Origin of the sequence: Geobacter pickeringii (genome assembly GCF_000817955.1) — a bacterium.
GTDB classification, from domain to species: domain Bacteria; phylum Desulfobacterota; class Desulfuromonadia; order Geobacterales; family Geobacteraceae; genus Geobacter; species Geobacter pickeringii.
Genome location: NZ_CP009788.1, coordinates 2,121,681 through 2,178,426, shown reverse-complemented (window position 1 = coordinate 2,178,426; position 56,746 = coordinate 2,121,681). Strand labels below are relative to the sequence as shown.

51 protein-coding genes, 1 CRISPR repeat array and 1 riboswitch (1 of these 53 running past the window's edge) are annotated in these 56,746 nt (G+C 57.4%); of the genes, 33 read left to right on the top strand and 18 right to left on the bottom strand.

Annotated elements, in window-relative coordinates:
- The 4 genes from GPICK_RS09765 to GPICK_RS09750 all read right to left on the bottom strand — a co-directional run.
- Positions 1-1,261, bottom strand: the 5' portion of a protein-coding gene (locus GPICK_RS09765) for a tyrosine-type recombinase/integrase (RefSeq protein ID WP_052263391.1). Its footprint begins 53 nt before the window's first position; only the first 1,261 of its 1,314 coding nucleotides appear in the window; its start codon is at positions 1,259-1,261; its stop codon lies off the left edge, out of view.
- 95 nt (positions 1,262-1,356) lie between these two features.
- The gene (locus tag GPICK_RS09760; RefSeq protein ID WP_039742673.1) at positions 1,357-1,617 is read right to left on the bottom strand and encodes a helix-turn-helix transcriptional regulator; all 261 of its coding nucleotides are present in this window, start codon (positions 1,615-1,617) and stop codon (positions 1,357-1,359) included.
- 59 nt (positions 1,618-1,676) lie between these two features.
- Positions 1,677-2,420 carry a site-specific integrase gene (locus tag GPICK_RS09755; RefSeq protein WP_039742671.1) on the bottom strand — a complete coding sequence of 248 codons (744 nt, stop codon included), beginning with the start codon at positions 2,418-2,420 and terminating at the stop codon, positions 1,677-1,679.
- Positions 2,421-2,552: 132 nt separating this feature from the next.
- Complete coding sequence (locus GPICK_RS09750) at positions 2,553-3,401, bottom strand: integrase domain-containing protein (protein WP_039742669.1); 849 nt, start codon at positions 3,399-3,401, stop codon at positions 2,553-2,555.
- A 1,438-nt stretch (positions 3,402-4,839) separates the two neighbouring features.
- Between GPICK_RS09750 and GPICK_RS17505 the strand changes: the two genes are divergently transcribed.
- The 3 genes from GPICK_RS17505 (at position 4,840) to GPICK_RS17375 (ending at position 6,437) form a co-directional block, all read left to right on the top strand.
- The gene (locus tag GPICK_RS17505) at positions 4,840-4,989 is read left to right on the top strand and encodes a hypothetical protein (RefSeq protein WP_158414173.1); all 150 of its coding nucleotides are present in this window, start codon (positions 4,840-4,842) and stop codon (positions 4,987-4,989) included.
- Positions 4,982-5,605 carry a hypothetical protein gene (locus GPICK_RS09745; protein ID WP_039742666.1) on the top strand — a complete coding sequence of 208 codons (624 nt, stop codon included), beginning with the start codon at positions 4,982-4,984 and terminating at the stop codon, positions 5,603-5,605. Before GPICK_RS17505 ends, GPICK_RS09745 begins: the two co-directional genes overlap by 8 nt.
- A gap of 610 nt (positions 5,606-6,215) precedes the next feature.
- Positions 6,216-6,437, top strand: coding sequence for a hypothetical protein (locus GPICK_RS17375; protein WP_144400082.1), 222 nt, complete (start codon positions 6,216-6,218; stop codon positions 6,435-6,437).
- Between the two features lie 13 nt (positions 6,438-6,450).
- On the opposite strand, the gene GPICK_RS17370 is transcribed toward GPICK_RS17375, so the two are convergent.
- From GPICK_RS17370 to GPICK_RS09730, 4 genes are all read right to left on the bottom strand, one after another.
- Positions 6,451-6,747, bottom strand: coding sequence for a hypothetical protein (locus GPICK_RS17370; protein ID WP_144400081.1), 297 nt, complete (start codon positions 6,745-6,747; stop codon positions 6,451-6,453).
- A gap of 3 nt (positions 6,748-6,750) precedes the next feature.
- Positions 6,751-8,388: a hypothetical protein gene (locus GPICK_RS09740; protein WP_039742664.1), complete on the bottom strand. Its 1,638-nt coding sequence runs from the start codon at positions 8,386-8,388 to the stop codon at positions 6,751-6,753.
- Positions 8,389-8,613: 225 nt separating this feature from the next.
- Positions 8,614-8,907: a hypothetical protein gene (locus tag GPICK_RS09735; RefSeq protein ID WP_039742662.1), complete on the bottom strand. Its 294-nt coding sequence runs from the start codon at positions 8,905-8,907 to the stop codon at positions 8,614-8,616.
- A 133-nt stretch (positions 8,908-9,040) separates the two neighbouring features.
- Positions 9,041-10,200, bottom strand: a protein-coding gene (locus GPICK_RS09730) for an IS3 family transposase (RefSeq protein WP_144400011.1) whose coding sequence is annotated in 2 segments (ribosomal slippage) — positions 9,041-9,939 and positions 9,939-10,200 — 1,161 coding nt in all. Because the reading frame shifts where the segments join, the coding sequence is not laid out codon by codon here.
- A gap of 396 nt (positions 10,201-10,596) precedes the next feature.
- On the opposite strand from GPICK_RS09730, the gene GPICK_RS09720 reads away from it, so the two are divergent.
- From GPICK_RS09720 to cas5e, 9 genes are all read left to right on the top strand, one after another.
- Complete coding sequence (locus tag GPICK_RS09720; protein ID WP_039742658.1) at positions 10,597-10,887, top strand: hypothetical protein; 291 nt, start codon at positions 10,597-10,599, stop codon at positions 10,885-10,887.
- Between the two features lie 558 nt (positions 10,888-11,445).
- Positions 11,446-12,408 (top strand): helix-turn-helix transcriptional regulator, encoded by a 963-nt coding sequence (locus GPICK_RS09715; protein WP_039742656.1) that lies wholly within the window; start codon positions 11,446-11,448, stop codon positions 12,406-12,408.
- A gap of 47 nt (positions 12,409-12,455) precedes the next feature.
- On the top strand, positions 12,456-12,974 hold the full coding sequence (locus tag GPICK_RS09710) for a 3'-5' exonuclease (RefSeq protein WP_039742654.1): 519 nt from the start codon (positions 12,456-12,458) through the stop codon (positions 12,972-12,974).
- Between the two features lie 103 nt (positions 12,975-13,077).
- Complete coding sequence (locus GPICK_RS09705; RefSeq protein WP_084201408.1) at positions 13,078-15,639, top strand: CRISPR-associated helicase/endonuclease Cas3; 2,562 nt, start codon at positions 13,078-13,080, stop codon at positions 15,637-15,639.
- Positions 15,636-17,210, top strand: coding sequence for a type I-E CRISPR-associated protein Cse1/CasA (gene casA / locus GPICK_RS09700; RefSeq protein ID WP_039742652.1), 1,575 nt, complete (start codon positions 15,636-15,638; stop codon positions 17,208-17,210). Before GPICK_RS09705 ends, casA begins: the two co-directional genes overlap by 4 nt.
- Positions 17,207-17,695, top strand: coding sequence for a type I-E CRISPR-associated protein Cse2/CasB (casB, locus tag GPICK_RS09695; protein ID WP_039742650.1), 489 nt, complete (start codon positions 17,207-17,209; stop codon positions 17,693-17,695). The genes casA and casB overlap by 4 nt, the downstream gene beginning before the upstream one ends.
- A complete protein-coding gene (gene cas6e / locus GPICK_RS09690; RefSeq protein ID WP_039742648.1) occupies positions 17,692-18,378 on the top strand; it encodes a type I-E CRISPR-associated protein Cas6/Cse3/CasE in 687 nt (228 codons plus the stop codon). The genes casB and cas6e overlap by 4 nt, the downstream gene beginning before the upstream one ends.
- Positions 18,379-18,411: 33 nt before the next feature.
- A complete protein-coding gene (gene cas7e / locus GPICK_RS09685) occupies positions 18,412-19,449 on the top strand; it encodes a type I-E CRISPR-associated protein Cas7/Cse4/CasC (protein ID WP_039742645.1) in 1,038 nt (345 codons plus the stop codon).
- Entirely contained in the window at positions 19,439-20,116 is a 678-nt protein-coding gene (gene cas5e, locus GPICK_RS16690) for a type I-E CRISPR-associated protein Cas5/CasD (protein WP_084201406.1), read from the top strand. Before cas7e ends, cas5e begins: the two co-directional genes overlap by 11 nt.
- A gap of 115 nt (positions 20,117-20,231) precedes the next feature.
- On the opposite strand, the gene GPICK_RS09675 is transcribed toward cas5e, so the two are convergent.
- Positions 20,232-20,567: a type II toxin-antitoxin system PemK/MazF family toxin gene (locus tag GPICK_RS09675; protein ID WP_039742642.1), complete on the bottom strand. Its 336-nt coding sequence runs from the start codon at positions 20,565-20,567 to the stop codon at positions 20,232-20,234.
- Entirely contained in the window at positions 20,552-20,794 is a 243-nt protein-coding gene (locus tag GPICK_RS09670; protein WP_039742639.1) for a CopG family ribbon-helix-helix protein, read from the bottom strand. The genes GPICK_RS09675 and GPICK_RS09670 overlap by 16 nt, the downstream gene beginning before the upstream one ends.
- Positions 20,795-20,895: 101 nt before the next feature.
- On the opposite strand from GPICK_RS09670, the gene cas1e reads away from it, so the two are divergent.
- Together cas1e and cas2e are read left to right on the top strand one after the other, a co-directional pair.
- Positions 20,896-21,816, top strand: coding sequence for a type I-E CRISPR-associated endonuclease Cas1e (gene cas1e, locus GPICK_RS09665; protein ID WP_084201405.1), 921 nt, complete (start codon positions 20,896-20,898; stop codon positions 21,814-21,816).
- A complete protein-coding gene (gene cas2e / locus GPICK_RS09660) occupies positions 21,797-22,102 on the top strand; it encodes a type I-E CRISPR-associated endoribonuclease Cas2e (protein ID WP_039742638.1) in 306 nt (101 codons plus the stop codon). Before cas1e ends, cas2e begins: the two co-directional genes overlap by 20 nt.
- Before the next feature lie 74 nt (positions 22,103-22,176).
- Positions 22,177-26,048: direct repeats of the CRISPR family, unit length 29 nt; unit sequence GTGTTCCCCGCAGATGCGGGGATGAACCG.
- Between the two features lie 378 nt (positions 26,049-26,426).
- Here the strand turns inward: cas2e and GPICK_RS09655 are convergent.
- Positions 26,427-26,927, bottom strand: coding sequence for a site-specific integrase (locus tag GPICK_RS09655; RefSeq protein WP_052263388.1), 501 nt, complete (start codon positions 26,925-26,927; stop codon positions 26,427-26,429).
- A gap of 670 nt (positions 26,928-27,597) precedes the next feature.
- On the opposite strand from GPICK_RS09655, the gene GPICK_RS09650 reads away from it, so the two are divergent.
- The 3 genes from GPICK_RS09650 to cmoB all read left to right on the top strand — a co-directional run bounded on the left by GPICK_RS09650 (position 27,598) and on the right by cmoB (position 30,831).
- Entirely contained in the window at positions 27,598-28,872 is a 1,275-nt protein-coding gene (locus GPICK_RS09650; protein ID WP_039742635.1) for an Hsp70 family protein, read from the top strand.
- A 103-nt stretch (positions 28,873-28,975) separates the two neighbouring features.
- The gene (cmoA, locus tag GPICK_RS09645; protein WP_236685527.1) at positions 28,976-29,863 is read left to right on the top strand and encodes a carboxy-S-adenosyl-L-methionine synthase CmoA; all 888 of its coding nucleotides are present in this window, start codon (positions 28,976-28,978) and stop codon (positions 29,861-29,863) included.
- Positions 29,860-30,831, top strand: coding sequence for a tRNA 5-methoxyuridine(34)/uridine 5-oxyacetic acid(34) synthase CmoB (gene cmoB, locus GPICK_RS09640; RefSeq protein ID WP_039742632.1), 972 nt, complete (start codon positions 29,860-29,862; stop codon positions 30,829-30,831). The genes cmoA and cmoB overlap by 4 nt, the downstream gene beginning before the upstream one ends.
- 493 nt (positions 30,832-31,324) lie before the next feature.
- Here the strand turns inward: cmoB and GPICK_RS09635 are convergent, their stop codons facing one another.
- The 5 genes from GPICK_RS09635 to GPICK_RS09610 all read right to left on the bottom strand — a co-directional run bounded on the left by GPICK_RS09635 (position 31,325) and on the right by GPICK_RS09610 (position 35,274).
- On the bottom strand, positions 31,325-31,888 hold the full coding sequence (locus GPICK_RS09635; RefSeq protein ID WP_039742630.1) for a TrmH family RNA methyltransferase: 564 nt from the start codon (positions 31,886-31,888) through the stop codon (positions 31,325-31,327).
- A gap of 194 nt (positions 31,889-32,082) precedes the next feature.
- A complete protein-coding gene (locus GPICK_RS09630) occupies positions 32,083-32,427 on the bottom strand; it encodes a hypothetical protein (RefSeq protein WP_039742628.1) in 345 nt (114 codons plus the stop codon).
- A 27-nt stretch (positions 32,428-32,454) separates the two neighbouring features.
- The gene (locus GPICK_RS09625) at positions 32,455-33,069 is read right to left on the bottom strand and encodes a hypothetical protein (RefSeq protein ID WP_039742626.1); all 615 of its coding nucleotides are present in this window, start codon (positions 33,067-33,069) and stop codon (positions 32,455-32,457) included.
- Between the two features lie 132 nt (positions 33,070-33,201).
- A protein-coding gene (locus tag GPICK_RS09620; RefSeq protein ID WP_144400011.1) for an IS3 family transposase occupies positions 33,202-34,361 on the bottom strand; the annotation gives its coding sequence in 2 pieces (ribosomal slippage) (positions 33,202-34,100 and positions 34,100-34,361; 1,161 coding nt in all).
- A gap of 484 nt (positions 34,362-34,845) precedes the next feature.
- Positions 34,846-35,274 carry a hypothetical protein gene (locus GPICK_RS09610; RefSeq protein WP_039742624.1) on the bottom strand — a complete coding sequence of 143 codons (429 nt, stop codon included), beginning with the start codon at positions 35,272-35,274 and terminating at the stop codon, positions 34,846-34,848.
- 305 nt (positions 35,275-35,579) lie between these two features.
- Between GPICK_RS09610 and GPICK_RS09605 the strand changes: the two genes are divergently transcribed.
- The 3 genes from GPICK_RS09605 to prfH all read left to right on the top strand — a co-directional run bounded on the left by GPICK_RS09605 (position 35,580) and on the right by prfH (position 38,306).
- Positions 35,580-36,719, top strand: a complete 1,140-nt coding sequence (locus GPICK_RS09605; protein WP_052263387.1) for an RNA ligase RtcB family protein — start codon at positions 35,580-35,582, stop codon at positions 36,717-36,719.
- Positions 36,720-36,733: 14 nt separating this feature from the next.
- Complete coding sequence (locus tag GPICK_RS09600) at positions 36,734-37,576, top strand: SIR2 family NAD-dependent protein deacylase (RefSeq protein ID WP_039745600.1); 843 nt, start codon at positions 36,734-36,736, stop codon at positions 37,574-37,576.
- Positions 37,577-37,664: 88 nt separating this feature from the next.
- Positions 37,665-38,306 (top strand): peptide chain release factor H, encoded by a 642-nt coding sequence (gene prfH / locus GPICK_RS09595; protein WP_039742622.1) that lies wholly within the window; start codon positions 37,665-37,667, stop codon positions 38,304-38,306.
- Positions 38,307-38,364: 58 nt separating this feature from the next.
- On the opposite strand, the gene GPICK_RS09590 is transcribed toward prfH, so the two are convergent.
- Positions 38,365-39,051 carry a metallophosphoesterase gene (locus GPICK_RS09590; RefSeq protein WP_039742620.1) on the bottom strand — a complete coding sequence of 229 codons (687 nt, stop codon included), beginning with the start codon at positions 39,049-39,051 and terminating at the stop codon, positions 38,365-38,367.
- Between the two features lie 308 nt (positions 39,052-39,359).
- On the opposite strand from GPICK_RS09590, the gene GPICK_RS09585 reads away from it, so the two are divergent.
- Together GPICK_RS09585 and GPICK_RS09580 are read left to right on the top strand one after the other, a co-directional pair.
- Entirely contained in the window at positions 39,360-40,367 is a 1,008-nt protein-coding gene (locus GPICK_RS09585; protein WP_158414172.1) for a helix-turn-helix transcriptional regulator, read from the top strand.
- Positions 40,360-40,998 carry an RNA 2'-phosphotransferase gene (locus GPICK_RS09580; RefSeq protein ID WP_201773193.1) on the top strand — a complete coding sequence of 213 codons (639 nt, stop codon included), beginning with the start codon at positions 40,360-40,362 and terminating at the stop codon, positions 40,996-40,998. Before GPICK_RS09585 ends, GPICK_RS09580 begins: the two co-directional genes overlap by 8 nt.
- Before the next feature lie 248 nt (positions 40,999-41,246).
- Here the strand turns inward: GPICK_RS09580 and GPICK_RS09575 are convergent, their stop codons facing one another.
- Complete coding sequence (locus GPICK_RS09575; protein WP_039742616.1) at positions 41,247-41,447, bottom strand: hypothetical protein; 201 nt, start codon at positions 41,445-41,447, stop codon at positions 41,247-41,249.
- A 125-nt stretch (positions 41,448-41,572) separates the two neighbouring features.
- Here GPICK_RS09575 and GPICK_RS09570 point away from each other — a divergent pair, with 125 nt between their 5' ends.
- The 11 genes from GPICK_RS09570 (at position 41,573) to had (ending at position 56,728) form a co-directional block, all read left to right on the top strand.
- Positions 41,573-41,785 carry a hypothetical protein gene (locus GPICK_RS09570; protein ID WP_039742614.1) on the top strand — a complete coding sequence of 71 codons (213 nt, stop codon included), beginning with the start codon at positions 41,573-41,575 and terminating at the stop codon, positions 41,783-41,785.
- A gap of 102 nt (positions 41,786-41,887) precedes the next feature.
- Positions 41,888-43,672: a potassium-transporting ATPase subunit KdpA gene (gene kdpA, locus GPICK_RS09565; RefSeq protein WP_039742612.1), complete on the top strand. Its 1,785-nt coding sequence runs from the start codon at positions 41,888-41,890 to the stop codon at positions 43,670-43,672.
- Between the two features lies 1 nt (position 43,673).
- Positions 43,674-45,743, top strand: coding sequence for a potassium-transporting ATPase subunit KdpB (gene kdpB, locus GPICK_RS09560; protein WP_039742609.1), 2,070 nt, complete (start codon positions 43,674-43,676; stop codon positions 45,741-45,743).
- 15 nt (positions 45,744-45,758) lie between these two features.
- Positions 45,759-46,328, top strand: coding sequence for a potassium-transporting ATPase subunit KdpC (kdpC, locus tag GPICK_RS09555; protein ID WP_039742607.1), 570 nt, complete (start codon positions 45,759-45,761; stop codon positions 46,326-46,328).
- The gene (locus GPICK_RS09550) at positions 46,325-48,988 is read left to right on the top strand and encodes a sensor histidine kinase (protein ID WP_039742605.1); all 2,664 of its coding nucleotides are present in this window, start codon (positions 46,325-46,327) and stop codon (positions 48,986-48,988) included. The genes kdpC and GPICK_RS09550 overlap by 4 nt, the downstream gene beginning before the upstream one ends.
- 54 nt (positions 48,989-49,042) lie before the next feature.
- Positions 49,043-49,750, top strand: a complete 708-nt coding sequence (locus GPICK_RS09545; RefSeq protein WP_039742602.1) for a response regulator — start codon at positions 49,043-49,045, stop codon at positions 49,748-49,750.
- 129 nt (positions 49,751-49,879) lie between these two features.
- A riboswitch (cyclic di-AMP (ydaO/yuaA leader) is annotated at positions 49,880-50,038 on the top strand.
- Between the two features lie 75 nt (positions 50,039-50,113).
- The gene (locus GPICK_RS09540; RefSeq protein ID WP_039742601.1) at positions 50,114-52,096 is read left to right on the top strand and encodes an APC family permease; all 1,983 of its coding nucleotides are present in this window, start codon (positions 50,114-50,116) and stop codon (positions 52,094-52,096) included.
- Between the two features lie 189 nt (positions 52,097-52,285).
- Positions 52,286-53,551 (top strand): amidohydrolase, encoded by a 1,266-nt coding sequence (locus tag GPICK_RS09535; RefSeq protein ID WP_039742599.1) that lies wholly within the window; start codon positions 52,286-52,288, stop codon positions 53,549-53,551.
- A gap of 282 nt (positions 53,552-53,833) precedes the next feature.
- The gene (locus GPICK_RS09530; RefSeq protein ID WP_039742596.1) at positions 53,834-54,610 is read left to right on the top strand and encodes an electron transfer flavoprotein subunit beta/FixA family protein; all 777 of its coding nucleotides are present in this window, start codon (positions 53,834-53,836) and stop codon (positions 54,608-54,610) included.
- 10 nt (positions 54,611-54,620) lie between these two features.
- The gene (locus tag GPICK_RS09525; protein ID WP_039742595.1) at positions 54,621-55,535 is read left to right on the top strand and encodes an electron transfer flavoprotein subunit alpha/FixB family protein; all 915 of its coding nucleotides are present in this window, start codon (positions 54,621-54,623) and stop codon (positions 55,533-55,535) included.
- Between the two features lie 119 nt (positions 55,536-55,654).
- The gene (gene had / locus GPICK_RS09520) at positions 55,655-56,728 is read left to right on the top strand and encodes a 6-hydroxycyclohex-1-ene-1-carbonyl-CoA dehydrogenase (protein WP_039742593.1); all 1,074 of its coding nucleotides are present in this window, start codon (positions 55,655-55,657) and stop codon (positions 56,726-56,728) included.
- The last annotated feature ends 18 nt before the right edge of the window (positions 56,729-56,746 follow it).

Genomic DNA, 56,746 nt, shown 5'->3' with positions numbered 1-56,746 from the left:
CCCCAAAGACCAGTAACGGGGACAAGTTTTTTCTGGGCTTCACCAGGAAATCCACACCGAAGTAGTTGAGAATCTCCTCCGCGTCATCCTCCAGCCCCTCCACATACTCCCCGTAGTTCTGATAGACCATCTGCTTGCTCGAATGACCCATCAGCCGGTAGAGCCGCATCGGATTCATCCCGATGGTGAGCGCCCAGGCGCAGAAGGTATGACGGGTGCTGTAGGGGGTCTTGTCCTGCACCTGCGACTCCTTCAGCGCCCTGTTCCAGCAGACCTTGCGGAAGGAATTGCCGTCGAAGGGCCTGCCATCCTCCATGGAGAAGAGATAGGGCGAGGAGGGATGCTGCTGCGCCGCCCGGGCCACCACCTGGCGCAGCCGCTCGGTCAGGGGAACCGTGCGGTGGCGGTACCGGTTCTTGAGGAGATCCTTCTCCTCCCCAAGGACAATGGCATGCTGGACCGCGATGCTCTTCTCCCCCACGTCGGCTTTGCGCAGCCCCGCCGTCTCGCTGGCCGACAGCCCCGTCAGCACCAGAAACTCCAGGTGCGGCCGGTAGCAGGGTGGGGCGCACTCCAGAAACCGCAGCCACTCCCGGAACCGGAACACCTTATCCCGGCGCTTCGGCACCCGCGCCGGCAGATGCCGGCTGATGGTCTCGAAGGGATTTCGCAGCGTCCAGCGGTGGTGATCCGCCGCATCCTCCCAGATCCGGCGCAGGGGAATCAGGATATTGGCGACCCGCTGCCGGGAGAGGGGCTTCCCCTTTTTGATACCGTTCTCCTTCGACAGAGAGGCGATGAACGCCTGCACCTCCAGGGAGGTGATCTGGTAGAAGGAGAGCCTGGCGAAGTGAGGGAGAATCCGCCCCTCCAGGGCCGAGGTGTAATCCTTGCGCTTCGTCGGCGACGTCATCGCGGGAATCATCCGCTTCATCCACTCCCGCGCGAAGGGGCCAAAGAGGACATGCTGGGGCTCGGGATGAAACTCCCGCCCCTCCCGTTCGGCAAAAAACCGCTTCTTCCGGGTGCTCGCCCCGGGAAACGCCTCCGCAAACCGGAACGTCTGCTGCTCGATCTGCTCCATGGACTTTTCAAGGAACCTGCGGACCTTGGCCCGGTTCTGCGGCGAATCGACCAGTCCCGTAGACTTCGTGACCCGCACGCCGAAATAGTAGAGATCCACATACAGGATACTGCTCCCCTTGCGCCGCTTGATGGCGCCCCCCCGGGGCTGGGGCTCGTTCAACCGTACCTTCTTCATACCATCACCTCATAGGCCAGCCCTCCTTTCCGTCTGTCGTCAGTCCGAAAACAGAGTAGCCTGCTTTGCGCCCACACGCAACCGTAATCGGTGTCTCAGAACTCCATATTTATCGCCGACTTACGAAAACTATGCTGCGGCTCCTCACCCTGTTCTCCTTCGACCGGGACGTCCCCCGTAAGCGTCTGCAGACGCTCCAGGGTCCAGATGAAACGAAGCGTCTTGCCCACCCGCAGATAATGCCACCCCGGGGTGAACCGTCCTCGGGCCAGCCAGTCAAACACCGTCGAGCGACTCACCCCCATCCTGCGGGCGAACTCCGCCACATCCACCAACTCAAACTCGACATCTGCCATGAAACACCTCCATAACCACAAAGTACGGGGGGGACATTCTCCCCCCTTACTGTCTATATCTAGCCCCTGTCCGCTCCCATGGTCGCCCCGTGCTCCCTGGTCCCTCCAAGGGCACGCCATTCGTTGCGCTGGGCGTCATAGGCCCGTTTCAGAGCCATCCCCGGCGGGATGATCCTGAGCCCCTCATTGCCGAGCCGCGCGGCGGTCTCGGCCGCCACGGAGACAGCGGCCACCTGGCCCTCAGTTACCACCTCCAGCACCAGGGGGCGCCGACCCGGGGCCTCCACCACAAGGTAGCTCCTGCTGCCACGCTCCTCAGCACATGCCGGCAGCAGCGACTCCTTCACCCGAAGCCCAAACTCCCGCCGCAGGACATCCGCCGCCCGCATCATCAGGGCCACCGGGTTGCCCCCTTCGGCCCGGGAGTGCAGCGTCGCCCTGATCTCCGCAAGCCTTGCCGCGTCCGCCGGTCCGGTGCTCTTTCGCGCCTGACGACGCGAGATGCCGAGAGCCGCGTTGGCAAACGGCACGATGTTCGCCTTGCCCACCGCCGCCGCAAGCACCCGGATCGCCGTCACCTTGTCCGCCATCGTTGAGGGGGCCACCCCCCGCTCCCGTAACGCCTGCACATAGGCCTGCACCATGTGGGTCTTGATGCCGTTGATCCGTGTGAGCCCATACCGCGTCTCACAGAACCGGGCAAACTCCCGCACGTTTGCCCGCAGCTTCTCCCGGGTCCGTGCCGCCTTGCCCCACTCCTTGCCCACCAGCTCCCGGGCCTGCCGTTCCAGGTCTCCCTTCATGGTCTCTTCCTCCTTCAAAGATGTAATGGGAGGGAACGTCTCCATTCCCCCTATCAGGACATATCTCCCCCCTGTCCGCCCCGGACTGTAGACGCAAAAAAGGGGTGCCCTCTGAGAGAGCACCCCTTTTCATTAACCATGCACATAGTGCGCGGTGACTGATTCGCGGCCGTGCCCGAGTTCCTCGGCTACGGTCCTGCGATCTCCGGTTTCTCCCAGGCGCGCCTGGGCATAGGCATGCCGCTCGGCATGCATGTGCGCCCCGTTCTCCCTGGTCCCCCCGAGAGCCCGCCACGTATTCCGTTGCGCGTCATAGGCCTCTTTCAAGGCCAACTCGGGGGGGATAAGGCGATGGTTGGCGTTGCCGAGCCTCTCTGCAGTCCCGGCAACGAGGCGGACGGCGGCCTGCTGGCCCACGGTCCGCACCTCAAGCTCGCGGGGGCGCCCACCCTTGGCACCCTCCACCACGAGGTACGTCCTGCCGTCACGCCCGATGGTCTTCGACGTGAGCAACGACTCCTTCGCCCTCAGTCCAAACTGCTGGCGCAGGGCATCCGCCGCCCGCATCATCAAAGCAACCCGGTCGCCGCCTTCGGCCTGGGTGTGCAGCGTCGCCCTGATCTCCGCCAGCTTGGCCCCATTCGCCTGCTGGGGATTGTACCGGCATCCCTGGCGGGAGACGCCGTAGGCTGAGTTGTCCCGGGCCACGATGTTCGCCTTGCCCACGGCCTTGGCAACCTCCCTGACTGCCGAGAGCTTCCCCGACATAGTCGAGGGGGCAAGCCCCCGCTCGTGCAGGGAGTGCAGATAACTCTCCACCATGTGGGGCTTGAGGGTGTCAATGCGCTGCAACCCGTACCGGGATTCGCAAAACCGTGCGAACTCCCGTACGTTCGAGAGCAGCTTCTCCTTGGTGAGCGACGACTTGCTCCAATTCTTGCCAATCCGTTCCAGTGCCTGCCGTTCAAGCCTCTTTCCCATGACACGTCTCTCCTCTCCCTTGAAAATAGGCCGCCGCATGCGGCCAAAACTTTTCGTTGAGTGTAGGGACCAATTGCCGGCGTTGCGCCGGCACCGCGCACCGAGTACTGCAGCCCGTGGGCTGCCACTCGAAAGTGCGCGCGACCTTCCGAAACATCGCCCCGCGGGACGATGCTGTCCTCACCGGACAGGGAAATGCGGTCGTGGTCGTGGGCTGGCCTTGGCCAGCCGATGCGGGGGGCTTGAGGGAACTAACGTGGAGAGATAAGCGCGATGCTTGCGACGGTGTGCGGCGATCCCTGCAGAATGCAGATAGAGTCGGGATCGCCGTGCTGGCGACGACGGTGTTGCAAGTGGTCGCGGCAGTGGCGACGCGGTGCTAAAGGACTAGCAGATGGCGTCGCGTGGGTCTTGTGCCAGTCGCGATGCTCGCGATGGCATGCTGCAATCCCCCCATAAAGTCATGAAAGGGGGGATCGCCGTGCTGGCGACGGTGGTGTCGCAAATGGTCGCCGCAGTGACGACGCCGTGCTAAGGGGGCTTAGCAGATGGCGTCGCGCAGGGGTCTCTTGCTAAAACGGCCGCAAATCCAGGGCCGGTGCCGTGTTTCATCGTCGTCTCTTGCTGGAACCGCAAGAGACGACGATGGTCAGTGCCCTGGGGAGGGTGGAGTGTTTTCGGCAGAGCGTCGCGGGGCGAGCCGGTCCCAGGAACCGGACCGGCAAAAGCCCGAACCTCCCCCGGGAGGGGAGGGTGCTGCCAGCAATGATAGGGGTGGAAAGGTGAGAGAGTCGGAAGGCCGGTCGAAGGCAACCGGCCAGGGCGTCAAGCGCCCTGAAGGGGGAGGACGGTGCACCTCCCCGAACGCCTTAAGGTGAGGAAAAGCCCCGGGATAAACCCGGCGGCAGAGGCAGGACAGAGGTGTCCCCCGATCGTGACGGCACCAAAGTCCTTGCGTGCCGTCGCCCCCCGATACTCGAAGAGTCCCGGAAGGCCAGTTACGTGCGTGGCCGCACGGTTGAGTCGAGGGCCTATCCCCCAACTGACGCCGTCAACCCGAGCTGGAAGGTTGAAACGGGTAGCCGCTGCGGCGTGTCATCCAGGGTTCACCAACAACGACCGTAAATAAAAAGGTGAATCCACTGTATCACTGGAAAGTGACGAGTACAACTGTTTAATATTGCGAGCAAATACATAAATGAGTGTATCATGTCAGTTAATGCAGAGAAACGCCAGAAAATGCGAGGGAAGAAAAAAAGGGCTTACTCTTTGAACCGCGCCGCCATGCGCGATCTCACCTCGTCGAGATTCTTATCGTCATAGCGCATCATGTTGGTGGGCTGAACCCGACATTGTGATGGTTTGCGTACAACAATCTTGTTGAAGTCTCCTTGTTGAGAGTGTAATATTTTCTCGTAAAAAGAAGGTGGGGGTACCTATGACCGCTCGTGAAGCCAAAAAAGTTGTTGCCGATATCAAGGCATTTGCTAAACAACTTACACCGGAAAAATCGAAAGAGCTTCTTTTGAAAGCGGGAATCTGCACTCCTGATGGGAAACTAGCGAAGCCCTACGAGAAGAATGTATAAATCCCTTCCTTACTTCGTCCTCGGTTTTCACGGTTGCGACCGTGAAGTTGCGGAAAAGATCCTTTCCTCCAACAGCGAACATCTGAAAAAAAGCGAAAACGACTACGACTGGCTCGGCCACGGCATTTACTTTTGGGAGAACAACCCTGAAAGAGCCCTTCAGTACGCCCGCCATCTTAAACAGAATCCCGCCAGTGGCAAGGCCAAGATCAAAAACGAAGCGGTCGTGGGTGCGATCATTGATCTCGGCAACTGCCTCAACCTTCTCGAAGAAGGGTCACTGAAAATTCTAAAGTCAAGCTATGACATTCTCCTGCAGTTACTAAAAAGCGAGAAGGTTCCATTGCCAGAGAACTCAAAGCCTCTTGGAGAAGAAGAGGATGTTCTAATTCGACGCTTGGATTGCGCCGTAGTCCAAATAACCCATACCATCTATGAGCAATTGGATAAAAAGCCCTTTGATTCTGTAAGAGGCGTCTTCTGGGAAGGCAAGGAACTTTATCCCAATGCTGGGTTTCGAGAGAAGAACCACATCCAAATTTGTGTCCGAAACCCCAACTGCATCAAGGGGTACTTTCACCCCCGCAAAGCGATGACTTCTTACCCAATGCCATAAAGCTCTCTTTAGTAATCACTATGAATAAAAAAATATGAGTGCCGCCGCCGTAAAACTGATTTTTTAGAGAGAAATGTATTCCATCACAGCCAATAAAATGACATAATACACATTACGTGTATAATGTAAGTCAAGAGGATGGGGGTCAAACCAAGACGGCAATGGGCTGTGGTGGATGGAACCCTTGATTGAGCGCGGAGAGAGGACAGATCGCGTCCCTGTCACGATGGGACGGAGGAGGGGATGATGGAGTTATTGTTTTTTGTAGGAATTTTGCGGTAATAGCAATATTTATTGTTTGTATTGCCATAGCGGCAATCATTACGAATAAGAAATATGACTATCGCCGCCATAAAACGCGCTACAATGGAGAGATTCAATGTGGTGATTTTCCAACTGACAACATGACTGACCCCGCATCTAATTTTTAAAAGAGAAAAGTATTCAATCACAGCTAATAAAATGACATAATACACCTTACGTGTATAATGTAAGTCAAGAGGATGGGGTCAAACCAAGACGGCAATGGGCTGTCGTGGTGGATGGAACCCTTGATTGAGCGCGGAGAGAGGACAGATCGCGTCCCTGTCACGATGGGACGGAGGAGGGGATGATGAATGCGTTTGTTGGGATATTCGTTGCAGTCGGGATATTTATTTTGGTTGTTGCTATAATAGCGATAGCCACCCACAAAAAATATCATTATCAAAAACATCCTAAATTTAGTGGCGATGATAATGAGAAAACAACCTCTGAATTTACCGCTGATTATATGACAGATCCTTCTTTTAGTTCATTAGAAGGAAACCTGTTTCATAAGCAAAACCACTGACAAAATCATAATTTCAACGATCACAATACGCTAATATTTTACCAAGAGAAAGCCGGTCAAGAGGAATATAAGAGGTAAATTCTATCTTATACTCTTCTGGCTGGCTTTCCGCATAATACACTCCCGAAATTTCCGCTAAAGCATCAAGTATTTCATCATCAAGGATAACCATGTGCTCTTCACCTATTAAAAGCACATTGCCAAATGTTTCGTCTTTTCTGACTTGGATATCTGATTCTCCAGATGGAGAATCTCCAAACACAAACACAATCCCCTCTCCAACTCTGAAATACTTGTATGCAGTAATCATTGGTTAGCTTATCCCTTTCCCTTTTATTCCACTCCGTCCTACCACTCTTTTATTTTGACTGATTGGCACATTGGCTGGTGGTTTTATATCGTTATAAGAAGGGTATTTAGGCCCATGCAATGACTCGACTTTAGTCATTCCGCGATTGTAAACCTCTCTCCCCGACGGGGGAGCCGGGCCGTTTCGCGTAACAGCATCTTTCCCATAATTAGCATCCCCTGCTGCGGCAGCCACATACGCTTGAGTGAATTTCTGCATAGTGTTTGCGACGTACGCATCTCGCTTGACACCTTTCAATCCCTGAGCATCGGCGGATTTAAGAGTAGCATCCGATGCAGCATGCATTGCCATAGTCACTAAATCTTTTTGTTCAACGTGAGTTGTTTTGCCTGAAGCTGCTGCTTCAAGGGAACCCTGTAATGACGCCTTAAAAAACGGATTCCAACTTCCTGTACTTACTCCCGCTGTAAGTGATGATGCTGCACGAAAAGCAAGTTCTGTGGCATCTTGCCCAGAAACTTGTACCAGACCCTTCATCCCCTGAGAAACGGTAGCCGCGTAATTCCACTGTTGAGCTTCACGTTCTCCGCCTTTAGCATGAGTGAACGTGTTCGTGAGTGAAGTTGCCCCTCGGCCCGAAACCATAGCCTGAAACGCTGTCCCCGAGTTCATGACTGTACCATTTGACAGTCTCACTTCGTTTATCTGCGCTTGAACCCTTTCTGAGCCTTGCCAAGAATGGGTTCCAATATCTGCAGTGTTTACATTTCTGTTTATCCACTCAAAATCTTTCCCCGCTTTACGTGCAGCAAGGTCCAGATTCCTCGTTTGTCCCCCCTTGTCTATGGAAAAAGTGGCAATATTCCCGTTTTTATCTTTGGCGAAGGAATACTTCAACGCTCCACCATTGGCGGCAAGAGACTTTACGTAAGCCGCGTTCTGTCCATATCCGTTATTTCCGAGAGCAGTTGCCAATCGAAGGAGATCATCCTTACCACTCATCGTCTGCCAACCCTCGGTAGATCCGACTTTCCCATCTGCACCAACAAGCGACTTCTGCGAACCGCTCCCGTCACCATTGGTATAGCTCGCCTGATTTGCTCCCGCCATCCTCTCCGCGAGAAGCTTCGACCCGAGATCCGTCACGTTGCCATCCTCACCCACGGCCCCGGGGGTAGATGCCAGGAGATGACCGGCAAGATTCCGGAATTGCTTGTCATCAGCAAGTTGCTTCATCGACATGTCCCGGTGAGCCTGCATGTAGTCATCGAGATTACGGGAAGCTACCGCCGCTTTCGATCCGGCCTCCGCCCCGGAAGTCCTGCCGGCCAAGTCCCCAGCCGCCGCATAGGACATTGCCCCCAGACCTCCCGCCGTCATGGCGGCAACAGCCTGGTTGACCTCTCCCATGTGCTTTGCATTCTGGTATGTCTCATTGACCCGAGTGAAATCCTGAGCCGACAACCCGTACTTTTTCGCCACGTCCTGCAACGCTTGGGCTGATCCTGCAGACTTGGCAGTCTGGGCTTCCGTCATCATCTGCTGGAACTTCCCCATGTCGCTCATACCAGAAGCCGCGAAAGCCTCCGCAAAGCCGACTGCGGCTCCAACCCCCTGTGCGGCCGCAATATTTTCAATCATCCGAGCGCCTTCAACCCCCACTTTCCTGACACCCCGTGTGCGGCCCGCCACACCCTGTCGGGGTCTGGGATTTCTCATCCGCATCTGTCATTTTCGGCGCTTCGGTTTTGTCAGTTCGAAGTAGATGATAAAGCCCAATCCCGACAGAACAAGCGCGGAACAAACGTAAACTATAAAATCCCACGCAGTCATGACACCCTCCTTGTTTGGGTATATTGTAGCTGATTATTGAAGAATTTGACGGGAATGCCGGCAGGGAAGGTGAGAGATAATCTTCTCCGCTTCGGCCAGTCGAGCGGCGCCGTCGGGGAGCCGGAGGAAGTCGAGGAGAAAATCCCGCAGTTTGCCGCGGGAGACGGTCCAGCGGCCGAGGTCGTCATGCGTTTCCCTTCCCCGCCTCCTGTTCTTGTCGATAACCCGTACCACGGGGTCCACCGGGATCGCGGACAAGGCGACGAAGATGAGGATCGAAGCGACACAGGAGTAGGTGACCAGTAATATAATGTCCGTTTTGTTCATGTGAAAACTATCTCACATATCCTTTAAACTCACAAATATTTAATTTGCAAAGGTTTTCTCTGTCGAAATAGAGAGGTGGTCCCAGTTTGTAGGACAGGTTGGCGGCGGGAATAAGGTGGATTGCCGGTTGTAGTCATGCCGCCAGTGAGAGAATACGGCCGGCGTAGCCAGGCCGGGGTTTTTGCCAATATGCCTCATGCGGCGTCCGGTCGTCTAGTTTCGAGTGCGGGCGGCGCATGTTGTAGAAATTGATCCAGCGGCTCAAACCTTGACGAACCTCGCTGCCGGTCTCGAAGGCGTGCAGGTAGATGCACTCGTATTTCAGAGAACGCCATAGCCGCTCGATCATGACGTTGTCCCGCCAGCGCCCCTTGCCGTCCATCGAAATGCGGATCTCAGCGTCCTTGAGGACCTTGGTGAACGCATCGCTGGTGAACTGGCTCCCTTGGTCGGTGTTGAAGATCTCGGGTTTGCCGAAGCGAGCCAGGGCGTCTTCGAGCGCGGCAACGCAGAAATCGGCGTCCATGGTGTTGGAAAGCCGCCATGACAGGACCTTGCGACTGGCCCAATCCATGATCGCCGCCAGGTAGAGGAAACCTCGCCTCAGCGGAATATAGCTGATATCGGCGCACCAGACCTGGTTTGGCCGGTCGATGGTCACGCCACGCAGCAGGTAAGGATAGACCCTGTGCTGCGGATGCGGCTTCGACGTGTTCGGCTTCTGGTAGATAGCCGATAGTCCCATCAACTGCATCAGCCGACCGATGCGCTTGCGATTGACGGCATGACCCTCCCGGCGCAAGTGCCGGGTCATCTGTCGGGTGCCATACCACGGTGTTTCGAGATGCTGCTCGTCGATCAGGCGCATCAGTTCCAGGTTCTGTGGGCTTTCGCCCACTGGCTGGTAATAGTAGGCCGATCGTTTGATCGAGAGCAGTTCACACTGCCGGGCAATACTGAGTCGGTCATGGTCGGGTTCGACCAGGGCCTTCCTTCGGGTTGTACTCAGCGACAGCGACCGAAGGCTTTGGCCAAAAAATCCCGCTCCACGGTGAGTTGTCCGATCTTGGCGTGCAGGTCCTTGATCTGATCGTCATTCGCCTTATTGCTGTGCTCGGCGGCTCCGGAAAACACCGCTGCCATGTTCTCGATGGCCTGCCGTTTCCAGTTGGTGATCATATTGGGATGCACTTCATAGCGGGCGGCCAGATCGCTCAGGGTCTGCTCGCCCCGGATCGCTTCCAGGGCAACCTTGGCCTTGAACTCGGCGGAAAAACGACGACGGCTCTTCATGGGTGATCCTCCTTCAACAGGGTAAGGCTGTCCACCTTAACACACTGTCCGATTTTCGGGGACCACCTCTCTACCACCTGGACCCTTTCACTCATTCAGTAACCGTAGAGCGTGGTAAAAGGGAAATTCTCGGGGTTTACCGTGGCGTTTGATATCCCCGCCCTGAATGGCGGGGTTTTACGGCCTGCCGGACCAGCGCCCTCTCTTCGTCAGGCCGCCCCGCGATAGTCGTAGTAGGTCACCTCTCCGGGCAACACAGCGAACACCGTAAGCGCCCCGACAAACACCCCAGACCCGCTCATTTTACCGCATTTTTTAGTCAAGAATGTGTATGTTGAAGTCTGTGCGGTGCTGATATTGCATAAAAACAGTTAATGTTATGGTCTGGAGGGTGATATGAAGAGAATCGCAGCAACTCTTGTCCTTGCCACTCTTGCCGCCCCAACTCCCGCTAAAGCCATGTCTTTCGAGGCGGCTGGCTTCGTGGTGGAGGCAGCAAAACTGGGGATTACGGCCGTCGCTACTGGCGTTATGTCGATGTTTGGTGGAAAGACAGAGGAAGAGCGGAAGCCGATGAGAGCAACGAAGCCGGTGAAAAAAGAAGAAAAGCCGACTCTCGGCGGAGTGCCTTCGTTGATCGTTCCGGAGACAGAGCCGGCGGTGGTTCCACCGGACTCGGTGAAATAACACCCCTCCCGACCTTCTCCCTGTCCTATTTCGACAGGGAGAACTCAGGACCGTAGAGAAGGGTAGCGGTGAATCAACAAGAGTAGCTACGTTATGTGTTGGGCAAAAATTTGACGCCGATGTGAGATAAAGTTCTATGCTGGTAGATAATTCTTCAGATAACACTGAATCTGGATGTTGCTGGCACCTGACTGGTAATCCGGTGACAGTGTGTCATGCCGATTAGTTCCAATGTTATTGAGGTGAAGGAGGGAAGAAATTTTCCTATGCCCCCAAACTTACCCTATTTCGATTGTCCTTGAATGAATTGACTCGATATGATTCGGACTGACGACAAACAGATCGTTGGGCTGATGGTTAATTTTTATAAGTAGTTATTGTTGTTTGTTGTAACATGCTAAAATTGCTAGGCATTTTGAATCCCTATCTCTTCGCCATATTTACCCCAGTGTAATCAAGTGATTACGTCACAAATTCCGGACACCTTGGAAGTAACCGCCAGGAGGGAAAATTTGATATAAAGTTGCAAATATTAGCAGGTAGTAATATTGTGGCGCCATGGGCGAGCGACTCTATATCGAGCGATTCTTGTGGTTCGACACCCAGGTAAGGAGTGGGAGTTACCCCAACGCTTCCACCTTGGCTACGGCCTTTGAGTTCGATCGTAAGACTGCCCAGCGCAGTATCGACTACTTTCGGGATACTCTCCGTGCCCCCCTTGAATACCACTCCACCCGTAAGGGGTACTTCTACACCGATCCATCATTCCAATTACCGGTGATGCGGCTGTCGGAAAGTGAACTGGTGGCGTTGCTGGCGTCCCATCGGCTGCTCACCGATGCCGCGGCAGGGCCATTGAGCGATGAACTGGGAAAGGTATCCACCAAGCTCGGTGCGCTCCTGACCGACAGCCTGGACGGAATCATCGATCCTGAGAGGGCGTTCTCATTTCGCTGGAACACTATCCCTCCGAGCGACCCCCTTGTCTTCAGTCAGGTGGCCAGCGCTCTTCTCCACTGCCGTCCTCTTTCTTTCTGTTACTACTCTCCCCACAGCAGCACCTGCACTGCCCGTACTGTCGAACCGCACCACATGACCAATTACATGGGGGCATGGCACGTCATTGCCTTCTGCCGGCTGCGCAACGACTGGCGCGACTTCCATCTTTCCCGCATAACCCTCTGCGCCCTCGGCCCAGAGCAATTCACTCCCCGCCCGGAAGAACAATGGCGACCTTACCTCGAGGAGACATTCGGGATTTTCCAGAACCGTCAACGGTTTGAGGTTGTCCTGAAATTTTCTGCCGATCGCGCCCGATGGGTAAAAGACCACATCTGGCACCCAGATCAGAGGATGGAGGAGTCGGAGTCAGGAGAGTTAATCCTGACCCTTCCGGTCTCCCATGAGGTGGAGATTCTGATGGAGACCCTGAAGCATGGCTCCCATGTCGAGGTGCTGCAACCGGATTGGTTGCGGCGGCGGATCAGAGAAGAAATTGATCTGATGATGAAAAAATATTGAACCTGGGGCGCTGGTTGGGGGAGGTCGGAGTGTATGATTCCAGTTCAATGAGGAAAGATGCTCATCGTCATGTCGTCATTGATGTGGAAACCACCGGGCTTTCACCGGGCTATGGCGACCGGGTGATCGAGATCGGTGCCGTTGCGGTGGACAATGGTGAGATTGTGGCCGAGTTCGGCAGCCTCGTTCGGGTCCCAAAGAATATCCCGCGTCATGTTTCGCGGATTCACGGCATTACCAATGACATGCTTGCCGACCAACCTCTGCCGGATGAGGTCTACCCGGCCCTGCGGGCCTTTGTCGGCGGCAGTGTTCTCGTAGCCCACAATGCGCGGTTTGATCTGGCGTTTCTACGCCATGAGTTCGGGCGTCTGGGGTATCGGTTCGACAATCGCTCGGTCTGCACCCTGGCGTTGGCTCGGCGCAGGCTTCCGCAACTGCCGGACCACCGGTTGGAGACGGTCTATCGTCATCTATTCGGGGCACTGCCCGAGGGAGGCAGGCGGCACCGGGCGCTTGATGATGCGCGGTTGACGGCACGGGTGTGGGGGGAGCTGAAATGGTAGTGAAAGCTGTTGCGACTTTTATTGTCGCAATGTTGGGGTAGAGTGCTTTAATGTTTTGAGGCAGTTTCAGGAGGGACATTGAGGGAAGGCGGGGAAGCATTAAATGAATTTTTGGGCAAAAACGACATCTGACGGTAAGCCTGGCATTTCCGTATATGACCATATGGTCAATGTGGGGTGCGTGGCGCGTTGTATTGCTGAAATATCATCGGGACTGGGTGCACGGTTCAATCTACGAGAATCGGAAGTTGGAGCCCTTGCCGCTCTCCATGATCTCGGCAAGATCTCCCCCGGATTTCAGCGGAAATGTGAGGCATGGATTGAAGAGAACAACCTGACGGCCGTGGCCAGAAATGGCTGCTGGGATACGGGAACGGAACCCGATCATGGCAAGGTTTCGCATTCCGCGATCCAGGATTTCCTGGTGCAGCGAGGTACTGCCAGAAGCATCGCCAAGTTTGTGGCAGCAGCCCTCGGCGGTCATCATGGAAGGCTGAAATATCTTCCCAATGATCGCGGAATAAGACCGCCCCTCATCAAGCAGACCACCGACAGCCGTAGCGGCATCGACTGGAACGCGGAGCGTCTCATGTGTGCTCAGAAGGTTTGGGCTTATTTCAACGCGGAAAGTTCCATCAATGCGCTCGCTGGGGACTCTTCCGCCATCTGGTGGCTTGCCGGCCTTACCTCCGTTTCCGACTGGATCGGCTCGGATGAGCGTTATTTCTCCCCTGTACCAAGAACAGCGGAAGAGGATATTCATTCCCGTGCCCGTTTTGCCCTTGATTCCATCGGGTTCACGCAGCCAGACATCAAGAAGGATTTGACTTTCGAAGATATTTTCGGATTCCCGCCGAACGATATGCAGAGAAAGGCCCTTGCGACTATTGCCGGCCCCGGTGTGTATGTTGTAGAGGCCCCGATGGGGATGGGGAAGACCGAGGCGGCTCTGGGTGCCGCGTATCAGCTGATGTCGGACGGGAAGGCAAATGGCGTCTACTTCGCGCTCCCGACCCAGGCGACCAGCAACCGCATCCACCTGCGCTTGAACGAGTTCCTGCAACGCATATCCCCCGCATCAGGTCCCAGCCGCCTTATTCACAGCAATTCCTGGCTCATGCGTGAAGATTTGGGGTACAACCCCGCCTCAAACGGGAAACAGGAAAAATCGAAAGAGGACGCCCGGAACGGCAGAGATTGGTTCGCATCGGCCAAACGGGCATTGCTTGCTCCCTTCGGAGTCGGCACGGTTGACCAGGCCCTGCTCGGCGTGGTTGCTGCGAAGCATTTCTTTGTCCGCCACTTTGCCCTTGCCGGCAAGGTGGTCATCCTTGACGAAGTTCACTCCTACGACATCTATACCAGCACCCTCATTGACAAACTCATTGCGACCCTCGAAGGTCTCGGCTGTACGGTGATCGTCCTCTCCGCCACGCTGACCGGCAAACGTCGCGGACAGATCGTTTCTGCCGCCGGTGAGGCCGGGGAGGATGCCGAGCAACCATACCCGCTTATTTCGGGTCGGACAGAAGGTGCCGTACTTGACCCGATGCCGGCAGTCCCACCGGATTCGCGGAAGATCAAACTGGAATTCTTTGCCGGTGAGCGTGCGGTTGAAGAGTCAATGGCCGTTGCCCGCAACGGTGGCGCTGTGCTCTGGATTTGCAATACCATCGGTGCGGCGCAGAAACAGTTCAAGCGGTTCAAGGAGCTTGCGGGCGGCGAGTTTCCCATCGGTCTGCTGCACGCGCGCTTTCCCTACTGGCGGCGTGAAGAGCTTGAAACAACATGGATGGAATGCTTCGGGAAGGAGGGAGCGACGAGATGCGGCTCGATTCTCGTATCGACGCAGGTTGTCGAGCAGAGCGTCGATCTCGATGCCGATCTGCTGATTACCGAACTAGCGCCCACCGACATGTTGCTGCAGCGCCTTGGCAGGCTCTGGCGGCATGAGCGGGGAGAACGGCCGGTCGATACCCCAAGGATCTTAATAGTTGAGGAAGAGAAGACTCTTGAAGAGCTGCGCCAGATGGCGCCGAAGGCGATTGTCCGGGCTCTTGGCGGCAAAGCGCGAGTCTACGCGCCATTTGTTCTTCTCCGCTCACTTGAGGTCTGGAAAAAACAGGAAGAAGGGGTAACGATTCCGGCACAGGTGCGGCAACTGATTGAATCCACCTACGAGGACCGGGAGAATGAGCCTGCCGGCTGGTCCGAGCTTTTTGGCGAATGGTACGGGACTGACTCGGCGAAAAGAATGAAGGCGCTGATGAGTCTGAATATCTGGCAACCGGCTCTTGAAGATCAGGAAGGAATCCAAACCCGTATAAACGAGCTTGAAACGGTGTCGATGGTCCTCTGCCGGAGCATCACTACGCAGGCGGCATTGTTCATTGACGGCACGGAAGCGGGACTAGGCTGCGATACGTTCCGATTTGCCACTGCCCGCGCAATTCACCGGAACCTGGTGAAGGTTCCGATGCACCACTTCGAGCAGGTGGAGTCATGTCCCGGGTTCGATGAATACATTTACGAGAGGCAGTGCGTCGGGGTTGTCGGGGAGGATGGGACCGTAGATGTCAAGGGATTGAAGGAAGGGGTCATGTTGTCATATTCGGACGAGATGGGGCTGTTTGTCGAGAAGCGGTCAGGAAAGGAGGGAGTATGAATGTTGCCTTTGACCCGTGGATACCGGTTATCAGCGCCACGGGGACCAGGGAACTGGTAAGCCTGTGCAGTGTATTTTCCGATGGGGGCGAGTATGCGGACCTGGCGGTGCGCCCACATGAACGGGTCGCTCTGATGCGGCTGTTTCTCTGTGTGGCCCATGCAGCGTTGGATGGGCCGAAGGATTATGACGAATGGTGCGAAGTGCCGAAATGGCTGCCGGAAGCGGCGCGCAGGTACTTGACGGAGTGGAAAGATTCGTTCGAGCTGTTTCATCCAACAAAGCCGTGGTTACAGGTGGCGGGGCTGTCGAAGAGTGCTGACGGAACAGCCTCATCGATTCACCCTGCTGACTGGACGCCTGTTTCCAAACTCAATTTTTCCTTTGCGTCCGGCAATAACAGCACCCTGTTTGACCACGGCGGCATTAACAGAAACCGGCAAATACTGCTCACGGATACCGTCCTGTCAATGCTCACGTTCCAGTGCTTTTCAACCGGAGGCCTTATCTCGCAGGTTTTCTGGAATGACCAGCAAACTGTGAAAACGGCAAGGGATGCCCCCTGCGTACCGGCATCCATGGTTCATGCATTCCTGCGGTCGAGCAACCTTCTCGACTCGATTTGCCTGAATCTGCCGACTCACGAGGACCTGAAACTGTACTATCCGAATCATGGCATTGGAAGACCTGTATGGGAGCTGGCGCCGACATCGTTTGCCGATCTGGCGAATCTCGAGAACGCGACGGCCACCTATGTAGGGAGACTTGTTCCGATGGCGCGTCTCATTCGCATCCATCCAGCCGGCGAGCGGATGCTGCTGGGTGACGGGTTTCAATATCATACCTTTACGGATGGTTTTCCACCGGAGCCAACGGCCACAGTTGTTGTTAGAAAGGACGGCAAGAAGGATGTTCAGTCATTGCTCTCCTTCAGACCGTCCAAGGCGCTCTGGCGGGAGCTTGCCGGCGTCGTGGTCAAGCGGAAGGCGGGAGAGCCCGGCGGCCCTATATCGTTGAACGCGCTTCAGGAGGGGGAAGCGTGCGATCTGGTTGTCGTAGCGTTGGCCCGCGATCAGGCATCGATCATCGATACGGCGGAATCGGTTTTTCACATACCGCCGAAGCTGGCTACTGCAGATGGCACGGAAGTCTACGAACAAGAGGTCAAGTCGGCCGAATCCTTGGCCAGTCGTCTTGGCTGGGCAATTGAATGCTATCGCATTGAAGTTGACGGCGGATGGGAAGGGAGGTTGAAAGGGGCAGGGGCGAACAAAGGGGAGTTGAAGGTGAAACTGCACTCTGTCGCTACCACCCATTACTGGACAACCGTTGAAAGGAACCTCCAGTCCCTGATGGCCCATATCAAGGCAATCGACACTGATAACGCCATCTCTACCCGTGACATTTGGCGAAAAATGCTATTTGCCACGGCCTGCGATGCCTATCGTACGGCCTGTGGCCAGGACACCCCCCGCCAGATGCGGGCCTTTGCCAAAGGGTGGCAGAAACTGACTTTAACGAAGGACGAACCTGAGGCGGACAATACTGAAATCAGGGAGGAGAATCCATGAACAACCTTCTCGGACGGCTCCGCAGGTGTAAGGATGACAGGGGAATGATGGCGAATCTCCGGTGCGTACTTGTGGAGAACAAAAGACATCGCGCCTGGCCTGCCTTGAATCGGCTCGAGGTGGCGATTGACGATCAAGTTGCGGCATTCGTGGCTGGACTGTACGCAACCCATCCTGAGGAAACCTCCAACGGTAATTTCGGCGTAACCTGCAAGGCAATTGAGCAGAAGCGCGGCGACAAGCAAGGCGAGGACAACAAGCTGACCCCGACAGAAAGACGCTTTCAGCATCTGCTTGCAGCCGGCAGGGAAGAAGTCCTTGAGCGGGTCATGCGCATGGTGCTCATTGCGAAATCACAAGGTATCCCGGTTAACTACGTTCAACTTGAATCTGATTTGGGGTTCTGGACTGAGCGCACCAAAACCGAATGGGCTGCCGCCTTCTGGGCGCCGGGTGCCGAGCCCATTGGCGAGGAGGCGATATGAATTGGCTCGTCCGTATGGAAATCGATGCGGAGATTGCCCGCGCCGAGGGAATCTGCGACAGTTATGCCTGGCACAAGAAAATTTGGGACTGCTTCCCGGAAATGCCCGATGCACAGCGGGATTTCCTAACCCGAATCGATCCGTTGGAGGGTGCCTTCATGGTATGGGGCATGTCCGGCACAAAGCCGGTTTGTCCGCGCTGGTGCCCGCAGGAAGCGTTTGCTCTCAAGGAGATATCACCTTCTTTCCTGGCGCACCGGCATTACGTCTTCGACGTGCGGGCAAATCCCGTGAAAGCGCTGGTGCAGAGGGATCCCAACGGCCAACCCCTGCTCAAGGCCAATGGAAAGCGGAAATCCGGGAAGCGGGTGCCCTTGGTCAATCCGGACGAATTGAGGGCCTGGCTTGTTCGTAAGGGAGAGGCCCGGTGCCGGGATCAAGAGACTGGAAAGGAAATCCCCGGCGGGTTCCGTATCGTCGAAGACAGGCCTCTCGAAATCAGTCCGATGGTGGAAAACCATTTCCGCAAAAAGGGGCAGAGTGCGTACCACGGGGGTGTGCAGTTTCGTGGGACGTTGGAAGTGACCGATCGGGAGCATTTTGTCGAAACCTATCGGTCGGGTATCGGCAGCGCCAAGGGATTCGGCTTCGGCCTACTGCTGCTCGCGCCAGTCAACCTGTAATCAAATACCAATACACAATAGGAGAGCCTACCCATGAAACACCTGGAACTGCACATCATTCAATCTGTCCCCGTTGCCTGTCTCAACCGTGACGACCTCAATTCGCCCAAGACCGCTGTTTTCGGCGGCGTCCAGCGGGCGCGGGTGTCAAGCCAGTCCTGGAAACGGGCGATTCGGGAAATGGCGAAGGAGCTGGCGCCGGCTCAGTTCAAGGGAGAACGCACCCGCCTGATGTATGAGCCTCTTGTCAAGGCAATGCTGGGTGTCGGAATTTCTGCCACCGATGCTGACGAAGGTGCACGGAAGATTGTAGATGAGCTGGTGAAGCTCGATGCCAAATCAAAGGACAAGGTGAAGTCCACCACGCTCTATTTCATGTCGCCGCTTGAGTTGGAAACTCTTGCCAGGACATACGCTGAGACGAAGGATGCCAAAAAGGCACTCAAGGCTGTTGATGCCAAATCCCTGAAGGATGCCGCCGATATTTCCATTTTCGGCCGCATGGTTGCAAACGATCATTCACTGACGGTTGAGGCCGCATCCATGTTTTCCCATGCTCTCTCAACCCATAAGGTCGATAATGAAATCGACTTCTTCTCCGCCGTAGACGATCTCCAGCCTAAAGAGGAGGCGGGTGCCGGGATGACAAGTACTCTTGAGTTCAACTCTGCCACCTATTACCGTTTCGCTGCCCTCAACTTGGACATGCTTGCCGATGCTGACCATCTAGGTTGCCTGAGCAGGGAAGAGCGCCAGGGCGTGGTGGGCACCTTTGTCGAGGCAACAATCAAAGCCATCCCAGGAGCACGCAAGAACACCATGAACGGCAACACCCTGCCGCTTTATGTGCTCGGCGTTGTCCGCGAAAACGGACATCCGATCCAACTGGTGAATGCATTTGAAGCGCCGGTACGCCCTTCGCAGGGCTATGGGGCCAAGTCGGTCGAATTGCTGGAAGCGGAGTATGCGAAGTTGAAAGAAACCTGGGGCGTTGAGGCTGTCTTTGAACAGTCGATTCCTGGCGTAAACATGAAAACCTTCGTTTCCGGGATGGTGGCCCATGTCATCTGACAGATCATATCTGGCTCTGCGGCTGGAAGGGCCGCTCCAGTCATGGGGATTCGACAGCCAATACAACCGCCGTAACACGGGGCTTATGCCGACCAGGAGCGCCGTTGCCGGCATGTGTTGTGCGGCGCTCGGCTATTCCCGCGGAAGTACGAGCGAACAAGAGTTCCTTGCCGCGTTCGGAAGCGTCCGCATGACCGCAATCGCCATCCCACGAAATGGCATGAAGAGGGAGTTACCGGTGAGGCGGTTGCAAGACTACCACACGGTGCAGAACACAAGGACTGCTGAAGGTAAAATCAAGGACTGCCACATCACCCATCGTCAGTACTTGGCAGATGCGACTTTTGGCGTTCTGCTCGAAGGCGAAGAAACGCTACTCAAACAGGTGTCCGATGCGTTGGAAAATCCTGTCTGGGGAGTCTGGCTCGGGCGCAAGACCTGTATTCCAACAGCGCCGGTGTTGGCCGGTTTGAGGCATGATCGGAACGAAGCGTTGAGCCTCCTTATCGGGACAAGGCCACTTGAATCTTTCACCCGTCAGGAAGAAGCGGATGACTTCGCCAATGGTCGGGATAGCCTTCCCGACGTTCCGGTGTCGTTTGCTTCCGATCGGCGTCTGTTTTCGCCGAGGCGGATAAAGACGTGGCAAGCGGGGGAGAATGCTTGATGTTTGTCTGGAAGGCGTGAGCTATTCGTGAACTCATGAATCAGTGGATAGACGGTGGAGCAAATTGCCACCCCCCTTTTCTAAGGTGGGTAAGCAATCTGGGCGAGGGCCTGAATCACCCCAAAATCTCATTCAACCCCTCAACCACCTGCGCCACCTCTTCATGGCTCGCCTCGGCGATTTTCTTGCCGATGCGTTCGACGGAGAGGGTGCGGATCTGGCTGATCTTGACCCAGGACTGCTTGGGGAGGGAGGGGGAGGAGAGTTCGAGGGTGAGGGGAAATCCGGCTCGCTGCGGCTGGCTCGTTATGGCCACGGCGATAACGGTGCCGGAACGGGCGTTGAAGACATCGTGGCTCAGGATGAGGACAGGGCGCAAGCCCCCCTGTTCACTGCCGCGCACGGGGTTGAGATCGGCCCAGCGAATATCGCCCCTCAGTATTCGGGCCATTCGTTCAACTCCTCTCCCATCCCTTCCTCGGACAAGGCCTTTTCAAAGGCGGGATCGAGCAGGGCACATTCCCGCGCGAGGCGGCTGTGGGTCCGCCGGGCGAGTTTTTCCTTGACCGCTTCCTCAATGAGCCGGCTGCGGTTGGGGAAAACGTGGCGGGCCACCAGACGGTCCACTTCGGACAGGGTGGCTTCGTCAAGGGTAACGGCGAGTTTTGCTTTTGCCATGGTGCACCTCCATGAGTATGACGATATGTCATACCTGTAGTCTTGTCAAGGATGCCTTGAAGGTACGCTGGTCATGTTATCAAAATGGATAGGAGCATAGTATGCAGCCGATACTCCCCCCTCTGAAGCCGATACCCATGAAAGACCGCCTCTCGGTTCTGTTCGTGGAGCGCGGGAATCTGGACGTGCTTGACGGCGCTTTCGTGCTGGTGGACAAGAACGGCGTCCGTACCCACATTCCGGTGGGAGGTGTTGCCTGCCTCATGCTGGAGCCCGGAACGAGGGTTTCCCATGCTGCGGTGACCCTTGCCTCCCGGGTGGGGTGTCTCCTTGTCTGGATCGGTGAGGCCGGCGTCAGGCTTTACGCGTCGGGGCAGCCCGGTGGGGCCAGGGCCGACCGGCTTCTCTATCAAGCGAAGCTGGCCCTTGACGATTCGGCCCGGCTCAAGGTTGTCCGAAAGATGTATGCCCTGCGCTTCAAGGAGGAGCCCCCCGAGCGGCGCAGTGTGGAACAGTTGCGCGGTATCGAAGGGGTTCGGGTACGGAAGATGTACGAGCTTCTGGCCCGTCAGCACGGCGTACCGTGGAAAAGCCGCAACTACGATCATACCGAATGGGAGAGCGGCGATATCCCGAACCGTTGTCTCTCCTCGGCCACGGCCTGTATCTATGGCATCTGCGAGGCGGCAATTTTGGCGGCTGGTTATGCCCCGGCGGTCGGTTTTATCCACACCGGAAAGCCCCAGTCGTTCGTCTACGACATTGCCGACATCTTCAAGTTTGAAACAGTTGTGCCGGTAGCCTTCCGGGTCGCCGCCAAGAAGCCCCGCAACCCGGAGCGGGAGGTGCGGCTCGCCTGTCGGGATGCCTTCCGTCAGTCGAAGATTCTGCACCGGATCATCCCCACCATCGAGCAAGTTCTGGCGGCAGGGGAGCTGGAAGTGCCGAAGCCGCCACCCGAATCGGTGGAACCGGCAATCCCGAACAAGGAGGGGATCGGCGATGCTGGTCATCGTGGTTGAGAATGCACCGCCCCGGCTACGGGGCCGATTGGCCCTGTGGCTTCTCGAAGTGCGGGCAGGAGTTTACGTGGGCAAGGTTTCGCGTCGGGTAAGAGAAATGATCTGGAATACTGTCGAGCAGGGAATCGAAGAAGGTAACGCCGTAATGGCTTGGAGCACCAATACGGAATCAGGGTTTGATTTCCTGACCCTTGGTGCCAATCGGAGGATTCCGTTTGAGTTGGACGGAGTGAAGTTGGTTTCTTTCCTGCCGGAGAATGCCGAAAAGCAGGTTGCTGAACCATGATGTGGCAAGTGAAAAAAGTTGGTAGCTTTGAGCTCTTTGAAAATTAAATGTAATTTCAAAGTGGTAGAAGAAGTGTGTTCCCCGCAGATGCGGGGATGAACCGGCCGACCGGAACAAGCGCGGGTTTCTCGACGTGTGTTCCCCGCAGATGCGGGGATGAACCGTCCCAGAACTCGGTTTCGCGCTCGACCATCATGTGTTCCCCGCAGATGCGGGGATGAACCGAGTGGGACCGGATGGCGCCCATCTTGGCAGACGTGTTCCCCGCAGATGCGGGGATGAACCGCAGTCAGCCATATGTTCCCCAAATCTCCACAGGTGTTCCCCGCAGATGCGGGGATGAACCGAATCTCCAAGCGGTCCTTGACCGCGCCAGAAAGTGTTCCCCGCAGATGCGGGGATGAACCGCCGTTATGGCGAAACCGCCAAAATATCCGTTAGTGTTCCCCGCAGATGCGGGGATGAACCGAACGTCTTGAGCTTCCCGAAGTCGACGAAGCCGTGTTCCCCGCAGATGCGGGGATGAACCGAAGCGGAAATTCGCCAAGAAGGCGAGCGAAGAGTGTTCCCCGCAGATGCGGGGATGAACCGCGATTATCCGTAGCAATAGTCATGTTGCTGGCGTGTTCCCCGCAGATGCGGGGATGAACCGAACTCCACCTGGTCGTTGGACCCGAAGGGGTGGTGTTCCCCGCAGATGCGGGGATGAACCGAACGGCAACAACGGCACCGCTTTGACCTTCGGGTGTTCCCCGCAGATGCGGGGATGAACCGCGAGGTTGATTGAGAATGCTGAGGACTTCGCTGTGTTCCCCGCAGATGCGGGGATGAACCGTTCGTCCGGGAATACCTGGAGAGTCAGGGAGAGTGTTCCCCGCAGATGCGGGGATGAACCAGAGCATCCGGGGGCCTTTGCCGTCTTCCTTACGTGTTCCCCGCAGATGCGGGGATGAACCGGCGTCCTCTCCCTGCTGCCCGATTTCTGACCAGTGTTCCCCGCAGATGCGGGGATGAACCGCAACGGAGGGCCTTCTAGGTGTTCGCGCAACTGTGTTCCCCGCAGATGCGGGGATGAACCGCATCCCGTTCGCCTCGGTAGTAGCCAGGTTCCGTGTTCCCCGCAGATGCGGGGATGAACCGGTGATGGTTCTGGTTTCCCCTTTTGAGGTCAGGTGTTCCCCGCAGATGCGGGGATGAACCGCTCAAGACGTTCTTGGAGACGTGCGACTTCTAGTGTTCCCCGCAGATGCGGGGATGAACCGTATGTCGCCAAAATGCAGCAAAAAGACCACTCGTGTTCCCCGCAGATGCGGGGATGAACCGTAAGTGCAGATTTTACAGCTTCTTCCGACTCCGTGTTCCCCGCAGATGCGGGGATGAACCGCCGTTATCCGCTTTTAAGTTCTCGCCACTGAGGTGTTCCCCGCAGATGCGGGGATGAACCGGGAGATGGGTGATGGCACGGACTCGTGGTACAGTGTTCCCCGCAGATGCGGGGATGAACCGCATCTGCAGGGGGGTTTGCAACAGCTACAGCCGTGTTCCCCGCAGATGCGGGGATGAACCGGATGTATTTGATGATAGTGTGGTGTATGAGGTGTGTTCCCCGCAGATGCGGGGATGAACCGAGATTGTGCAAATATCCATCGTCGAAGAATAAGTGTTCCCCGCAGATGCGGGGATGAACCGATTCCGGGGAACCTCCAGGGCGGGCAACGAGAGTGTTCCCCGCAGATGCGGGGATGAACCGCCATTGCCCAGAACTGGGGCAACGTCCAGTTCGTGTTCCCCGCAGATGCGGGGATGAACCGAATGAGAGGGCCTGAGTGATGAAGGTTGCGTCGTGTTCCCCGCAGATGCGGGGATGAACCGGTGTTCTATCCAATCCCGTTGTTCGGTGGAGAGTGTTCCCCGCAGATGCGGGGATGAACCGGGGAAGGTCATTCCGATGCAACAGGCGGGGTGGTGTTCCCCGCAGATGCGGGGATGAACCGATCAAAGAGCTCTTGCTGGCGCGGTAATTCACGTGTTCCCCGCAGATGCGGGGATGAACCGGTTGTTCGCCTTGGTAGAATCCCGCTGGAAAAGTGTTCCCCGCAGATGCGGGGATGAACCGATAAACGCATTCCGAACTGCAAAGGTCGAGAAGTGTTCCCCGCAGATGCGGGGATGAACCGAGGAGTTCTGCGACCTCGGCGGTAACGGCACGGTGTTCCCCGCAGATGCGGGGATGAACCGTTCGTCCGGGAATACCTGGAGAGTCAGGGAGAGTGTTCCCCGCAGATGCGGGGATGAACCGGTGGCATTTGGCCGGTCCCTGAAAACCCCCGTGTGTTCCCCGCAGATGCGGGGATGAACCGACAATATTACCAAACCGCTTAGGTTATGTCAAGTGTTCCCCGCAGATGCGGGGATGAACCGGTTGAATATTTACAGGAGTATCAGAAGGGATAGTGTTCCCCGCAGATGCGGGGATGAACCGCTGGTTATGCCCTTTAGTGGGAGAGGAGAATAGTGTTCCCCGCAGATGCGGGGATGAACCGTTGGCCCTGGAATCTGGCTGGACAATATCGTCGTGTTCCCCGCAGATGCGGGGATGAACCGCTCGGGATCCACGGTGCGCAGTCCACGTCCAGGTGTTCCCCGCAGATGCGGGGATGAACCGTAGGCCTTCGCCATGGAGACCTGACCAGTCTTGTGTTCCCCGCAGATGCGGGGATGAACCGTAGTAAGTGGCCTAAACCCGCTGCCAGAGCGGGTGTTCCCCGCAGATGCGGGGATGAACCGACTATCCCGATGATCTGCAGCATGAGGATCCAGTGTTCCCCGCAGATGCGGGGATGAACCGTTCAGGCTTCATCTCTGGCTGAATACTGAAACGTGTTCCCCGCAGATGCGGGGATGAACCGTTTGATGTTTTCCAGTGAAACCGATATGTGGGGTGTTCCCCGCAGATGCGGGGATGAACCGGATGTCGGGGAAGGGACTTTACCCGGGCTTGCGTGTTCCCCGCAGATGCGGGGATGAACCGATGGCTATATTTGTGCTGTAGCAAACCTTCTAGTGTTCCCCGCAGATGCGGGGATGAACCGCTATCTAGCTTCTTATTAGGTACACAAAAATCGTGTTCCCCGCAGATGCGGGGATGAACCGTTTCAACTACTACATATCTTATGCCACATTCGGTGTTCCCCGCAGATGCGGGGATGAACCGAATTTTAGCAGGGTGGTGGATACCTGCCCGGAGTGTTCCCCGCAGATGCGGGGATGAACCGCCTCAACCGGTCCTCTCCCTGGCGGCGGCGATGTGTTCCCCGCAGATGCGGGGATGAACCGGTAGCACGATGAAGAGTTACATCGGGATCGACGTGTTCCCCGCAGATGCGGGGATGAACCGCGAATATCGTCGCTTCCGCGCTGATCGCAGTCGTGTTCCCCGCAGATGCGGGGATGAACCGGAGCCCATAAAGACCAAAGGACGAACGGCATAGTGTTCCCCGCAGATGCGGGGATGAACCGCCTTGGGAGACTGAACAACGTTCTTTTCCTTCGTGTTCCCCGCAGATGCGGGGATGAACCGAAGGCATAACGCCAAGGCTGACCCGTCAAGACGTGTTCCCCGCAGATGCGGGGATGAACCGACCTGGGACGGACAGCCAACAAAGGAATTGGCGTGTTCCCCGCAGATGCGGGGATGAACCGGAGGATGCTGGTATCGGTTTCGGGAAACGGAAGTGTTCCCCGCAGATGCGGGGATGAACCGGACGAGGGGCGGAAGTGGCGCATTGAGCAAGCGTGTTCCCCTTAGATGCGGGGATGAACCGAACCGGGGATCGTCATAGTGCTTCTGGTACTCGTGTTCCCCGCAGATGCGGGGATGAACCGCAACAGTTGGGCGTGGACCGGGATCTCACTAAGTGTTCCCCGCAGATGCGGGGAGAACTCAGGACCGGCAAGAAGGGTAGCGGTGAATCGCCGAGAAGAGTAGCTATATTATGTGTTGGGCAAAAATTTGACGCTGATGAGAAGTGAAGTCCAATGCTGATCTGAGAATTTTGCAGAGGACATCGAATCAGGATTTTGTTGGCGTCTGACTGGCAATTACGGTGACAGTGGGGCATGCCAATTAATTTCAATGTTATAAATATTACTATGTCCCCAAACTTACCCTATTTCGGTTGCTCTTGAATGAATTGACCCGGTTAGATTCGGACTGACGACAAACGGATCGTCGGGCTGATGGTTAATTTTTCTAGGTAGTTATCGCTGTTTGTTGTAACGTGCTAAAATTGCTAGGCATTTTCGAATCCCGTTTCCCGCTCCATTAAAAACCAACTGTTTTCAAGCGGTTAGCCCCATCCAGCCCTTGTGTCTCACTGAAAGTCTCACTGTGAGGTACAAGGGCCGAAGCTTTTTCGGGATTCAGGAAGTCTTCCCCCAGATAATCCAGGATTTGCTGCTTCTCCTCCACCAGCCCCTCCCGATAGCGCCCATAGACCTCAAAAATCATCTTCTTGTTGCCGTGGCCCATGAGTTCCACCAGCCGCACCGGGTTTACCCCGATGAGCAGCGACCATTCCGCTAAGAAATGGCGGGCCGAGTAGGGGACCTTGTTCGTGATCCCCGCGGCTGTTAGCGCCCGATTCCAGACGACCTTGCGGTAGGAACCGAAATCGAAGGGGCTGCCGTCCTGCATGGTAAAGACATACTCGCCGTTCGAGGCCGACATGGCCGCCATGAGCCGTTGCTTGATGGCGGCGGTAATGGGGATGTCCCGTTTGCGGTACTGGGTCTTGAGCGTCCCCTTTTCCTTCCCCTTCACCACGGAACTGCGGACATGGCCGCATTACGCTGTACTCCCCGGAGTATAGATCGATAAATGCTGAGGAAACCGAGTTTAGGCAGAAATTCGAGAACTTCCTGATGGAAAAGGAGAAGCACGACGCCGCGACCTTTACTTTCAGAACTGAAAGTGATGGTGCCGTTTCATTTACTGAAAACTTGTATGACTGCAGAATTGTTATTACGACCTGCATAAAGTGACAGTTCAACCCTTATTCGGCCCCCGACCGTTGGAAGATTAAAGAGGAAAAGAAATGGGAATAGACGCAAGAATCGAAAATGAAAACGGTCAGTGCATCGAGGTGTCAATCGGCTTTAAAATAGGACCCTCCATCTGCGTCCAAGGTTGACCCTGGTTGCTGTCGAAATCACAATGTAATATCAGTGGGATAGCCCGCAAATCGGTGGGGCACCCTTGGATGCCGATTCCTCCCGTAAGAGGGTTAACAGCCATTGCGACAAGCCTGGATTTTCCCGTTGCCGTTGTGTTACCATGCCCGCCGCTCAGCCCGTACCCGGAGCACCGGAATTCCCGGGTACAGGAACTGTGACTGCAGTGCCGCGTGATGAAGTATCGCCTCCCTCCCGCGTTTTTCCTCTGAGCAGCACCACTGCGACATCCCTGAGACTTTTTCGACAGGAAAACACCGTACATGCAGACAACATTCGGCATCGACTTCGGAACCACGAACTCGGCGCTTTCGATATACCGTAACGGAACGGTCGAGGTCGTTCCCGTAGATGGCGCCAACTGCGGCCTGCAGTTGATGCGCTCCGTGCTCTACTTCAACGAGGACAACGAAATTTTCGCCGGCCATGAGGCGATTCGCCAGTACGTCGGCGACGGCGCCGCCGGGCGCTTCATGCAGTCCATCAAAACCTTTCTCCCGAATTCGAGTTTCGATGCCACGGAAATCTTCGGCAAGCGCTACACCATCGACGACCTGGTAGCGATCATCCTCAGGAAGCTCAAGGCGCGCGGCGAAGCCTATGTTGGCCGCGCCGTCGACGCCGTGGTCCTGGGCCGGCCGGTCGTGTTTTCCGAGGATCCCCATAAAGATGCCCTCGCGCAGGACCGGCTTGAAAAAGCCGCCAGGAAAGCCGGCTTCAGGCACATCTGGTTTCAGTATGAACCGGTCGCCGCGGCACTGGCGTTCGAGGAGACACTCCAGTCCGGGCAGGAGAAAATAGTCTTCATCGGCGACTTCGGCGGCGGCACCTCCGACTTCTCCATCATCCGCGTGCAGGGAGGCGCCTTTCGCCGGGCAGACCGCCGCAGCGACGTCCTCTCGCTCGGGGGGGTCTACATCGCTGGAGACAAGTTCGACTCCCAGATAATGTGGGACAAGGTGACGCACCATTTCGGCCGCCATGCCCGCTATAAAACCATGGGCAAGGACGAGTGGGTCACGGTTCCCCGGAGCATCGTCCACACCCTTTGCCAGTGGCATCGCATCCCGCTGCTGCGCGCCCGCAAGACGATGGAGCATATCCGCCTGATCAAAAACAATACGGACAGCCCGGAGGCCATCGACAACCTGGAGAACATCATCGACGACAATTACGGTTTCTTCCTTTTTCAGGCCATCGAGAAGGCAAAATGCGCGCTTTCCGACCGGAATCGGGCGGTCATCAGCTTTGCCGAGCGCGATCTGCACATCGAGGAGGAAATCGGGAAGGACGAGTTCGAAACGATCAATGCCGGGAATTTTCACTCGATCGCGGCCTGCATCGACGAGGTGATCGCGCGGTCGGGACTTGCTGCGGCACAGATAGACACTGTCTTCCTCACCGGAGGGACGTCGAAGATTCCCCTGATCCGGGCGCTGTTCATCGAGCGGTTCGGTCAGGACAAACTGGAAAACCGGGATGCCTTCACCAGCGTCGCACACGGCCTCGGCACCAGCGTTCCGCTGTTTGCCGGATGAGCTTCCTTCGACGACAAGTGGCCTGTGCAGAAGGGTTACCTGAAATAGAGAGGAGCTACCGGACTGAAATATACGGTGATCAAGGTGGGAGACGGGGGGCGGGATGATGAAATCCCGTACCGGGAGGAGGGATGAGCGGTTCACGCGCACTCGAGCGTCAACCGCTCAACAGCGAGTTGTAGTTCTTGATGTTCAGCAGCAGAACCGATATTTTCAACTTTTTTACGACAGCGTGCTTAATAAGGACCAGAAAACTGTGATCAAAAAAACCGATGCCATCTATGATGCACCCCTGCAGAAAATAATTGATTTTCAATTCGATGAACGGGTTGTCGCAGTCTTTCCCGACATGATTCAACGCTCGGTCCCCGGCTACGGAATGATTGTATCCAATATCGGCATCCTCGCTGCAAAATACGCCCGGGCCGGGAGTCACTGCTATGATCTCGGCTGTTCCCTCGGGGCGGTGAGCCTGGCTATGCGCCAGCGGATCAAACAGCCTGACTGCGACATTATTTCGGTGGATAACTCCCCGGCGATGATTGAGCGCGCCCGTGAACTCCTGGCTCTCGATACTGTACCGACCATTCCGGTGACGATGCTCTGTAGCGATATTCAGGATGTTACGATTGAGAACGCCTCGGTCGTTGTCCTCAACTTCACCCTGCAGTTCATCCCCCCGGCACAGCGACTGGCGCTGATTCAGCGAATCTATGCGGGGCTCAGGCCGAACGGCATTCTCATTCTCTCAGAGAAGATTGCTTTTAACAAGCCGGGGCGGCAACACTTTCATGAAGAACTGCATCACGACTTCAAACGGGCCAACGGCTACAGCGATCTCGAGATCAGCCAGAAGCGGTCAGCGCTTGAGAAGGTGATGATCCCCGAGACCCTTGCCTGTCATCAAAAGCGGTTGCAGGCGGCAGGTTTCTCTTCCTCTGAACTTTGGTTCCAGTGTTTCAATTTCGTCTCTCTCGTCGCTATTAAATGAAATTCTACGATTCACTCTATCCGCAACTTGCCGCCATGGGGCAGGAGCGTTGGTCTGAGCAACTGCAAACGACCCTGTCCGAGGGACTGCTTCTCGAACGTTACGGCGATATGGCGGGCTTGCTGAGCGCTCTGCAGTCGCTGCCGGAGATACAGCCATCCCGAATTGCGCTGCAGGACAATGTCACCATCGGCTCCTGTGTTGATCTTGGTCACATCGACCGCGAAGAGCTAATCGCCCAGCTCCAGGCTTTTCACCCCTGGCGTAAAGGCCCCTACAATTTTTTCGGCATTGAGATTGATACCGAGTGGCGATCCGACTGGAAGTGGGAGCGCCTCCTGACGCACATCCAGCCGCTGGCCGGACGGAGAGTCCTCGATGTCGGCTGTGGCAACGGTTATCACGGCTGGCGCATGCGCGGCGCCGGCGCCGACTTCGTCCTCGGTATCGAGCCCTTCCTGCTTTCGGTGATGCAGTTCCAGGTAATGCAACGCTACCTTTGCGACCCACGGCATCATGTCATTCCTATTGGCATCGAAGATGTACCTGCTAATCTTGCCTGCTTCGACAGCGTATTTTCCATGGGAGTCCTCTACCATCGTCGCTCGCCCCTCGACCATCTTTTAGAGTTGAAGGGCTGCCTGCGCCCGGGAGGGGAGTTGATTCTGGAGACGCTGATTGTCGAAGGGGACCAGGAGACGATCTTCATGCCGCCAGGACGCTACGCTAAAATGCGAAATGTCTGGTTCCTTCCGTCGATTGCGGCGATGACCTTGTGGTTGCAGCGCTGCGGATTCACGGAGATTGCCTGCGTCAATGCCGTCCGTACCAGCCGCGAGGAACAACGCTCGACGGAGTGGATGCATTTTGAGTCGTTGGCGGATTTTCTTGATCCGGATGATGCGGAGAAGACGATTGAAGGGCACCCGGCACCGCTGCGGGCGATCTTTACGGCGACTAGACCGTAGGGGAGTGAGCAGCAACTAGGAGCCGTCGGACTTCGGTAATCGTAGCGAGAGAATGGAAGATCAAGGCCAGATATTCGGGCATTTGAAGGCTAATAGTGGATCTATTTGTCAAGAATTCCCGGAGATATGGGCTGGCTCTTCTTGATCTGCAAATATAATCTGCCACTCAGATCCATCCACTGTTTGGTCTGATCGGGATGCATGACGTAATGATAAAGCTATTTTATCAGGTTTTTCTCTGTTGACCTGACGTAGGAGTTGTATTGTTAAAGATTGTTACTTTGATGTTGGTGACATCATTACCCTTGATGCTCAGGTAACAACTCAAAAATCGCCACTTTTTACGTCAGTAACCCACTGACATTATTGAGCCGCAGGAGGTGGGGGCGTCAGGACTACAGCGGCGGCATTGGCCTTTTCGCCCAGCGGGTCATGATCGTAGGTTTGGGGGCGCTGGGGCAGTCCATGACATGCTGATTCTCGTTCAGCACACCTAATGACCCTTTGGGGATTTGTAATTATTGGAAAACCTGCCTGCCGTTTCGTAAAGCAATACTGACGCCACTGTAGCCACATTGAGTGAATTCGCCATGCCGTAAATCGGGAGATGAACTACAATATCGGCCAGTTCTAATACCTCCGGACTTACCCCGCGGTCTTCACGACCGAGGACAATACAGAGAGGAAGAGCGTACTGAGCTTCCCGATAATTGATGCTGTCTGACGATATTTCTGCCGAGACGATGCAGTATCCAAGAGTCTTCAATTCTTTGAGGACTTCTGTGGCAGATTCCCGGTACTCCCAATCGACCCATTTCTCCGCGCCGAGCGATCCCTGCCTGACTTTTTTGCTGAGAACCTGAACGGAATTACCACAGATGTAGACCTTTTCGACCAAGAGTGCATCGGCGAGGCGAAGGATTGTCCCGACGTTATGGGCGCACTTCAGGCTGTCTAGCACGATTGTGACTGGAATTCTTGGTAGCCTGTCGAATTCTTGCCGAGACACCTTACCCGCACGGATTTCTTCCTTGGTAAGTGGCTGTCTTGCTGTCATGGTTGACCTCCCGTATGAACTTGAGGTCACGATACCAGCAGTGGGTGTCATTATCGGTCACGCCTGAAGACAGCTTCGGAATCGATTCGACAAAAGTGGCCACACTCAACTCGTGCGGCTATTCGTAGCTCACTCTAGCTGGGGTAGGGCGGGGAAACCTTAAGTCTCTGCAATACAATCCTTAAATCTTCTAGTCACGGTCGCATAGCGCCGTTCCTTCCTCTGTAGCGGACAATATTCATTTCAGGATCGTATTCCAGCCAGTTGCATGGGCGAGTGGAGCCTTGTGATGAATAGACCACGCAGAGGTCCTTCCAGTACAATTCCCCATCACGCTTGCCGGTCGGTTTGAGACCAAGTTTTTGCCAATGTTCTATGATCAATTGAACGTCAATCTGGTTCATGGCGCCGGTCCGGTAGAGATAGTCATCGTGGCAGTCATTCTGGCCAAGATGTTGTTGAAAACCGTCGAGACCGATGTGCTCGATAATGGTGGCAATGGGGATGATTACGTTGATGCACTCGAGGACAATTGCCATTGGCTTTTCCTTGTCTCGCGAAGTGAGTTATGACAGAGGATAGTTGCGTAGCAAGTGTTCTGTACCTTTGCTGGGAATGATTGCGGGACGAAAGTCCTTCTTCAACTTGGCCCCGCTCCTGCATGACAACCTCAATTCTCCGATAATTGTTTGGACATACCTCTCCAATTGATCCACGTAATCGCTTTCATCGGTCTTTGACAAGCCAATGTGGCTTACATCGATGTAGGTAACAAAAAAGTTGTCAAGATAGGCAGCTACGTGGGGAGCCAAAGCAACTATCTGTTCAGAAGAGAGAGAATCCTTTCGGCGTTTTTTGTCAATAATGTTCAGAAATGCATGATCCTCGGATTTTTGTGACGGAAAGAACTCTGATTTGCCGAGTAGCCGGCTGTATAGAATCTTGTGAGTACCTTCACGAAGGCCCAAGAAATGTTCCTGTATGCGCCGGTGAATATTGTTTCTGTGTTTGCCGACGTAGTAGGGTATGAATTCAGAAGTGGCTGCCGTCTTTGGGTTTACGAAACAAAATCCCCAAATATAGACGCCACGCTTTCCCACGTTCTCAGTGTCACGGATGAATTCGGGGTAACTTTCGAGTCTGCTCAGATGTAATTCAGGATTTTTGATTGACTCCGTCATAATGCCCTCCAAGTTGTCATTATTGTCTCCGGTCGTTTCAATATAAACTCACATCAAAAAACGAGGCTTGAGAGGTGGTCCCAGTTTGTAGGACAGGTTGGCGGCGGGAATAAGGTGGATTGCCGGTTGTAGTCATGCCGCCAGTGAGAGAATACGGCCGGCGTAGCCAGGCCGGGGTTTTTGCCAATATGCCTCATGCGGCGTCCGGTCGTCTAGTTTCGAGTGCGGGCGGCGCATGTTGTAGAAATTGATCCAGCGGCTCAAACCTTGACGAACCTCGCTGCCGGTCTCGAAGGCGTGCAGGTAGATGCACTCGTATTTCAGAGAACGCCATAGCCGCTCGATCATGACGTTGTCCCGCCAGCGCCCCTTGCCGTCCATCGAAATGCGGATCTCAGCGTCCTTGAGGACCTTGGTGAACGCATCGCTGGTGAACTGGCTCCCTTGGTCGGTGTTGAAGATCTCGGGTTTGCCGAAGCGAGCCAGGGCGTCTTCGAGCGCGGCAACGCAGAAATCGGCGTCCATGGTGTTGGAAAGCCGCCATGACAGGACCTTGCGACTGGCCCAATCCATGATCGCCGCCAGGTAGAGGAAACCTCGCCTCAGCGGAATATAGCTGATATCGGCGCACCAGACCTGGTTTGGCCGGTCGATGGTCACGCCACGCAGCAGGTAAGGATAGACCCTGTGCTGCGGATGCGGCTTCGACGTGTTCGGCTTCTGGTAGATAGCCGATAGTCCCATCAACTGCATCAGCCGACCGATGCGCTTGCGATTGACGGCATGACCCTCCCGGCGCAAGTGCCGGGTCATCTGTCGGGTGCCATACCACGGTGTTTCGAGATGCTGCTCGTCGATCAGGCGCATCAGTTCCAGGTTCTGTGGGCTTTCGCCCACTGGCTGGTAATAGTAGGCCGATCGTTTGATCGAGAGCAGTTCACACTGCCGGGCAATACTGAGTCGGTCATGGTCGGGTTCGACCAGGGCCTTCCTTCGGGTTGTACTCAGCGACAGCGACCGAAGGCTTTGGCCAAAAAATCCCGCTCCACGGTGAGTTGTCCGATCTTGGCGTGCAGGTCCTTGATCTGATCGTCATTCGCCTTATTGCTGTGCTCGGCGGCTCCGGAAAACACCGCTGCCATGTTCTCGATGGCCTGCCGTTTCCAGTTGGTGATCATATTGGGATGCACTTCATAGCGGGCGGCCAGATCGCTCAGGGTCTGCTCGCCCCGGATCGCTTCCAGGGCAACCTTGGCCTTGAACTCGGCGGAAAAACGACGACGGCTCTTCATGGGTGATCCTCCTTCAACAGGGTAAGGCTGTCCACCTTAACACACTGTCCGATTTTCGGGGACCACCTCTTTGCTTCACGATGAATTGCCGACATGAACCCATACCTTCTTGATCGGCACTTCACACTGAAACTTTGCGGAAACTTTTCGGTTTGGGCGTCTGTTCGTTCTATCTGCAACTCACTATTTTGTTTACGGTCTGCTGCCGTGACCCAACTTCCCTTGGCCAGACTTGAATAGCGCACCGCAGTATAGAAACTCTCCTTTCCCAGGAATATAGTCCGCGCCGGCATCTGCTGAGATTTCGATTGGGTAGAATGCGTTTATCTCGCTGTGATCAGTCTCCGCAACAGGCCACGTTTCCGGGTGATAGAAATGAAAGTCACCCCCAGAACTCGAATTCAACTACCTTGAATATGGTTGTTATGTTGATCCCATCGAGGATCCAGTGGGCTGAAGGGGCAATTTTCATATCATGCAGAGTTCAAAATTCCTCCGCCCACCTGTCCCAGAAACCCGGCTCGTCGTGATGGGCATTTTTCATTGCTATTTCGAGAGGCAGATAATAGAAACGGACATTTTCGTCGCGCATCGTGCCGTCAGGATTTTCAAGATAATTACGGACAAGGCAATAGAGCTCATCCGCTTCATCGAACGGAATATCGATGTAGACTTCGCCAAGGTAGCTGCGAAAGGAGGTGGTGCTGGCTACGGGTCCGCACTCCTGCCAAGTGATGCCATGTTCGTCGAGCCAGGCTAAGACCTTAGCGCGTCTCGGGTCGACACTATAATCATAGCCCCAGCACGAGTCGCTTTCGAAATCTCCCCAATCCGCCGGGTGAAACACGATAAACAGCACGTCCCGTTGCTTTTGACGGGCTATCGCATCGATATGTTCAATCAGCTTCGGCATGTCGTTTCGCTCATCGGGATCACAGGTAGCCCTGCTTGACACTCTGGGTGACTTTCATGCCCAAGAAAAGGAGGGAATACATTAATTGATCGGCATTTGATAATGGAACTTTATCCATTTCAGTGTTTCACATAGACTACATCGTTGATGTGTCATTTCCTGTCACGCTAAAAATGGAGATGCATGTGTTGCGCTGTGCCTGAAAATGACACACAAAGAATGGATGATGAAGGCCATGTGGCAGCTGCTGGACAAATGACATTAAAACCATCTGCTGGTGAATATTGCCGACTTTGAGGTAGGTTATGGAGAGCGAGAGTAAAATCTACCGGCCCCGGCAATTAAACGACAGGCTGACGCTGTATGCCGACTCCCAGTGCTGGATCGAGGGGGAGGCATTGCGGCAGCTGGAGCGTGCGGCGGGTCTCCCGGGAATGGTGCGCGCCGTGGGGCTGCCGGATCTGCATCCTGGCAAGGGTGGGCCGGTTGGGGCTGCCTTTCTTTCTGATGGGCTATTTTATCCTTACTTGGTTGGTGCGGACGTGGGGTGCGGCATGGCACTCTTCTCAACCGATCTGACAATGGCCAAAGCCAAGCCGGAGCGATGGTCCAAGAGGCTCCACGGCCTCGAAGAGTCGTGGGATGGTGACCGTGAAGCATGGCTTGGGGAGCGGCAGGCTCTTGGGGCCGGTTTCGCTTCATCCATTGGGACAATCGGCCTTGGTAATCACTTTGCTGAACTACTCACCATGCAGAAGGTCCATGATGCTGAAGCCTGCCGCATGCTCGACATTGAGGCCGGAGGTCTTCTGCTTCTGGTCCACTCCGGATCGCGAGGAGCAGGGGAGACGCTCCTCAGGGACCACGCAGACCGGTTTCGCGATTCTCCACTCGTTGCCGGCTCCTGCGAGGCTGAACAATACCTTGCCCGCCATGCCTTAGCCAATGCTTACGCCGCTGCGAACCGGGAGTTGATTGCCTACCGACTGCTCGAACAGCTGGGCAGCGGCTACCACCGGATCCTGGATCTGGCCCATAACGGCATTGAACGGACCGCCAATGGTCATTTTCTGCATCGCAAGGGTGCGGCGCCCAGCGACCATGGCGTGGTGGTGATCCCTGGCTCCCGTGGTTCATGCAGTTTCCTGGTCATGCCGGTTGGGGGGCAGGCGGACAACCTCTGGTCCGTGGCCCACGGTGCAGGCCGCAAGTGGAGCCGCTCCGAGTGCGAGGGACGTCTGCGGACAAAGTTTCCAGCCGCATCACTGCAACGGACAAAGCTGGGAAGCCATGTGATCTGTGAGGACCGGCAGCTTCTCTACGAAGAGGCACCCCCGGCGTACAAGGAGATACGTACGGTTATCGACGCTCTGGTGTCTTTCGGTTTGGTGAGGGTGATTGCGGTACTTTCGCCGGTGCTGACTTACAAAGTGCGGAGGCATTGATGAAGGAGGGAGCGGTGGACTTTGAGGAAAGATTTCATGCGGCGGCCGAAGCTGTGCGCAGGGCCGGGGCTATTGTCATCACCGCCGGCGCCGGCATGGGAGTCGATTCAGGACTTCCCGATTTTCGAGGTGATGCGGGCTTCTGGAAGGCCTACCCCCCATACGAGCGACTCGGCATATCCTTTGTTGATGCAGCCAATCCTACTCATTTCAATCGGGACCCGGCCTTCGGCTGGGGTTTTTACGGCCACCGGACAAATCTTTACCGGGCAACGGAACCCCACGCCGGCTTCGGCATCCTGCTGCGTTGGATCGAACGGTTCGGGCTCAACTACTTTGTCGTAACCTCCAACGTTGATGGCCAGTTTCAGAAGGCGGGATTCGCCGAGGAGCGGATTCTGGAGGTACACGGATCCATTCATTATCTCCAGTGCACAACGCGCTGCTCACCGGCCATCTGGGAAAACAATGAGGATATCCCCGTCGACGAGTCAACCATGCGGGCAGGCTACATTCCCCGCTGCATCCATTGCGGTGCCGTGTCCCGCCCCAACATCTTCATGTTCGGCGACTATGCCTGGGTGAGTGACCGTTGTGCCGGGCAGCAGCGCAAATTCGGCGAATTCCAGGCTGACAACCGCCGAAGCCGTCTCGTGGTGGTTGAGATGGGGGCCGGAACGGCCATTCCGACTATTCGTTATCACACTGAAAAGTTGGGCTCACTTCCCGGGGCGACTGCCATCCGTATTAACCCGCGGGAACCGTGGATCAGCGCGCGCCACATCTCGCTTCGATACGGCGCTCTTGAAGGGCTCGCCGGGATCGATACCATCCTTTCAGAGGCATCTCCCTCATGATCATAAGAAGAAAAGCCCAAAAAGGTCCGCTCTCCGGCGCGTGGAGATCGCCAAGGAGTGTCCTGGCTGCTAGGGGGCGGGGGCGCTGATGGCAATCTTACTGCAAATCACCTCCGGACGTGGCCCGACAGAGTGCGCCTGGGTAGTAGCCCGGCTCTCCGCCATCCTGTTGAAGGAGGCCTACCGCCTGGGACTTCTTGCTGAGGTCATTGAGCAGGAACCTGGGCCCCTTGCAAACACGTCCTTGTCTGTCCTGATTCACTTGGACGGCGTTGGCTCAAACGAGTTTGCCCGTCGGTGTGAAGGGGTCATCCAGTGGATCGGCATATCCCCATTCCGTCCGCACTATCAGCGCAAGAACTGGTTCGTCGGCGTTCGCTCTATAGCAATCCCTGAACCGATCACTTTCGCGGCCTCGGATGTACGCTTCGAAACCTTCCGCTCTTCAGGTCCCGGTGGGCAACATGTGAACACCACCGACAGCGCCGTCCGAGCTGTGCATCTGCCGACGGGAATCTCCGCAAATGCCAGCGAAGAGCGGTCGCAGACGGCAAACCGTAAAAGGGCGCTGGAACGGTTGTCGATACTTATTGCCAGGCGGAAAGAGAAGCAGGCACTATCTGTCCGCCAGGAGCGATGGAGCGCCCACAACGAACTCGAGCGGGGTAATCCGGTAAGGGTCTATGTCGGGCAAGAGTTCCGTCTACGGACTGGTGACAAGAGGGACTGACCGTTCGCTGCATCGCGTTTTCTGTCATGGTTTCCTATCGCTACGAAGATCACGCTAATTATCCTATGTTCTCCTGCACGAACAGTCTGTCGCTCATAAGCTCCAGCGCCACCAGGCTGCCCATCTCTGGCAAGAGATCGCCGTAAACACAGCCGTTATCCAAGCGGATGTGGGGGCCGGTCAGTCTTTGTTTAATACTCGATAGCGGGAGCGGCGTATGTCCGCTGACCAATATCCTACCGGCGAGCCTGGACTCATCCACTTCGGTGGAGCGTTTCCACAGCATTGCATTCTCGCCTTCCTGCGAAAGGGGCTCATCAAGATCGAAATCCAAACCGGCATGGACAAAAATGTGGGTGTCGGTTACGTAATACAGCGGAAGACTCAACATGAACTGGATATGCTCAAAGGGTATCTCCAAGGGATGAGTCACACCATAGCTTTTTAGCGTAGCGTAGCCGCCGTTATCGAGCCATTCGGCCAATCCCCTATTGGGCGGCGCCCGCAAAGATTCAAGCAACAGATGTTCATGATTACCCTTGATCGGTCGGGTATCGTATCCGTTAGCCTGCATCTCCATGATGTTTTCGATGACACCTTTGCTGTCCGATCCACGGTCGATATAATCGCCAAGCAGGTACAAGGTGTCGTTTTTTTTCAGGTGCAACATATCGAACAACAGACGTCGGAATGTCCGGCAACAGCCATGAATGTCGGCTATGACAAAGGTCCTGGATCCAGGCATGGTAGAGTCTCCCTATTGTCCCCCCGAACAGCACCACCTTCTCCTGGCCTGGTGGGCGATGATGTTGGTCTCGACGCAGTGATGCCATCTCTCGACTATGACGATACAGGGACTGCCCTCATCAAGGGCTGTTCTCAACAGGATATTTATGTAGCAATACCGTCTTAGCAGCCACATGACCAGTCCTCTGTCCATTCCGCATTGAAGCGGGTGATAAAAGTTGATAGTCTACCGATACACCCGATGCGTGACATTTTCTGGCATTGCGGCCTAATGGTGCCGTGATGGATGCAATGGGAGGGATTTCGATGCTGAAGCGGGAGAAAGACAGCTGGGCGAGGCAGCTGGTGGACATGATCGAGACGGTGAAGCTTCTCAGCCGCCCCCAAGGGGCCTCGATCAATGAGATCGTCGAGAATACCTCCGTCGAGCGGCGAACTGTGTTCCGGCTGTTCAAGACCCTGGAGAAGAACGGGCTCCCGGTCCACGAGGTGGCCACAGGGATCATTGAGCGCCAGAAGCGCTACCAACTCGAGGAGGGTGCAGTCCTCAAGACCCCCAACATGGCGGCCCTCAACTATGACGAGATCCTTTCACTCTATGCCCTGCGTGGCAACATGGGGATATACAGCGGTACCATGATCGAGGAGTCGATCGATTCGGCTTTCCGGAAGCTTGGCCTCATCCTCCCGGCGGGGATACGCAAGGCGATGGAACGCTACGCGACACTCTTCATCCCGACGGTCAAGGCCGCCAAGGACTACAGCGCCATGCAGGAGACGATAGACGAGCTCCACTACGCCATGCTCAACAGCAAGATCTGTACGATAACCTACCATTCCTTCCACGATGACACGGAAAAGACCTTCAACATTCATCCGCTCCACTTTTTCGAGCGGGACGGGGGGCTCTATCTTTTCGCCGTAGCAGCACGCTTTGGCAATGTTCGCACCCTCGCTGTCGAGCGGATCCTCTCCCTCGAGATTGCTGAACAGGAATTCACCTATCCCGAGGACTTCAACCCGCGGGAGCTCCTGGACTCCGCCTTCAACATCATATTTGACGACCCCATCGCGGTAACGGTCCGTTTCTCCGCTGATAAGGTCCGCTACATCAAGGAACGGCGCTGGGCGAGCGAACAGACGATAACCGACGAACCGGATGGCTCCGTCATTCTGGAGATGAAGACTTCGGGATGGGGTGAAGTGAAGCGGTGGTTGCTTTCCTTCGGCCCTGTTGTTGAAGTTTTGGAGCCGGTAAAACTGCGGGAGGAGGTGAGGGAGGAGTTGCGGGCGGCTCTTGGGGTTTATGGATAAATCGCTGGGACATGCTTTCGCCGCAACTGAGGTAGGCTACTGCCTGAAGCGCCAACAAACCTGTACTTCGGTGACTGATACAATGCGGTTAACCAAGATCAGCAAATTTCTGAGCCTGATTCTGCGGCACAGACCGGAGGCCATCGGATTGCGACTCGACCAGGCTGGATGGGTAAATATTTCCGAACTTATTGAGAGAGCCTACCAGTCGGGTGTGAGAATGACGTCCGAACAGCTTCGCCAGGTCGTAGCCACAAGCAACAAGCAACGCTTCAGCATCAGCGCTGATGGCACCCGTATCCGCGCGAACCAAGGTCACTCGACTCCGGTAAACCTCGGGTTACAGGCAATGGTGCCACCTGAGATGCTTTATCACGGGACATCAATCCGAAGCCTCAAAGCCATCAGGAATGAAGGCATTAGAAGGGGTGGGCGCAACCATGTTCATCTCTCGCAGGATGAAGCCATGGCGCGCGACGTTGGCAGACGTCACGGCCCGCCGGTAGTGCTGACCATCATGGCGAGAGAAATGGCTGATGCTGGGTTTTCCTTTTACAGGTCGGTCAATGGGATCTGGCTGACAGAATGGGTGCCGACGATCTATATTTCGTTTCCCCCCGAGAGATCATAAGGTTATTGAGCGGCTTCCCTTAACCTAGTTTCACTATGGTCTCACTGGATTCGTGAAGTCTGACGATTTCTGATGCAGTTAAACGAAACTGAAGCCGGATAGAAATTTGGAATAAGTGATTGAAATATAAACGCATTATATTTGTTGTTCAGAATTTGAGACTTCAGTCTGGCTGGATTCGAATCCCGTTTCCCGCTCCAGCTAACTATAAGGAATCCTTCGGGATTCCTTTTTTATTGCCTCGACTTTCACCAAAAAGTTTTTAATGTGAGGGCCGGGGCTTTGTTTTGCTGCGGTAATTCAAGCGGTTGCATCGGCCAGGGAATCATTTTGGTGTATCCGACTGTTCCCCAACCCTTCCGTTTTGGTTCCACGAAGTCCCGGCCGAAGTATTCCAGAATCTTCCAGAACTCCTCCTCCACCCCGTCGATGTAATCCCCGTAGACCATCTTCTTGCTCCCATTTTGACACTCTCTTGACCACTTGCTCAGGCATTTTGAACCTCCCTTTATGCGTGATGGTATAGGGTGAAAATCATGGATGGACCATCATGATTCGAGAGTGGGGAGCAGCCATGAAGATTTATCGCTTCAATCCCGAAACCGGTTTGTACCTCGGAGAAGACTTTGCCGATGACGCATCGATGAGACACGGGGAATTCAAGATCCCTCCGGATGCAACCACGATCATGCCGCCGGCGGTCGAGTGTGGTCAAGTCCCTGTCTATCTTGTAGGTGAACGGCGCTGGGCAGTTCAACCGCGATCCACGAACGGCCGCAACGAGTAAACCAATTGACTCTGCGCCCGTTTGGCCAGGCGCGGCAGGGGAATTCCTCCAAATTGCAGTATACTTCGCTTGAAACGGATCATTCCGAGGGAGACGCTTGTCATGTCCGCATATGAATGGCTGGAAACGATCCTCTTTCTCGTCGTGCTACTGGGCATGGTCAAGCCGGTCGGCACCTTCATGGCCAGGGTCTTCCAGGGGGAGCGGACCTTCCTGACGCCGCTCCTCGACCCGTGCGAGAAACTTATCTACCGGATCTGCGGGGTAAACCGGGATGAGGAGATGGAGTGGAAACGCTACGCCGTCGCCATGCTCCTCTTCAACGGAATAGGCCTCCTGGCGCTTTTCATGCTCCTGGTCTGCCAGCGGTTCCTTCCCTTCAACCCCCAGAAGCTGCCGGGGTTTTCATGGCATCTGGCCCTCAACACCGCCGTGAGCTTCGTCAGCCACACCAACTGGCAGGCCTATGGCGGTGAATCGGCCGCCAGTTACCTCTCGCAGATGGCGGGGCTCGCCGTGCAGAATTTCCTTGCTGCCGTCACGAGCATCTGCATCCTTGTCACCCTGATGCGCGGCTTTTCCCGGCGAAGGTCTCCCACCATCGGCAATTTCTGGGTCGACCTGACCCGAAGCACCCTCTACCTCCTTCTGCCGCTCTGCCTCGTTGCTTCGGTGGCGCTGGTCTCCCAGGGGGTCATCCAGAATGTTGCCCCCTACCGGACGGTGCCGCTCGCGCAGCCGATTACCTACGACAAACCGAGGCTGGACCAGGGGGGAACACCCCTGAAGGATTCCAGGGGGAACCCCGTTACCGACCGGGTGACGGTGAGGGAGGTCTCCATCCCGATGGGGCCGGTCGCCTCCCAGGAGGCGATCAAGAATATCGGCACCAACGGCGGCGGTTTCTTCAACGCCAATGGGGCCCATCCCTTCGAGAATCCCACGCCGCTCACCAACTTCCTGGAGTGCCTGATGATTCTCCTGATCCCGGCGAGTCTGACCCATACCTTCGGGCGGATGGTCGGCAACCCCCGCCAGGGGTGGATGCTCCTCGGCGTCATGCTCGCCATTCTGCTTCTGGCATTCGGGGTCCTCTACCGTGCCGAGATGTACGGCAATCCGCTGGTGGCGAAGCTCGGAGTCCATGGCATCAACATGGAAGGGAAAGAGCTTCGTTTCGGCCTAGGGGGAAGCACGCTCTTCACCGTTGCGACGACCGGCACCTCGTGCGGGGCAGTGAACACCATGCATGACTCGCTGACCCCCATCGGCGGCATGGTTCCCCTGATGCTGATACTCCTGGGGGAGGTGGTCTTTGGCGGGGTTGGCGCCGGCCTCTTCACCATGCTCTCCTTCGTGATCATCGCCGTCTTCATTGCCGGGCTCATGATCGGGCGAACCCCCGAGTACCTCGGCAAGAAGGTGGAGGTGCGGGAGATGTGGCTGTCGATCCTGACGGTTCTCACCGCCGGGATAGTGACCCTCGTTCTTACCGGGGTCTCCCTGCTGCTGCCGGCAGGGACCTCCGCCATGGCCAATCCCGGCGCCCACGGTCTCACCGAGGTGCTCTACGCCTTTGCGTCAGCGGCCAACAATAACGGCAGCGCCTTCGCGGGGCTGAACGCCAACACCGTCTACTACAACCTGACGACCGCCGCCGCCATGCTCATGGGCCGCTTCGTCCCGGCACTGGCCGTACTCGCCATGGCCGGTTCTCTGGCAGAGAAGAAATACGTTCCCCCCAGCCAGGGAACCCTGCCGACCGATACGCTGCCGTTTGCCCTCTGGCTGGCGCTGGTGATCCTGATCGTCGGTGCCCTGACCTTCTTCCCGGCCCTGTCGCTCGGCCCCATTGTCGAGCATCTGACCATGGTGGGGGGTAAATAGCATGTCCATGCACAAGTCCGAACCGATTTCCATCTTCGACCGCCGGATCATGCGACCGGCACTGGTCGAATCCTTCAGAAAGCTCGATCCCCGCCAACTCTGGCGCAACCCCGTCATGTTCTGCGTAGAGATCGCCAGCGTCATCACCCTGGTGACCTTCATGATGTCGCTCACCGGCGCCAACAGGGAGCCTGCCTGGTTCACCGGCCTGGTGTCGATCTGGCTCTGGCTCACGGTCATCTTCGCCACCTTTGCCGAGGCACTGGCCGAGGGGCGCGGCAAAGCCCGGGCCGCCAGCTTGCGGAAGACCCGTACCGAGGTGACGGCCAAACGACTCAGCAAGCCGGAATTTGGCAGCGATTGTACCCTGGTCGGCGCTGACCAGCTTCGCAAGGGTGACTGCATCCTGGTGGAAGCAGGAGAACTGATCGCCGGCGACGGCGACGTGGTGGCCGGCGCGGCCCTGGTGAACGAAGCGGCCGTGACCGGAGAGTCGGCCCCGGTGGTGCGCGAATCGGGGGGCGACCGGAGCGCGGTCACCGGCGGCACCACGGTCATCGCCAACGCGATCATCGTCAGGATCACCGCCAATCCGGGGGAGACCTTTCTGGACCGGATGATCTCCCTGATCGAGGGGGCCAAACGGCGCAAGACCCCCAACGAGATCGCCCTGGAGGTGCTCCTGATCGCCCTGACTCTGGTTTTCCTTCTGGTCTGCGCCACCGTCAGTCCACTTTCCATCTACAGCGTCAAGGCCGCCGGCCAGGGTTCACCGGTGTCGCTGACCGTCCTGACAGCCCTGTTCGTCTGCCTGGCACCCACCACCATCGCCGCGCTTCTGCCTGCCATCGGCATCGCCGGCATGGACCGGCTCTTCCAGAAAAACGTCATCGCCCTGTCGGGGCGGGCCATCGAGGCGGCTGGCGACGTCAACGTGCTGCTCCTGGATAAGACCGGCACCATCACCCTCGGCAATCGTGAGGCGGTGGATTTTGTCCCTGTGGGCGGCTACAGCGAGCAGGAGCTGGCCGAGGCGGCCCTGATGGCGTCACTCACCGACGAGACCCCCGAAGGGCGGAGCGTTGTGGCGCTTGCGAAGCAGAAGTACGGACTGAATGGGGAGGCGCTCCCGGCCGACGCCGAGAACATCCCCTTCAGCGCCGATACCCGCCTCTCCGGCGTCAACGCGGGTGGCAAGCGGTACCGTAAGGGGGCCGCCGACTCCACGGTTGCCTTCGTCAGGACCCTGGGCGCGAAGGCCATCCCCAGCGAACTGGCGGGTGAGGTCGACAGGATCGCCCGTGCCGGGGCAACCCCGCTCGTGGTGAGCCGCGATGCCGATATCCTGGGCGTCATCAACCTGAAAGATATCATCAAGGGGGGGATCCAGGAGCGGTTCCAGCAGTTGCGGAGCATGGGGATCAAGACCGTGATGATCACCGGCGACAACCCCCTCACCGCTGCCGCCATCGCGGCCGAGGCCCAGGTGGATGATTTTCTGGCCCAGGCCAGGCCCGAGGACAAGCTCCGCCTCATCAAGGAGAACCAGGAGGCAGGGTTCATGGTGGCCATGACCGGCGACGGCACCAACGACGCCCCGGCCCTGGCCCAGGCGGACGTGGCGGTGGCAATGAACACCGGCACCCAGCCGGCCCGGGAGGCGGCCAACATCATCGACCTGGACTCGAATCCCACGAAACTTCTGGACATCGTCGAGGTGGGGAAACAGATCCTCATGACCCGCGGCAACCTCACTACCTTCAGCATCTCCAACGACGTGGCCAAGTACTTCGCCATCATTCCAGCCATGATGCTCTCCGTCTATCCTCAGTTGGGGGTGCTGAACGTGATGCACCTGGCGACCCCCCTGAGCGCAATCCTCTCGGCGGTCATCTTCAACGCGCTCATCATCCCCCTCCTGGTGCCGCTGGCCCTCAGGGGAACCAGATTCCGCCCCATGCCGGCGGAAAAGCTCCTGATCCATAACCTCCTTATCTACGGGGCCGGAGGAATCATCGCGCCGTTCGTGGGGATAAAGGGGGTCGACCTGGTGATCGGGATGTTTGCGTAGGGAAAGGGGAAAATCGTGAACGACATAAAACCGGCTCTTCTGATGTTCGTCATCTTTACCATCATCTGCGGCGGCATCTATCCGGCGGTGGTGACCGGGATTGCCCAGGCCGTATTTCCGAAGCAGGCCATGGGGAGTTTCATAACCGATGCAAAGGGGCGCGAGATCGGGTCGACACTCATCGGCCAGCCCTTCTCCGACCCGAAGTATTTCTGGCCCCGTCCCTCGGCAACCGCTGACTTCGGCTACAACCCCATGGGCTCCGGCGGCTCCAACGCCGGTCCCACCAATCCCGACTACCTGAAAACGGTGGCCGATCGGGTCAAGGCGCTCAAGGCTGCGGACGTCACCACCGGGATTCCGGCCGACCTGCTCCAGGCCTCGGCCAGCGGCCTCGACCCTCACATCTCGCCGGACGCGGCGGACGTACAGATCCCCCGCGTCGCCAAGGCCCGGGGGATGAAGGCGGACGAGGTGCGCCGGCTCGTATCGGCCCACACCGAAGACCGTCAATTCGGCTTTCTTGGCGAGGTACGTGTGAATGTGCTTGCACTGAATCTGGCATTGGATAGACTGGCGCCATGACCGATAGCGACGAAAGACGCCCCTCGCCGGAGGCGATGCTGAAGCTGGCCCAGGCCGAAGCAACCGAGGCGAAACGGGGAAAGCTGAAGATTTTCCTCGGCTATGCCGCCGGCGTCGGGAAGACCTACGCCATGCTGGAGGCGGCCCGCCAGCGGAAACGGGAAGGGCGGGACGTGGTGGCCGCCTACGTGGAATCCCACGGCCGGGCCGAAACCGATGCGCTTCTCGAAGGGGTGGAGGTCATCCCCCCGGCTCGGGTTGAGTACCAGCGGGTCACGCTTCGAGAGGTGGACGTGGATGCGGTTCTGGCCCGCAAACCCCACATCGCCCTGGTGGACGAGCTGGCCCACACCAACGCCCCCGGCTCGCGGCACGAGAAGCGCTGGCAGGATGTGGAGGAACTCCTGGCGGCCGGCATCGACGTCTACACCACGGTCAACGTCCAGCACTTCGAGAGCCTGAACGATGTGGTGGTGCAGATCACCGGCATCGCCGTGCGGGAGACCGTCCCCGACAGCCTCCTGGACCAGGCGACGGAAATCCGGCTCGTGGACATCCCGCCGGAGGATCTCCTGCAGCGTCTGCGGGAGGGGAAGGTTTACGTGCCGGAGCAGGCCGCCTTTGCCACGGAGAAGTTCTTCCGGCCCGGCAACCTCATCGCCCTGCGGGAGCTGTCGCTGCGCCGGGCCGCCTCCCGGGTGGAGGAGGAGATGCGGGCCTACATGGAGTCGCGGGCGATTCCGGGGCCCTGGCCGGCGGCCGAGCGGCTCCTGGTGAGCGTCAGTGGCAGCCCGTACAGTGAGCGGCTGATCCGCACCACCCGCCGGCTGGCGGATGAGCTGAAGGCACCCTGGTTCACGGTCTACGTGGAGACTCCCGGTGGCGGGCGGCAGGAGCAGGAGAACCGGAAGCGGATCTGGAAGTATCTCCGTCTGGCGGAAAGCCTCGGCGCCCAGGTTGCCAGCGTGACCGCCACGTCGGTGGCGGAGGCGGTGATCGACCATGCCCGCAGCCACAACGTCACCAGAATCGTGGTCGGTAAGCCGGCCAAGCCACGCTGGCGCGAGTTCCTGCGTCTTCCCCTCGTCGACCAGATCATCCGCCTGAGCGGCGCCATCGATGTGCACGTCGTCAGCTTCGAACCGGTCGAAGCCAGAAAGGGACCGGCCATTTCCCGGCAGAGAAGGCCGATCTCCCTTACCGGTCACCTGGCGAGCCTGGCCCTGGTTGCCGCGGCTACCCTGGTCTGTCTCCTCGTCCGTCCCTTCCTGGCGCCGACCAACATGGTCATGATCTACCTGCTGGCGGTGGTTCTGGCGGCGCTGCGGCTCGGCCTCAAGCCGGCAATCCTCACCGCCTTTCTGGGGGTCCTAGCATTCGACTTCTTCTTCGTCCCGCCGCACCTGACCTTTGCCGTGGCAGACACCCAGTACCTCATCACCTTTGTCGCGCTCTTCACCGTCGGGGTGGTCATCAGCACCCTCGTCTCCAAGGTGCGCGAGCGGGCCGAAGCGGTGCGGGAACGGGAGGAGCAGACCGCGTCCCTCTATTACCTGAGCCGCGACCTGGCCGCCGCTGCCGATATCGGAACGCTCGTGGAAGCCGTGGTCAGAAACATCGGCGAATCGCTGTCAGCCGGGACTGCCGTGCTTCTCCCCGAAGGGGACCGGCTCAAAGTCGCTGCCGCAAGCAAAGGACTCAAACCCGACATGAAGGAGATGGCCGTGGCGGACTGGGCATTCCGCAACCGTCAGCCGGCGGGGCAGGGGACCGAGACTCTGGTCTCGGCAGGGCTTCTCTATCTGCCGCTCCAGACATCGGGGAGTCTCCTCGGGGTACTGGGGGTGAGACTGAATAACGACGCCGACTATCGCTCCACCCCGATCCGTCGCCTTCTCGACGCCTTCGCCACCCAGACCGCCATGGCGCTGGAGCGGGTCCAGCTTTCCCGGCAGGCCGAGCAGGCCCAGATCCTCCAGGCACGGGAAACCCTCGAACGGGCCCTCCTCAACTCCATTTCCCACGACCTGCGTACCCCCCTCGTCTCCATAACCGGCGCCCTTGATACCCTGCGGGAGAAGGTTCACACGCTGGCTGACGACGCCCGGATGGAGTTGCTCGACACCGCATGGGAAGAGGCGGAGCGGCTGAACCGCTTCGTCGGCAACCTCCTCGACATGACCCGCCTGGAAGCCGGGGCGATCAAGCTGAAGAAGGAGCTGTGCGATGTCCAGGACCTGGTCGGATGCGCCCTGGCGGCGCTCGAAAGGCGGATAGGGAGGCGAAAGGTCGGTGTTAATCTCCCCCCTGATCTGCCGCTTGCCAGGATGGACATGGTTCTGATGACCCAGGTGCTGGTAAATCTGCTCGACAATGCGTTAAAGTATTCTTCTCCGGAGAGCGGGATCGAAATATCGGCCCGAACAGAGAGCGGCACGCTCTCCATGGAAGTTGCCGACCGGGGTCCCGGTATCCCCGAACAAGACCTGAAAAGGGTCTTCGACAAGTTCTACCGGATTCCGATCCCCGAAGGGGCCCGGGGGACCGGCCTGGGGCTCTCCATCTGCAAAGGGATCGTCGAGGCCCACGGCGGCGCGATCCGCGCCGAAAACCGCGCCGGCGGGGGGCTGCGGGTGACCGTCACCCTGCCGTTGAAGTAGCCTTTGGAATAATGATGCAGGAAAATCAGGAACGAATGGAAAGGACGCTGTGCAATGGCGAATGAAAAAAGCGGAGCCAATCTGCCGCGCATCCTCGTGGTTGATGACGAGACGGCGATTCAGCGGTTCCTCCGGACCGCCCTCTCAACGGGGGAGTTCTCCCTCCACCATGCGGAGAGCGGTCATGAGGCCCTGGCCGCGGCGGCAACGGTTCGGCCGGATGTCATCCTCCTCGACCTGGGGCTTCCCGACCTAGATGGAATCGAGGTGATCAGGCGGGTCCGTGAATGGTCGCAGGTACCGATCATCGTCCTTTCCGTGCGGGAGCGGGAGGATGACAAGGTGGAGGCGCTGGACGCCGGCGCGGACGATTACCTGACCAAGCCGTTCGGCGTGACGGAGCTCGTGGCGCGCATCAGGGTGGCGCTTCGCCGTTCCTTGCAGCAGGCCCCCGAGCCGGTTTATCGGGTCGGCGGGCTGGAGGTGGATTTATCCCGCCGCAGGGTGCTGACAGGGGGGAGTGAGGTACAACTGACGCCGACGGAGTACGAGTTGCTGCGTCTTCTGGTAACCCATGCGGGGAAAGTGCTGACTCACCGCCAGATCCTCAGCCAGATATGGGGGGTTGCCTACCTCGAACAGCCCCACGTGCTGCGGGTGAACATCAGCAACCTGCGCCACAAGCTGGAGGATGACCCGTCCCGTCCCCGTTACATCCTGACCGAACCGGGGGTGGGCTACCGGTTGCGCGCCGATTCGTAACCCCTTGACCGCCCCCCTTGTGCCCGCTTCGAATCGGATCTTGATAAAATCTTGATGCCATTTATCCTTGTCTTGACACTTTCTTGATATCCATCGCTTCATAATGGCCCCATTGCAGGATTACCCGAATTGAATAGGCAGCCGAGACTCGCCCGAAGGCAGGCGGGTGCGGGGGACCCGATCAGGTGGGGCGAATTCTTCACCGCTGTTTCGACACGGCGGCAGGAGATAGGGCACTTTCAAGCCCGAGCCCGTCAGCTAACCTCGTAGGCATATGAAAGGGCCGTGACAGCGGAGATAAGCCGTCGGTCGTGTGCCGGCGGCTTTTTTCGTCTTCCGGCTTACTGTCACAAGAGAGGATGTATGCCGTCAACAAGCCCATCGAATGACAACCGTCTGCTGCAACGGGTTTCCCACGCCATCTTCGGCGCCCCGAAGCAGATCAGGGACCCGCACCTCTTCCACAAGATGGCGCTTATCCCGATCCTCGCCTGGGTCGGCCTCGGCGCCGACGGCCTCTCGTCATCGGCCTACGGTCCCGAAGAGGCGTTCCGGGCTCTGGGGGAGCACACCTACCTGGCGGTCTTCCTCGGTCTGGCGACCGCCCTCACCGTCTTTATCATCTCGTACGCCTACTCCCGGATTATCGAGCACTTCCCCCACGGGGGGGGCGGCTACATCGTCGCCACCCACATGCTCGGCGAGAAGGCGGGGGTGGTCTCCGGAAGCGCCCTGCTGGTCGACTACATCCTGACTATCACCGTCTCTGTCGCCTCATGTGTGGATGCCGTTTTCAGCTATCTACCGACGTCGATACATCATTACAAGGTTCCGGTGGCCTGTCTGCTGCTGGTGGCGCTCATCATCCTCAACATCAGGGGGGTGAAGGAGTCCATCGCCCTTCTGGCGCCGATTTTTATCGTTTTCATCGCCACCCATCTGCTGATGCTGCTTTACGGCATCTTTGCACACACCGAGCGTTTTGTGCCTCTGGCCAGCGAAGTGCACAACAATTTCGGACGCGACCTCTCCACCATCGGTGGACTGGGAATCGTGATGCTTTTTTTACGGGCCTACTCACTGGGGGGGGGGACCTATACCGGTATCGAAGCGGTCTCCAACGGCATGCAGATCATGCGCGAGCCGCGCGTCCAGAGCGGCAAGCGGACCATGGTCTATCTGGCAACATCCCTGGCCTTTACCGCCGGCCTGCTCTTTCTCTGCTACTCCCTGGTCGGTGTCAGGCCGGTGGAAGGGAAAACCCTCAACGCGGTGCTGGCCGACGGTCTCTTCGCCCACTGGCCCTTGGGCAAGGCTCTGGCGTTCATCACCATCTTCTCCGAGGGGGCCCTGCTGCTGGTGGCCGTGCAGACCGGTTTTGTGGATGGCCCGCGGGTCATGGCCAACATGGCGGTGGATTCCTGGTTTCCCCACCGCTTCGCATCGCTCTCGGAACGGCTCACCATGCGTAACGGCATCGTCCTGATGGGTGTTTCCGCCATTGCGCTCCTGATCTACACCAAGGGTTCCGTTTCGGCGATGATTGTCATGTATTCCATCAACGTCTTTTTGACGTTTTCGTTGTCACAGCTGGGTATGTCAAAATTCTTCATCCAGCGTCGCCGGGAAGACCCCGAGTGGTTCCGCCACGTCTTCATCCACCTGGTGGGACTGCTGCTCTGCGTCACCATCCTCGTCATAACGGTCATCGAAAAATTCGTGGAAGGGGGGTGGATGACCGTGCTTATCACGTCGCTGGTGATCGGGTTCTGCTACCTGATCAAGAGCCACTACGTCACGGTGCGAAAGGGAATTGCCCAACTGGACGAAACGCTCCTCGACTTCCCCACCTCCGGACCGGTGAACACCGATCCCGTCAACCGCAACGAACCGACCGCCATCCAGCTCGTCTCCGGGTACAGCGGCTTCGGGGTCCACACCCTCCTCTCCATCGTCACCACCTTCCCGAAGACATACAAAAATCTCATTTTCGTCTCGGTGGCAGTGATCGACTCGGGGTCATTCAAGGGGGCCGAAGAGATGGCGGCACTGGAGGAGTCGGTACGAGAAAACCTGAAGAGGTATGTTGAGCTGGCCCGTCGGCTCGGCTTTGCCGCCGAGCACCGGATGGCCGTCGGGACCGACGTGGTGGAAGGGGCCACCACCATCTGCCGGGAATTGGGCCAGGAATTCCCCCGCTCCACGGTCTTTACCGGCCAGCTCACCTTCCGGCTGGAGAAGTTCTACCACAAGATGCTCCACAACGAGACCGCCTTCGCCATCCAGCGCCGCCTCCAGTGGGACGGGCTCACCACCGTCATTCTGCCAATCCGGGTAAGAGTCTGAAATGCCAACGTGAAAACTGCAAGGCACTTTCTCTGCCCGTTGTCTTCCGATGCGTGATGACCTTCGGGCACTCCGCACTGTTTGACAGCCGTCTGGGCAGGGCTTGAAATGGACCCGAATATGTGCAGAGTCACGTAGTAATGGCTGAAGTGCGGTCTGCGCAAAGCACGCCGCGTCTGGAGGTTGTCCATGAACCCGCTCATCCAAGCCATGGCTGGCCACGGCGACACGCTGCTGGCGGAACTCGAAGCAATTTACCGGGACTTTCACCAGCATCCGGAACTGTCAATGCAGGAGGTCCGCACCGCCACGTGTGCAGCCGACTACATCGAGGCGTTGGGTTACGAGGTGACACGTGGAGTGGGCGTTACCGGTGTCGTGGGGGTGCTGCGCAATGGCCAGGGTTCCACGGTGATGCTGCGCGCAGACATGGACGCGCTTCCCATGGCGGAAAACACCGATCTCCCCTACGCCAGCACCGTAAAGACCAAGGATGAGGATGGCCGCGAGGTGGACGTGGCCCACTCCTGTGGTCACGATTTCCACGTAACCTGGCTGCTGGGTGCAGCGCGCATTCTTGCCGAGCACCGCGACGTCTGGCATGGCACCGTCATGGTCGTGTTCCAGCCGGGAGAGGAGGTGGGACGTGGCGCCTCCAGCATGGTTGATGACTGGGGTGAGGGACGGTTTCCCAAGCCGGACATCATTCTCGGCCAGCACGTAATGGTGGGGCCGGCCGGTACGGTCAGCTACCGCCCGGGGGTCATCCTCTCAGCGGGAGATAGCCTGAAGGTCAGGCTGTTCGGCCGCGGTTCCCATGGCTCGCAACCGCAGACCGCCATCGACCCGGTGGTCATGGCAGCCGCCACGGTGCTGCGCCTGCAAACCATCGTCTCCCGGGAGATATCCCCCCTGGACAATGCCGTGCTGACCATCGGCTCACTTCAGGCGGGCACCAAGGAGAACATCATTCCCGACGAAGCCGTGATCAAGCTCAACATGCGCACCTACGACGAAGACGTGCGCGAGCAGATGTTGTCGTCGATCAGGCGGATTTGCTGCGCCGAATGCGATGCCTCCAATGCCGGGCGACCGCCCGAGTTTACCACTCTCAGCAGTTACCCGCTCACCGAAAACGATGATGCTTCCACCCGCCGGGTGGCGGCAGCCTTCAACGCGCAATTCGGCGACATGACTTACGAGGCGGCGCCCGCGTCGGCCAGCGAAGACTTCAGCATCTTCGGGCGGACCTGGCAGGTGCCGTATGTCTTCTGGTTCGTCGGCGGCACGGACGCGGAGGTATACGCGCAAGCGAAAAAAGAGAAGCAGATCAACAAGATCCCAAGTAATCACTCTCCCCGGTTCGCGCCGGTCATTCACCCGACGTTGGAAACAGGGTTGCAGGCCATGCTGACTGCCGCGTCGGTCTGGCTTTGCAGCGAACACGAAATCTGATGGAACATGCCGGCGTTGCATTGGTGGATCTGTTCGGTGTTTTTGCTATTACCTGTTTAACCATGTAATTTCCGGTCGTTTGGGAAAAAGGGCTCTCCGGCCAAAGGTCTCTGACCTGCCAAGGTCGGCCGTCAAATTTATTGCTTGACATGTAAAAGGTAAAACAGTACCGTTATACCAAAATATGAAATCGAGAAGATCTTTGTTAGGGACGGCGTATTGCTGAACCAGGGTGGGCAAAGGTTTCGGGGTTGGGGATAAGTAAAGATCGTGGAGGTTTCTATGAAAGTACTCGTGTGTATCAAGCAGGTTCCGGACATGGAGTCGAGGTTCAAGGCAAACAGCTCGGGAAACTGGTATGACGAAGCAGATCTGGCCTTCAGGATGAATGAGTACGACGAGTATGCCGTCGAGCAGGCCGTGCAGCTCAGGGAACAGCTGGGTGACGCCGCCGATGTGACCGTCCTCTCGATCGGCCCTGACAGGGTTGTAGAGGCGCTCAAAAAAGCCCTTGCCATGGGAGGGGACCGGGGCGTGCATGTCCAGGACCCGGCAGCGTCCATCAAGGACCCCTGGCAGATTGCGTCGATCATTGCCGCGTATGCCAAGGACAAGGGGTTCGACCTGATCTTCACCGGCATGCAGTCCCAGGACCGGGGCTCGGCCCAGGTGGGGGTGGCGGTTGCGGAACAGCTCGGCTATTCCTGTGCCACGACCCTGGTCGGCTTCTCCTTTGCCGACGGAGTCGTCACCGCCAAGCGGGAGCTTGAAGGGGGCCTCAAGGGCGTGGTGAAGCTCAAGACGCCGGCGCTGGTCACCTGCCAGCTGGGTCTCAACGTTCCCCGCTATCCGACCCTTCCCAATATCATGAAGGCGAAGAAGAAGGAGATCGCGGCCATTCCGGTGGTGGACGTCCTGAAGGAAGAGGCCCTGGCTGCCACGGCAAGCGTCTACCCTCCGGCCCGAAAAGGGGGGGGCATCGTTCTGGAAGGGGACCTGAACGAAATTGCAGGCAAGCTCCTCGGCATCCTCAAAGAAAAAACGGCAGTAGTGAGATAGGAGGCAATGGATGAAAGCGCTACTTGTATGCGAATACCGTGAAGGAAAGCTCCTCGAAACAAGCTACGAACTGGTTGCCTTTGCCGACAAACTGGGGGCCGAGAAGGCAATGGTTCTGGTCGGGAGCAAGGCCGAGGCTCCCAGGGTCAACGGCACGGTCTATCTGGCCGATGCCGGCAAATATGGCGAATACAATCCCGATGTCCACAAGAAGATCGTCCTGGCGGCGGTTGAGCGGGAAAATCCGGACTATATCGTCTTCGTCCATTCCTCCTATGGCTGGGACCTTGCGCCCCGCGTGGCCGCAAACCTGAAGGCGGCCCAGATTTCGGAGATCATTGACATCGTTGACGGCAAATTCGAATTGGGAGTCTGCAACGCCAAGCTCCGGCGCACCGTAACCCCCAAGTCGGGGAAAGCCGTTCTCACCATCCAGGCCGGGGCCTTCAGTGCTGCTGCCGCTTCCGGGGCTCCGCAGCTGGAGCGGATCGAGCCTGCCGATGGCGCTTCGGCGCTGGAATTTGTCGGCTATGAGCCGGCGGAGCAGAAGGATGTGGATCTTACCCGGGCCGAGATCATCGTCAGCGCCGGCCGCGGGGTGGGGAAGAAGGAAAACGTGCCGGTCATCGCCGCCCTTGCCAAGGCCATGGGGGGCGAGCTGGGAGCAAGCCGTCCGGTGGTGGACGCCGGGTGGGTCGAGCACAGCCACCAGGTGGGAACCACGGGACAGACGGTCAGTCCCAAACTCTATGTGGCGTGCGGCATCAGCGGTGCGATCCAGCACCTCGCCGGGATGAAGAAGTCCGATTTCATCGTGGCCATCAACAAGGACAAGGATGCCCCCATCGGCGAGGTGGCGGACGTGTTGGTGGTTGCCGATGTGCTGCAGTTTGCACCGGCCTTGACGGCACTGCTCCAGAAGTAGGCGTTGCCGGGTTTTTTAGGTCCATAAACAAGTAAAAAGGTACTAAGTTGCACGTATAAAATGCAACCGCACGATTCTTGCGCACTCTTTGCGAATAAATGGAACGAGGAGGAAGGACAATGAGCACTGCACCGCATCGCTGGACAATGACTGCCGTGGGGGAGCCCATGGTGAAGGCGGACTTTGACGCAACACCGCCGTCTGACAATGAAGTGGTGGTTGAGGTTGCCGGATGCGGGGTATGCCATACCGACCTGGGCTTCTATTACGATGGCGTGCGCGTCAACCATGGCCTGCCGTTGACCCTCGGCCACGAGATCAGCGGCAGGGTGGTCGCCGCGGGGAAGGGGGCGGAGGAGTGGCAAGGGAAAGCCGTGCTGATTCCGGCGGTCATTCCCTGCGGGGTCTGTGATCTCTGCCTTTCGGGGCACGGCACCATCTGCCGCTCGCAGCAGATGCCGGGCAACGACATCCAGGGGGGCTTCGCCACCCACATCAAGGTGCCCGCCCGGGGGCTCTGTCCCGTCGATGAAAAGAAACTTGCCGCGGCCGGCTTTGAACTGGCTGACATCTCCGTGGTCGCCGATGCCGTGACCACCCCCTACCAGGCTGTGGTCCAGGCGGAAGTTCAGAAGGGGGACCTGGCTATCGTCATCGGTATCGGCGGGGTAGGGAGCTATGCCGTGCAGGTCGCCAGCGCCTTCGGCGCCACGGTCGTTGCCATCGATGTGGACCAAGCAAAGCTGGACACCATGGCCCAGTATGGCGCCGCGCTCACCATCAATGCCCGGCAGGTGCAGGGGAAAGATCTGAAGAAAGCCATCCAGACTTTCGTCAAGGAAAAAGGATTGCCGCAAACCTGCTGGAAGATCTTCGAATGCTCCGGGACGGTCCCCGGCCAGGATACCGCATTCGGCCTGCTGACCTTCGGCGCCACCCTGTCGGTGGTGGGCTTCACCATGGACAAGATCGAACTGCGCCTCTCCAACCTCATGGCCTTCCATGCCCGGGCCCTGGGGAACTGGGGCTGCCTGACCGAGCTCTATCCGGCGGCGCTGGACCTGGTTCTCGACAAGAAGATCGCCCTGGCACCGTTCATCGAGAAGCACCCCCTGGAGAAGATCAACGAGATCTTTGAAGCGGCCCATGCCCACAAACTGACCCGGCGGGCCATCCTGGTTCCCGGCAAGTAATTAATCCTTATTTCTGGA

What these genes read in the sequence shown, in the direction of transcription:
- GPICK_RS09760 (WP_039742673.1), bottom strand. Translation starts at nt 1,617, where the DNA reads ATGGCAGATGTCGAGTTTGAGTTGGTGGATGTGGCGGAGTTCGCCCGC.
- GPICK_RS09755 (WP_039742671.1), bottom strand. Translation starts at nt 2,420, where the DNA reads ATGAAGGGAGACCTGGAACGGCAGGCCCGGGAGCTGGTGGGCAAGGAG.
- GPICK_RS09750 (WP_039742669.1), bottom strand. Translation starts at nt 3,401, where the DNA reads ATGGGAAAGAGGCTTGAACGGCAGGCACTGGAACGGATTGGCAAGAAT.
- GPICK_RS17505 (WP_158414173.1), top strand. Translation starts at nt 4,840, where the DNA reads ATGACCGCTCGTGAAGCCAAAAAAGTTGTTGCCGATATCAAGGCATTT.
- GPICK_RS09745 (WP_039742666.1), top strand. Translation starts at nt 4,982, where the DNA reads ATGTATAAATCCCTTCCTTACTTCGTCCTCGGTTTTCACGGTTGCGAC.
- GPICK_RS17375 (WP_144400082.1), top strand. Translation starts at nt 6,216, where the DNA reads ATGATGAATGCGTTTGTTGGGATATTCGTTGCAGTCGGGATATTTATT.
- GPICK_RS17370 (WP_144400081.1), bottom strand. Translation starts at nt 6,747, where the DNA reads ATGATTACTGCATACAAGTATTTCAGAGTTGGAGAGGGGATTGTGTTT.
- GPICK_RS09740 (WP_039742664.1), bottom strand. Translation starts at nt 8,388, where the DNA reads ATGATTGAAAATATTGCGGCCGCACAGGGGGTTGGAGCCGCAGTCGGC.
- GPICK_RS09735 (WP_039742662.1), bottom strand. Translation starts at nt 8,907, where the DNA reads ATGAACAAAACGGACATTATATTACTGGTCACCTACTCCTGTGTCGCT.
- GPICK_RS09720 (WP_039742658.1), top strand. Translation starts at nt 10,597, where the DNA reads ATGAAGAGAATCGCAGCAACTCTTGTCCTTGCCACTCTTGCCGCCCCA.
- GPICK_RS09715 (WP_039742656.1), top strand. Translation starts at nt 11,446, where the DNA reads ATGGGCGAGCGACTCTATATCGAGCGATTCTTGTGGTTCGACACCCAG.
- GPICK_RS09710 (WP_039742654.1), top strand. Translation starts at nt 12,456, where the DNA reads ATGAGGAAAGATGCTCATCGTCATGTCGTCATTGATGTGGAAACCACC.
- GPICK_RS09705 (WP_084201408.1), top strand. Translation starts at nt 13,078, where the DNA reads ATGAATTTTTGGGCAAAAACGACATCTGACGGTAAGCCTGGCATTTCC.
- casA (WP_039742652.1), top strand. Translation starts at nt 15,636, where the DNA reads ATGAATGTTGCCTTTGACCCGTGGATACCGGTTATCAGCGCCACGGGG.
- casB (WP_039742650.1), top strand. Translation starts at nt 17,207, where the DNA reads ATGAACAACCTTCTCGGACGGCTCCGCAGGTGTAAGGATGACAGGGGA.
- cas6e (WP_039742648.1), top strand. Translation starts at nt 17,692, where the DNA reads ATGAATTGGCTCGTCCGTATGGAAATCGATGCGGAGATTGCCCGCGCC.
- cas7e (WP_039742645.1), top strand. Translation starts at nt 18,412, where the DNA reads ATGAAACACCTGGAACTGCACATCATTCAATCTGTCCCCGTTGCCTGT.
- cas5e (WP_084201406.1), top strand. Translation starts at nt 19,439, where the DNA reads ATGTCATCTGACAGATCATATCTGGCTCTGCGGCTGGAAGGGCCGCTC.
- GPICK_RS09675 (WP_039742642.1), bottom strand. Translation starts at nt 20,567, where the DNA reads ATGGCCCGAATACTGAGGGGCGATATTCGCTGGGCCGATCTCAACCCC.
- GPICK_RS09670 (WP_039742639.1), bottom strand. Translation starts at nt 20,794, where the DNA reads ATGGCAAAAGCAAAACTCGCCGTTACCCTTGACGAAGCCACCCTGTCC.
- cas1e (WP_084201405.1), top strand. Translation starts at nt 20,896, where the DNA reads ATGCAGCCGATACTCCCCCCTCTGAAGCCGATACCCATGAAAGACCGC.
- cas2e (WP_039742638.1), top strand. Translation starts at nt 21,797, where the DNA reads ATGCTGGTCATCGTGGTTGAGAATGCACCGCCCCGGCTACGGGGCCGA.
- GPICK_RS09650 (WP_039742635.1), top strand. Translation starts at nt 27,598, where the DNA reads ATGCAGACAACATTCGGCATCGACTTCGGAACCACGAACTCGGCGCTT.
- cmoA (WP_236685527.1), top strand. Translation starts at nt 28,976, where the DNA reads ATGATGAAATCCCGTACCGGGAGGAGGGATGAGCGGTTCACGCGCACT.
- cmoB (WP_039742632.1), top strand. Translation starts at nt 29,860, where the DNA reads ATGAAATTCTACGATTCACTCTATCCGCAACTTGCCGCCATGGGGCAG.
- GPICK_RS09635 (WP_039742630.1), bottom strand. Translation starts at nt 31,888, where the DNA reads ATGACAGCAAGACAGCCACTTACCAAGGAAGAAATCCGTGCGGGTAAG.
- GPICK_RS09630 (WP_039742628.1), bottom strand. Translation starts at nt 32,427, where the DNA reads ATGGCAATTGTCCTCGAGTGCATCAACGTAATCATCCCCATTGCCACC.
- GPICK_RS09625 (WP_039742626.1), bottom strand. Translation starts at nt 33,069, where the DNA reads ATGACGGAGTCAATCAAAAATCCTGAATTACATCTGAGCAGACTCGAA.
- GPICK_RS09610 (WP_039742624.1), bottom strand. Translation starts at nt 35,274, where the DNA reads ATGCCGAAGCTGATTGAACATATCGATGCGATAGCCCGTCAAAAGCAA.
- GPICK_RS09605 (WP_052263387.1), top strand. Translation starts at nt 35,580, where the DNA reads ATGGAGAGCGAGAGTAAAATCTACCGGCCCCGGCAATTAAACGACAGG.
- prfH (WP_039742622.1), top strand. Translation starts at nt 37,665, where the DNA reads ATGGCAATCTTACTGCAAATCACCTCCGGACGTGGCCCGACAGAGTGC.
- GPICK_RS09590 (WP_039742620.1), bottom strand. Translation starts at nt 39,051, where the DNA reads ATGCCTGGATCCAGGACCTTTGTCATAGCCGACATTCATGGCTGTTGC.
- GPICK_RS09585 (WP_158414172.1), top strand. Translation starts at nt 39,360, where the DNA reads ATGCTGAAGCGGGAGAAAGACAGCTGGGCGAGGCAGCTGGTGGACATG.
- GPICK_RS09580 (WP_201773193.1), top strand. Translation starts at nt 40,360, where the DNA reads ATGGATAAATCGCTGGGACATGCTTTCGCCGCAACTGAGGTAGGCTAC.
- GPICK_RS09575 (WP_039742616.1), bottom strand. Translation starts at nt 41,447, where the DNA reads ATGGTCTACGGGGATTACATCGACGGGGTGGAGGAGGAGTTCTGGAAG.
- GPICK_RS09570 (WP_039742614.1), top strand. Translation starts at nt 41,573, where the DNA reads ATGAAGATTTATCGCTTCAATCCCGAAACCGGTTTGTACCTCGGAGAA.
- kdpA (WP_039742612.1), top strand. Translation starts at nt 41,888, where the DNA reads ATGTCCGCATATGAATGGCTGGAAACGATCCTCTTTCTCGTCGTGCTA.
- kdpB (WP_039742609.1), top strand. Translation starts at nt 43,674, where the DNA reads ATGTCCATGCACAAGTCCGAACCGATTTCCATCTTCGACCGCCGGATC.
- GPICK_RS09550 (WP_039742605.1), top strand. Translation starts at nt 46,325, where the DNA reads ATGACCGATAGCGACGAAAGACGCCCCTCGCCGGAGGCGATGCTGAAG.
- GPICK_RS09545 (WP_039742602.1), top strand. Translation starts at nt 49,043, where the DNA reads ATGGCGAATGAAAAAAGCGGAGCCAATCTGCCGCGCATCCTCGTGGTT.
- GPICK_RS09540 (WP_039742601.1), top strand. Translation starts at nt 50,114, where the DNA reads ATGCCGTCAACAAGCCCATCGAATGACAACCGTCTGCTGCAACGGGTT.
- GPICK_RS09535 (WP_039742599.1), top strand. Translation starts at nt 52,286, where the DNA reads ATGAACCCGCTCATCCAAGCCATGGCTGGCCACGGCGACACGCTGCTG.
- GPICK_RS09530 (WP_039742596.1), top strand. Translation starts at nt 53,834, where the DNA reads ATGAAAGTACTCGTGTGTATCAAGCAGGTTCCGGACATGGAGTCGAGG.
- GPICK_RS09525 (WP_039742595.1), top strand. Translation starts at nt 54,621, where the DNA reads ATGAAAGCGCTACTTGTATGCGAATACCGTGAAGGAAAGCTCCTCGAA.
- had (WP_039742593.1), top strand. Translation starts at nt 55,655, where the DNA reads ATGAGCACTGCACCGCATCGCTGGACAATGACTGCCGTGGGGGAGCCC.